The organism is Roseibacillus ishigakijimensis (assembly GCF_016595415.1).
In the GTDB taxonomy this organism is placed as follows: Bacteria; Verrucomicrobiota; Verrucomicrobiia; order Verrucomicrobiales; family Akkermansiaceae; genus Roseibacillus; species Roseibacillus ishigakijimensis.
Genome location: NZ_JAENIO010000001.1, coordinates 55,411 through 113,081 on the forward strand (window position 1 = coordinate 55,411; position 57,671 = coordinate 113,081).

Annotated in this window: 32 protein-coding genes (1 of these 32 running past the window's edge); 21 read left to right on the forward strand and 11 right to left on the reverse strand. The window is 58.8% G+C overall.

Annotated features, from left to right (window positions below; all coding sequences use genetic code 11):
* Together JIN78_RS00280 and JIN78_RS00285 are read right to left on the reverse strand one after the other, a co-directional pair.
* On the reverse strand, positions 1-609 hold the 5' portion of the coding sequence (locus JIN78_RS00280) for a hypothetical protein (RefSeq protein ID WP_200389915.1). The gene continues 357 nt to the left of window position 1, outside the view; only the first 609 of its 966 coding nucleotides appear in the window; the start codon lies at positions 607-609; its stop codon lies beyond the left edge, outside the window.
* Positions 610-3,219, reverse strand: a complete 2,610-nt coding sequence (locus JIN78_RS00285; protein WP_200389916.1) for a hypothetical protein — start codon at positions 3,217-3,219, stop codon at positions 610-612.
* Positions 3,220-3,388: 169 nt separating this feature from the next.
* On the opposite strand from JIN78_RS00285, the gene JIN78_RS00290 reads away from it, so the two are divergent.
* The gene (locus JIN78_RS00290) at positions 3,389-3,655 is read left to right on the forward strand and encodes a helix-turn-helix domain-containing protein (RefSeq protein WP_200389917.1); all 267 of its coding nucleotides are present in this window, start codon (positions 3,389-3,391) and stop codon (positions 3,653-3,655) included.
* On the opposite strand, the gene JIN78_RS00295 is transcribed toward JIN78_RS00290, so the two are convergent.
* A complete protein-coding gene (locus JIN78_RS00295) occupies positions 3,652-9,537 on the reverse strand; it encodes an alpha-2-macroglobulin family protein (RefSeq protein ID WP_200389918.1) in 5,886 nt (1,961 codons plus the stop codon). The genes JIN78_RS00290 and JIN78_RS00295 overlap by 4 nt on opposite strands.
* A gap of 211 nt (positions 9,538-9,748) precedes the next feature.
* Between JIN78_RS00295 and JIN78_RS00300 the strand changes: the two genes are divergently transcribed.
* From JIN78_RS00300 to JIN78_RS00315, 4 genes are all read left to right on the forward strand, one after another.
* Positions 9,749-10,120, forward strand: coding sequence for a hypothetical protein (locus JIN78_RS00300; protein WP_200389919.1), 372 nt, complete (start codon positions 9,749-9,751; stop codon positions 10,118-10,120).
* A gap of 267 nt (positions 10,121-10,387) precedes the next feature.
* Entirely contained in the window at positions 10,388-12,898 is a 2,511-nt protein-coding gene (mutS, locus tag JIN78_RS00305; RefSeq protein WP_234037684.1) for a DNA mismatch repair protein MutS, read from the forward strand.
* A 245-nt stretch (positions 12,899-13,143) separates the two neighbouring features.
* Positions 13,144-14,232 carry a LysM peptidoglycan-binding domain-containing protein gene (locus tag JIN78_RS00310; protein WP_200389920.1) on the forward strand — a complete coding sequence of 363 codons (1,089 nt, stop codon included), beginning with the start codon at positions 13,144-13,146 and terminating at the stop codon, positions 14,230-14,232.
* A 56-nt stretch (positions 14,233-14,288) separates the two neighbouring features.
* Positions 14,289-15,017, forward strand: a complete 729-nt coding sequence (locus JIN78_RS00315) for a PEP-CTERM sorting domain-containing protein (protein ID WP_200389921.1) — start codon at positions 14,289-14,291, stop codon at positions 15,015-15,017.
* A 34-nt stretch (positions 15,018-15,051) separates the two neighbouring features.
* On the opposite strand, the gene JIN78_RS00320 is transcribed toward JIN78_RS00315, so the two are convergent.
* Positions 15,052-16,293: a BaiN/RdsA family NAD(P)/FAD-dependent oxidoreductase gene (locus JIN78_RS00320; RefSeq protein ID WP_234037685.1), complete on the reverse strand. Its 1,242-nt coding sequence runs from the start codon at positions 16,291-16,293 to the stop codon at positions 15,052-15,054.
* A gap of 145 nt (positions 16,294-16,438) precedes the next feature.
* Here JIN78_RS00320 and JIN78_RS00325 point away from each other — a divergent pair, with 145 nt between their 5' ends.
* The 3 genes from JIN78_RS00325 (at position 16,439) to argB (ending at position 21,315) form a co-directional block, all read left to right on the forward strand.
* Positions 16,439-18,658, forward strand: a complete 2,220-nt coding sequence (locus JIN78_RS00325) for a DUF6250 domain-containing protein (RefSeq protein WP_200389922.1) — start codon at positions 16,439-16,441, stop codon at positions 18,656-18,658.
* Between the two features lie 99 nt (positions 18,659-18,757).
* Positions 18,758-20,344 (forward strand): alkaline phosphatase D family protein, encoded by a 1,587-nt coding sequence (locus JIN78_RS00330; protein ID WP_200389923.1) that lies wholly within the window; start codon positions 18,758-18,760, stop codon positions 20,342-20,344.
* Positions 20,345-20,457: 113 nt separating this feature from the next.
* Entirely contained in the window at positions 20,458-21,315 is an 858-nt protein-coding gene (gene argB, locus JIN78_RS00335; protein ID WP_200389924.1) for an acetylglutamate kinase, read from the forward strand.
* 11 nt (positions 21,316-21,326) lie between these two features.
* On the opposite strand, the gene JIN78_RS00340 is transcribed toward argB, so the two are convergent.
* The 4 genes from JIN78_RS00340 to JIN78_RS00355 all read right to left on the reverse strand — a co-directional run bounded on the left by JIN78_RS00340 (position 21,327) and on the right by JIN78_RS00355 (position 29,005).
* Positions 21,327-22,394, reverse strand: coding sequence for a transposase (locus JIN78_RS00340; RefSeq protein WP_307832963.1), 1,068 nt, complete (start codon positions 22,392-22,394; stop codon positions 21,327-21,329).
* Positions 22,395-22,659: 265 nt separating this feature from the next.
* Entirely contained in the window at positions 22,660-23,646 is a 987-nt protein-coding gene (locus JIN78_RS00345; protein ID WP_200389926.1) for a hypothetical protein, read from the reverse strand.
* A gap of 11 nt (positions 23,647-23,657) precedes the next feature.
* Positions 23,658-27,035 (reverse strand): hypothetical protein, encoded by a 3,378-nt coding sequence (locus JIN78_RS00350; protein WP_200389927.1) that lies wholly within the window; start codon positions 27,033-27,035, stop codon positions 23,658-23,660.
* A gap of 476 nt (positions 27,036-27,511) precedes the next feature.
* Positions 27,512-29,005: a malate:quinone oxidoreductase gene (locus JIN78_RS00355; protein ID WP_200389928.1), complete on the reverse strand. Its 1,494-nt coding sequence runs from the start codon at positions 29,003-29,005 to the stop codon at positions 27,512-27,514.
* Between the two features lie 200 nt (positions 29,006-29,205).
* On the opposite strand from JIN78_RS00355, the gene JIN78_RS00360 reads away from it, so the two are divergent.
* From JIN78_RS00360 to JIN78_RS00385, 6 genes are all read left to right on the forward strand, one after another.
* The gene (locus JIN78_RS00360) at positions 29,206-30,465 is read left to right on the forward strand and encodes a MotA/TolQ/ExbB proton channel family protein (protein WP_200389929.1); all 1,260 of its coding nucleotides are present in this window, start codon (positions 29,206-29,208) and stop codon (positions 30,463-30,465) included.
* Positions 30,466-30,482: 17 nt separating this feature from the next.
* Positions 30,483-31,298, forward strand: a complete 816-nt coding sequence (locus JIN78_RS00365) for a hypothetical protein (protein ID WP_200389930.1) — start codon at positions 30,483-30,485, stop codon at positions 31,296-31,298.
* Positions 31,299-31,301: 3 nt separating this feature from the next.
* On the forward strand, positions 31,302-32,405 hold the full coding sequence (locus JIN78_RS00370) for a hypothetical protein (RefSeq protein ID WP_200389931.1): 1,104 nt from the start codon (positions 31,302-31,304) through the stop codon (positions 32,403-32,405).
* A gap of 126 nt (positions 32,406-32,531) precedes the next feature.
* Positions 32,532-33,323, forward strand: a complete 792-nt coding sequence (locus tag JIN78_RS00375) for a 3-keto-disaccharide hydrolase (RefSeq protein ID WP_200389932.1) — start codon at positions 32,532-32,534, stop codon at positions 33,321-33,323.
* Positions 33,324-33,390: 67 nt separating this feature from the next.
* A complete protein-coding gene (locus tag JIN78_RS00380; protein WP_200389933.1) occupies positions 33,391-33,774 on the forward strand; it encodes a hypothetical protein in 384 nt (127 codons plus the stop codon).
* Between the two features lie 22 nt (positions 33,775-33,796).
* Positions 33,797-34,576 (forward strand): alpha/beta fold hydrolase, encoded by a 780-nt coding sequence (locus JIN78_RS00385; protein ID WP_200389934.1) that lies wholly within the window; start codon positions 33,797-33,799, stop codon positions 34,574-34,576.
* A gap of 20 nt (positions 34,577-34,596) precedes the next feature.
* Here JIN78_RS00385 and JIN78_RS00390 read toward each other — a convergent pair whose 3' ends face one another.
* Entirely contained in the window at positions 34,597-35,121 is a 525-nt protein-coding gene (locus tag JIN78_RS00390) for a sigma-70 family RNA polymerase sigma factor (RefSeq protein ID WP_200389935.1), read from the reverse strand.
* Between the two features lie 151 nt (positions 35,122-35,272).
* Here JIN78_RS00390 and JIN78_RS00395 point away from each other — a divergent pair, with 151 nt between their 5' ends.
* Entirely contained in the window at positions 35,273-36,214 is a 942-nt protein-coding gene (locus tag JIN78_RS00395; RefSeq protein WP_200389936.1) for an autotransporter outer membrane beta-barrel domain-containing protein, read from the forward strand.
* A gap of 99 nt (positions 36,215-36,313) precedes the next feature.
* On the opposite strand, the gene JIN78_RS00400 is transcribed toward JIN78_RS00395, so the two are convergent.
* Together JIN78_RS00400 and JIN78_RS00405 are read right to left on the reverse strand one after the other, a co-directional pair.
* Entirely contained in the window at positions 36,314-37,753 is a 1,440-nt protein-coding gene (locus JIN78_RS00400; protein WP_200389937.1) for a Gfo/Idh/MocA family protein, read from the reverse strand.
* A gap of 146 nt (positions 37,754-37,899) precedes the next feature.
* A complete protein-coding gene (locus JIN78_RS00405; RefSeq protein WP_200389938.1) occupies positions 37,900-43,227 on the reverse strand; it encodes a C25 family cysteine peptidase in 5,328 nt (1,775 codons plus the stop codon).
* 183 nt (positions 43,228-43,410) lie between these two features.
* Between JIN78_RS00405 and JIN78_RS00410 the strand changes: the two genes are divergently transcribed.
* The 6 genes from JIN78_RS00410 to JIN78_RS00435 all read left to right on the forward strand — a co-directional run bounded on the left by JIN78_RS00410 (position 43,411) and on the right by JIN78_RS00435 (position 57,601).
* Positions 43,411-43,818, forward strand: a complete 408-nt coding sequence (locus tag JIN78_RS00410) for a hypothetical protein (RefSeq protein ID WP_200389939.1) — start codon at positions 43,411-43,413, stop codon at positions 43,816-43,818.
* A 200-nt stretch (positions 43,819-44,018) separates the two neighbouring features.
* The gene (locus JIN78_RS00415) at positions 44,019-48,020 is read left to right on the forward strand and encodes a galactose-binding domain-containing protein (RefSeq protein ID WP_200389940.1); all 4,002 of its coding nucleotides are present in this window, start codon (positions 44,019-44,021) and stop codon (positions 48,018-48,020) included.
* Between the two features lie 265 nt (positions 48,021-48,285).
* A complete protein-coding gene (locus JIN78_RS00420) occupies positions 48,286-51,324 on the forward strand; it encodes a discoidin domain-containing protein (RefSeq protein WP_200389941.1) in 3,039 nt (1,012 codons plus the stop codon).
* A 148-nt stretch (positions 51,325-51,472) separates the two neighbouring features.
* Positions 51,473-55,123, forward strand: a complete 3,651-nt coding sequence (locus JIN78_RS00425; protein WP_200389942.1) for a glycoside hydrolase family 2 TIM barrel-domain containing protein — start codon at positions 51,473-51,475, stop codon at positions 55,121-55,123.
* Positions 55,120-56,295, forward strand: coding sequence for a galactokinase (gene galK, locus JIN78_RS00430; RefSeq protein ID WP_200389943.1), 1,176 nt, complete (start codon positions 55,120-55,122; stop codon positions 56,293-56,295). Before JIN78_RS00425 ends, galK begins: the two co-directional genes overlap by 4 nt.
* Before the next feature lie 340 nt (positions 56,296-56,635).
* The gene (locus JIN78_RS00435) at positions 56,636-57,601 is read left to right on the forward strand and encodes a 6-phosphofructokinase (protein ID WP_200389944.1); all 966 of its coding nucleotides are present in this window, start codon (positions 56,636-56,638) and stop codon (positions 57,599-57,601) included.
* The last annotated feature ends 70 nt before the right edge of the window (positions 57,602-57,671 follow it).

Below are 57,671 nucleotides of genomic sequence, written 5' to 3' on the forward strand. Positions count from 1 at the left end.
TCCGTCCGCAATCCCCAGCTCATAAAGCGCGGACGCCGCCATCCCGGCTATCGAAGGAAAGCGGTCATTGGGAGCCTGACCGTTATAAACAATCTGCTTTCGCCCAAGATATCTATTTCCAAACCAGTTTTTTTGCATACCCAAGAGAGAAGTTAACCCCACCACACATTCATGAGAAGGCATGACCTGAAGAGCATTAATGTCCCACCGAATGTCGCCTTTTACTACCGACCAGCTGGCTTCACCTCTCTCTAGAGCCTCATAGTGTTCAACAATTTTGTTCACAAAATGACTCGCATGCCCTTCATGATTCAGCAGCACTTCACGAGATTTCCAATAAAGTTCGTGAATTTCGTCAGCTCTAGCTCTGTCTGCAGAAAAGACATCAGGATTTCGATATTGAAGAGTCACCGATAAGCTTTTTAAATCAGAATCACTTATACTTCCATTAGCTGATATCCTCTCGAGAATCCCACTCATATTATCAATCGATTCAGCAGAATCATCAATTTCTTTTTGGCTAAATTGTTTAAATTCGGTATGATTTTGAGCAATAAGAAAGGGCATCAAAATAACAATCAACACATTAGCGGCTGTAGAATCTTTCATTTATTTCGGAACTAGTTTCTCTCCAACAATATCTTGTATCCTACTGTCGAACTTATCCCATTCAGCCTTTACAAGCTGAGTTCCAGTAGGGTTTCTACGCAACGGGCTTGCTCCATTCAACATCAAGCGATGACTTAAATCAGACCCTTGAAGGGGAGCAACCCCCCGTCCCTCATCAGGGTGATCGTCTCCCACAAGGTGATGCCCGATTTCGTGAGCCAAGGTCGAAAGCACATCATCTAGACTGGCCTCAGTTTTCTTTTCTCGCTCAGCATCAACCCAACAAATCGCAGGGATATTGCCGAAATCCGCAAATCCCGCCAGTGGTTTTTCTGCGATCAAAACCATCTCACCCGACGGCTGCTCTGGTGGAAACTCAATTCTTCTCATCTCAGAGCTGTCCCCCATCAGGTAAACGTGAATATGCGCAATCTGCTCATTGGTTGCGGCAATGACAACAGCCTGCTCGGGACTACGGCTTCCACTACGTAGATCGAATTTTCCATCTTCTGGAATCGAGATTGTTACGGGTGCAGGGAGACTTGAATTCGGGTTTGGTGGGTCAGCTTCAACCATTCGCTGGGGATAATGAGGCGCGAATAGCGGAGACTCTCCCGCGGCCCTCCCATCCGCGATGTCCCAGTTCACCACTTTCGTGGGCTGGAGGGTGACATGGCATTTCAGATTGAGCTGTTCCTCAAAAACTTGGTCGAGATAGTCCTGAATCTCTTTCTCGCTCGGCAGGATATCCGGGCCGGGCTGGCTGCCCCGGGTCACTTGCCCCTGGATGGGATGGACCATCACCTCGATTTCCCGGCGGGGCATCACCTTGATGCCGACGGGCAGCGCTATGGCCTCACTACCCGCGAACTTGAAGGACAAGGTGCGCTCGCTCTCCTCGCTGCCGGTGGCGGTCCACTTCACAGTCTGGATCGCTTGGGTCAGGGTGGCGGGAGTGACCTGGTCCCCAGCCCCCGCGACCAGCTCCAGAGGATACTGCGCACTGGCTCCGGTGCTCAGGCGAAGGGTGTTTTCCGCCCCGGCTGGGGCCATGATCCAGAGCTTGTCCTGATAGCCGCCGGCGGTGGGGTCGGCCAACCAAGAGGTGGCATCGACCCCGCTGGCGACATCCTCCCCTTGGCCGCTCTTTTCATCCAGGCCCTCAGCTCGCAGGAGAGAAAAGCTCAGCCAACTGGTGCTGGTGGCCGTTTGTGCGGGAAGCGGATAGACCGTGGTGGTGACAAGCTCGCCGAGGGAGTTGCGCTTGCCGGCCGCGATCTCGAAGTCAAGCATCCGGTGCTGGCCCTCCCCCTGGGGATAAAGGGCCTCCGCCCCGGTCTCCAGCGAGCCGTCCCCCAGCTGAGTCTCGTAGTGACGGATGCCCACCAGGGGAAGACGCAGCCGCCGCACCCTTTCCGCCGGGTCTTCCAGACTGGCCACAACCTGAAACTGGCTCTCCCGCTCCCGCCGCTGAAAGGGATAATTCTGCAGGCCTTCGGCCATCTTCAGCAAAGGCATGGTGCCCCGGTGACCCCACCACCACTGGTCCTCCAGAGAAGCGTCTGGATCCGGTTCATCCCAAGAAAAATCAGCCACCATCTCTGCAAACGAACGCGAAGCGCTGTTTGATTCAGAAATTTTCTCCTGATAGCTCGCGGACGGGAAGTGAGAATTTTGCACCTCCCCGGTCAAGGTCCAGAACTCCCCATCCGGCACGGCGGCAGCACCCATCGTGACCAAGCGGCTGGAAGTCTCCACGTAGCCCTCAAGCCGGAAACCCCGGGCAAAAAATTGAACCTCCGGCTGCAAGCCCGGCAAGACCTCCTCGGCCGCAGCCACCTCCCCACCGGCCGGAGTATCGGCATCCGCGCCATCAGGAATGCCATCGCCATCGGAATCTTCATCAAAGGGATCAAGAGCCCCCTCATGCGCATACTCGAAGGCATCGTTCAGGCCATCGCCATCGGAGTCCGGAAAATACTGCGCCAAGCGATAAAACCTCTTGGCCTGCGGGCTCGGCGGCGGCGGCACGGGACTATTTTCCCACGCGGCATGATTAGCCACCACCGTCTGCTGCACCTCCCAAAAGTCATTCTGCAACTGCAGGAAAGCAGCCCGATCAGCAGCGGAGAGTTCCTGATCACTGGTGGGCAAAAAGCTCCCCGCCGCCACCGGATTGCTCGTCAGGGCGAAGAGAAAAAAGTGAAAATCGCCATGTTGATGGAAATAAAACGGGACCTCGCTCCACTCCGGCACCAAGGCCATCGGCAAAATGCGCCGGACATGGCCCGAGAAGGAATCGTCCAACGACGGCCAGGTGACCGCAATATTCCAGTCATCAATTGCTTGCAACTGGAAGGACACACTCACAAACGGTTCTGGAGGAAGGGCAGGCGCTCCCCCTCCCGGCGGGCTTGAGGGCGCGGCCTCTCTCTCGAAAAGAGCGAGCTCGAGACGCTGCCCCATGGCATAGAAAGACTGCAAAGGAGACCAATCCCGCAAATCCCCACTGGCCTGCAAAGTATAACTCGCCCCTCTCACTGTATCGAAGGCAGCCGTGGTCCAGACGGATCCATCCGCCTGCCCCTCCTCCGCCAACTCCCAATGCAAGGTCTGGCAGGAGCAGCAGAAGGCCCTTGCCCGGCGAGGGAGAGACAAGAAGCGAACAACACAGACAGGGGGGATTTCACGAGACTCATAACATGCTTAAATTGAGGACAGGAAAGAGTCTCAAATTCGACACTCTCTGTCAAAAGAGAATTCGTTCTCATACTGGCGGATGGCCAATCCCAGCCCGTCAGAAACCCTCCTCACGGAACTGGCCCTCGTCTTGCGGCAAACACGAGAAGAGGCCGGGTTGTCCAAGCGAGAACTGGCGCAACGAGCGGGCTGCATCACCACCACCATCACCCGCCTGGAGAGCGGCGTGCAGAATCCCGGCCTAGAACTCCTCACCCGCATCTCCTTCGCCCTCCACACCCAGCCCTCCCACTTGCTGGCAAGGGCTGAGAGCCGGGTGAACCTGAAAAGCGAGGAGGTGACTTAGCGCACCTCCACCGCCACGCTGGCGCTGTGGGCCGCGAACTCGGGGGCATACATGCAGCGAATCTCGGCCAGACCGGTTTGATAGACCCCGCGATGCTGCACCCGCACGCTGGTCTCGAAGACATGGGTGCCCGCAGGCAAGTGGTCGATGAAGAAGTGGCTCGCGGTGTCCCGGGTCATCTCGTAGTAACCGAATCCGTCCTGCCAGCGGTAGCCGCTCAGGACATTGACCGGCTCGGTGCCGCTGCCGCGCTGATCCTTGAGGTGGACGAACTCCATGGCGCGGTCGTTGCGAAGAATGAGACGGGTGACGAGCTCATCGCCCACGGCCACCGGACCGGTCACCGGCTCCAGCACCTCGCCTTGGTCGGTGTGGCGTTTCACAAAGAGCCTTTTCTCCAGCTGGAGTTCCTCGCCCGCCTCGGAGGTGACCTTCCCCAAGTCCTCCAGATACTGCCAATGCAAGCTGGCCCAGGCCACGCCCTTGTCCTTTTTGTGCAAAGTGATCTGCCCCAGCGCAGGCTTCACCTCCGCACCCATGAGACGCTCCTCATACATCCCGGTGCCGGGCTCGACCTGCTCCGGGACCACCTTCTCCCCCCCGAGCGTGACCTCTAGCAATTCCTTGGAAGAAAGAAGGTTTCTCCCACCCATGAGCAGAGCGTAGACGGCATCGGCGGTAGCCTTGGTGGTCTCCCAGTCGCCCACTTGCTTCTGCTTGATGAGCCAGACCTGGCAATCCTCCACCGCTTGCTCGTCCTGATCGACTTCGGCAAAGGCCTCGATCATGAGAGCCTGACTCTCGATGGGAGCCTGCCACCACCACCAGCCGCGCTCGTCATTCCAGCGCATGCCCTGCTCCTCGTCGACGAGGGCATGCTCCTTCAACGAACGAGTGATGAGCTGGGCCGTTTCGGTCTCGCCGAGGCGGTGCAAAGCCAGCGCGGTGTGGGCGCGCGACATCCGATCGCTCAGAGAGGTCCAATGCTCCTTGGCCTGCGCAACAAAGTAGTCGAAGGCGACCTGATCGCGGGCGGTGAGCTTCTTGTCCCGCAGGAAAAAGCTCCGCATGTAAAGGTGATGCGCCACCCCCTGGCTAAGATTGTTCTCGTCGAGATCGCCATTCCTACGGATTCTCTCGTAACTCTCACTCAAATCCGCATCGAGAGCGGCCAGCGCCTGCAAGGCCGGGCTGAGGTCGCTCTCCACCCCAAGGTGGCGAAGACGCGCAAAACCGGTGACGAGATAGCGGGAGATGTAGGCATTGCCCCGGCCACCCGGAAACCACGGCCAGAGCCCGTCCTCGCCCTGCATCTCGCTCACTTTCTGCAGCGCCTGTTCCAACTCGAAAGTGAGCTTGTTTTCTTCAAAGAGCAGCCCCACCCGGCGGCGGGCTTCCGACTCGTTCTTCGCCTCCGCCAGCCAGGGTGTTTCCTCAAGGAGCAAGCCCTTGAGGTCCTCGTTTTTCAGCAAAGGACTGTCGAGAGCCTCTGTGTTTTTCCACAGGTCAAAGATACGGCGAATCTTCGCATCGGAGTTCGCGATGTGAGCGGCCAGCGCGTTGGCGTAGTAGCGATTGAAGGTCTGCTCGGCGCATTCGTGGGGAAATTCCATCAGATAGGGCAGCGCCATGACCGCATACCAGGCCGGTTGCGAGACCACCTGCAAATGCACGAACTGATTCTGCAAAGTCTCCGAGTCCCCGCTCGCGAGCAGTTTGTCGAAAGCGAACTCCTTCTCCCCGGCATCGCGAATGGGCAGCGCCATCGACTCGGTGACGAGCACGCGGCGCGGCAGCACAGGCAACCAGCCCTCCTCGCCATCGGTCAGGCTCCCAGTCGTGGCTGTGGCTCGATAACGCAGGAAGCCCGCTCCATCGGGCACGGACAATCGCCAGCTCACCGTGCGGCTTTCTTTGGCCGGAATCTCAAAGGACTTTTCCAGCTCCTCCACCCCCAGCGCGGCGTTCCGGCTCTCGTCCGTGGCCGCGTCTGCGAGGTCCAACTTCGCCACCCCGCTCTGGGTTTCTTCGCTCTGATTAGTGACCTTAACGGTGAACTCCAGCTCATCGCCCTCCCGCAGGAAACGCGGCGGATTGGGCTGCACCATCAGATCCTTGGCGGTGACCACTTCGCTTTCCAGCAAGCCACTCCGCAACCTGTCGTCATGAGCGAGAGCGAGAAATCGCCAAGTGGTCAAAGCCTCCGGGATGGTGAAACTGATGCGCACCCGCCCCTCCTCATCGCTGACAAGGTCGGGAAAGAAAAAGGCCGTTTCGTTCAGATTGGTGCGCACGGACACCGGAGCTCCCGCCTCGCCATCCTCACCACTCCCATCTGCATCAGAACGAACAGCCACCGACTTCATTATCCCTTCCTCAGCAACAGGTTCCGCCGCAAACGAATCCACCTCGGCCTCTGCCACCCTTCCCCCAAGCATCATGGGTGCGGAAGGCATAGCCATAGCCCTGGATCGCCGGACTGGCAATCCAGGGTCCGAGCCGAATCCCGTTTCTCCAAAGAAAAACCCACGGTAAATGTCCCCCAGGGAATGCCACCGCCCGCTTGCGAAATGACTCTGGGCCTCAAAGTACTCGAAATCCGAGCTGAAATCCGGACTCAGCCAAACTCCGCTTTCCCGGCGATAAAAAGAGGCCAAGTCCCGGAAGCGATGACTTGCAAAGGCATCCAGCGAAGCATCATACATCGTGGCCACCATCTCCGCCACCGCTGCCTCTCCGCCAGCCCCTTCCACCACCGCCGTCCAGCTCTCCTTCGCGCCGGGTTCCAGCTTGTTGACCATATGCTCCCAACGCACGGTGAGCTCTTGATTGGTCCACGGCACGGAGACCTGGCGGGTGGCCTGATGGAAGCGATTCTGGCTCACCTGAAAAATCGTCACCGTGAAGCCACCGCGCTGCTTCTCTGTAACCGGAAAGCGAATCATCTCCTGCGTGCGCCCGCCCTGGGTCCAGGTGCGCTGGAGAAGCTGCTGATCCTGATAAATCTCAACCACCGCCCGCGCTTCTTCATGACCACTGCCCCAGAGCAAGGAGAACTCTTCTCCCGGCTCGACCATATGCTCCGGTGCAACGGTGTAGAACGGCACCATGGTCGGAAAGTCCTCCCCCGCCGGGTCGAGCACTTGAATCATGCGGAAGGCCTTCACTTCGCGCCCGTTGGCATCCTTGCTCGTGAGAACGAGCCGATAAGCGCCCGCGTCCAAAGTCGCCGCCAGCTCCGCCAGTCCCGCTTCCTCACCTTCTGCGGAGGTGGAAAAAGCGAACTCCCGAACCATTTCTCCCAGTTCCCAATCCTCTGGTCTCTCAATATCGCGGGCTCCATAGACACCCTCCCCAATACCAGCAAAAGGATCAATATTGCTTCCTGATTGAGCACGCGGGCAAGTTTCCGGCTCTTGCAGGCGATGGATTTTCACCACCCCCTCAGCCGCGCGCGGCTCCCCATCGTGGGAAAGCGTGCGCACCCTCACCGCGACCGGCTCTTCCGTCGTCAGCCACGCATCCGTCTCCAGCGAAGCCTGCAGGGTGGTGTAAGCGACCGAAATCGTGCGGCTGGCACTGCGGGTCTCACCCGCTCCATCCGTGATGTCCACTGTGACGAGGTAATCGAAAACCGGCTCCTGCTCGACGGGAACCTCCGCATCCGGCTTGGCGGTGAAACTCAGCTCGAACTGCCCCTGCGCGTCGGTCTCCCCCTCACCTTGGGCAATTTCCTCCGCGCTGGAATGCGGCAGGTCCGAGCGCCACCAGCCGATCCAGTCCGGCCAACGGGTTTGCCGGGTGACTCGCCAGGCCACCTTGGCCCCATCGACCGCTGCCCCGGTGTAAGCCTCCGCGCGGGCCGTCACCTTCACCTCTTCCCCCAGCGCCGCTTCATTGCTAGCGGCCTCAATTTCCGAGAAAAACTTGGGCCGCTTGTATTCCTCCACGCGAACAGAGGTGCTGCCGGAGATCTCTTCACAGACAATTTGATAGCGGCCCAAAGCCCGACCCTGCGGCGCGGGGAAGGCTCCCGCCACCGAACCCCGCGCATTGGAAGTCAACGACAACTGCGCCACTTCCTCCCGGTTCACATCGAGCAAACGCACCGTCACCGCTCGATCCGGAAGGGTCGCGTAATCTCCCTCAGCCTGATTCCCCTGCGCCAGAATGGCCTTGAAATGAATGGTCTGGCCCGGTCGATAAATGGCCCGGTCGGTGAAGAAGACGCTCCGCTGAAAACCCTCCTTCTCCGGCCGCGAACCCTGATTGGCCCACGAACGCGCCACCGCCCGATCCTGCTCGCGCTGCGCAATCACCACATAGCGACGCTCCATTTTCGGAAAAGCGAAGTATCCGGATTCATCCGTATGTTTCTTAGAATTTGCGAACACCTCGCCATGAACCGGCTGCCACCAAGCCTTCACCTCCACCCCTGACTGCGGGGCGCCGGTGACCGCATCGACCACGAAACCATCCACCCCACCCTGCGGCGCTCGACGAGTCACCAGCGCCAAGCGCGTGACGTGAATCCCCTGACTCGCCACGACATTGTCCTCGATCGAAAAATCCTCTTTTGCACTCGCAACCAAGAAATAGTAGCCGGGATCCACATCTTGCGGGGCGGTCACCTGGCTCGTGCGCCGCGCATAGTCGCCCTCATCGGGAAGCTCCTCGACCCAGCTCCGAGCCGGTTCTTTTTGCAAAAGTCGGCGCAACTCCTCCTCATCAAGCGTCGCCTCGGACGCCAAAGCCTCCTCTCCTTCCCCAAAGGTCATGGCATAGAGACGAAACCACACGCGACCCACATTCTTGTGCGTGACCTGAATCGCTTCCCCAGCCGGAGTCCACTGCGTCTCCGTCGCGAGCTGCAATTCTCTCTCCTCCAGCTCCTTGACGACATTCCCACAAAGAAGACCGTAGGGGTGCTCGGGAAAGGCCGCCCGCCCGGCCGTCGCCATCTCATGCGCAGCCACCAGCTCCCCCTCCTCCTTCAGCTCTTCCGCGAGCAGATAGCGCGCGCGGGCACTGGCAAAGTGATCCTCATTCTCGGCGATGAATTTCCGCAAGGCCGCCCTAAAGCGCTCCCCGCTCTCGCCCGCAATCGCTTCCTCAGCCCAGAGCAAACGCTCCAATTGCCCATGCAGAAAAGCAGTTGGATCCTCGTCGTTCTCATGAAAGCGCAGCAAATTCTGATAGATCACAAGGGCCCGGCCTTGCGGCGAACCATCCGTCTCCGGCTGCCAGGCGAGAAAATCCTCCACCTCGCCCAAGGCCGGGGAATCGGGCACCATTTCCCACAGGTCACCCGGCTTGGCGGCCGCCGTTTCCTCCAGGGCATAGAATCCCGCCGCCTCGTGGGCGATGAAGTCGTAGAGAGTCGGCCGCAATTGCTCGCCGAGAGCACTTTTCTTCTCCAGCAAGCCATCGAGAGCCGAGGCCGAAAGGGTCTGCAGCAACTCCGACGCGTCCAACGCCGCCTGCAAGCGCTCGTCGATCTCGTCCAACATACGCGGCAGGCTCCACTCCGCGATGTCCTCGCCCTCGTCCACCCCCGCCCGGGTGCGCTGCGCATATCGCCAACGATTCTGCTGATAATGACGATGCAGCAAAGAGGCCGAGAGCAACTCGAGCACCGGCTCCAGCTCGGCGGGAGCCTCCGCGATTTCGTCTTCCAAGGCGACCAGAAGCTGCGGCAATTCGCGATGAACTTCCCCCTCGGCCATCAGCCGCATGACCAGCGCCTTGCCCGCCTCACCCCAAGCCTGCTCGGCACGAGCCGCCTCCTCAAGAGGCTTGAGCAGCGCGACCACGGTCTGGGGCTGGTCCTTTTCCTGCGCTTCCGCAACCGCCTTCCATTGGGCATCCCGATTCGCACTCATCAGATTCAAAACACTCAGACAGTATAGGATTAGACACAAAAACGATTTCATGGGGAGACAATTTTTCACGACTCGCACCTTGCACGAGCGGCAATGACTTGGACACGAGAAAGACAGTTTTATTGGGATTTTTTTTGAGATAAGCGGCCGTTACATTCACCTCGAAAGATTCTCATTGAGCGGAAGGCGACGGCCTGAAAGGTTCTGATCGATGAAACTCACTTTGGTTCTCGCTGCCCTCTTCCTCATTCCCGTCGCCTTGATCAGCTCTTCCGAACCGGGAGGAATCGACGGCTGGGCTATTTTTGGAGCCTGCCTTTTTGGGTCCGCCGCTCTCATCGCCGCCGCCATCTGGCGTGATTCTAACGATCCCACCCAGCGAGCAATTTTAGTCAATCAACACTACATCATCCGAGCCTTATCCGGCAAGGAACTCACCGCAGAGGATCTCTATCACCAATCAATGGAGAAACTAGGTGAACGTGAGCCCGTGAGTTCATTCCAAAGAGCCCTGTTGCAACTCATCGACCAAGGATTGGTCAAGATGGAGAACGGCAAGTTTGCGCTCAAAGACCGGGTCTGAGCATCCCCCCACCGCGATGGTCCCCGGTAGGGATGCCTCCGGTAGGGATGCCTCGCCGAGGCATCCGCCGAATCCACCCTGGCCCCATCTCACCGCCCCACACCCACTCTCCCAACAACCGCCTTCCCCCTTCTCCACACCTTCCCCATCCTCGCGGCGGTCTCGGCGAGACCGCCCTACCGGAGACCTCCCTACCGCCATCTTCGCACCTTTTCAGAATCCGCCTTTGCTTCGGGCGCCGGGTTCTGTGCAAACTCGGGTCGCGCGATGTCGACCACCAAGAAGCTCACTCCCATGATGGCCCAGTATCAGGCCATTCGCCGTTCCCTGCCGGAGGACATTCTGCTGCTCTACCGCCTGGGGGACTTCTACGAAATGTTCTTCGAGGATGCCAAAATCGCCGCGCCCATCCTGAATGTGGCCCTGACCAAACGCCACGACGTCCCCATGGCCGGGGTGCCCCACCACGCCGCCACCGCCTACATCGCCAAGCTGGTCAAGGCGGGCAAACGCGTCGCTCTCGCCGAACAAACCTCCGAGCCCAAACCCGGGCAACTGGTCGAGCGCGAGATCTCGCAAATCATCTCCGCCTCTACCATCGACGACCTCACCGTGGTCGACGACACCCGCCACAATTATCTCGCCGCCGCTTGCCAACTGGGCTCCGGAAAAAAGCTCCGCTACGGCCTCGCCTGTGCCGACCACTCCACAGGCGAATTCGCCCTCGCGGAGTTCTCCGACCTCGACCTCCTGCGCGACGAAATCCACCGCCTCGCACCCTCCGAGCTGCTCATTCCCGATGACCAGCTCCAGCAGCTGGGCCGTCTCCCCGGGGCCTTTCCCTACGATGCCTACGCCTTTCTCGCCGAAACCGCCGAGCACACTCTCAAGGATCACTTCAAGGTGCAATCCCTCCGCGGATTCGGCTGCGCGGAGATGACCCCCGCGATTTGTGCGGGGGGAGCCACCCTCCACTACCTCGCCCATCAATTGCGGCGCAACTGCGATCACCTCGCCACCCTCACCGTGCGCGACCACGCCGCCCACGTCCTCATCGACACCGCTTCCCAGCTCAATCTCGACCTCGTGCAATCGCGCTCCGGCACCCAGCACACTCTGCTGGCCACCCTCGACCGCACCGCCACCCCCATGGGGGCGCGCAAGCTGCGTGACTGGGTTCTCCATCCCCTGCGCGACCGGGAGGCCCTCGATGCCCGCCTCGACACCGTAGAGCAACTCCTCGCCGAGCCCTATCTGCTCTCCAAACTGCGCGAAACCCTCAAGGACGTGCGCGACATCGAGCGCACCACGGGCCGCCTTTCGCAAGGCAGTGGCAATCCACGCGACCTCAAGACACTGCAGAATTCCCTCGAACGCATCCCGGTCCTGCGCGAAGATTTGGCCTCTTTGCCCAAAAAAGGCGCTCTTTCCGCCGGATTACTGGAGGAAATCCGCGAGTTTCCCGAGCTGACCTCTCTTTTTAGCGAAGCCCTCCACGACGAACCCCCGGCTTCGCCCAAAGACGGCAATCTCATCCGCGACGGCTATTCTCCCGAGCTGGACGAACTGCGCGCGGCCTCCCGGGAGGGAAAGAACTGGCTGGCGGAATTGCAGGAAAGCGAGCGCAAACGCACCGGCATCGAGACCCTCAAGGTGAAGTTCAACAACGTCTTCGGCTACTTTCTGGAAGTCTCCAAGGCCAAGGTCTCTCTGGTCCCCGACGACTACCAACGCAAGCAGACGATGGCCAATGCCGAGCGCTACATCACGCCTGCCCTCAAGGAGATGGAGCAAAAAATCCTCGGCTCCGACGAGCGCGCCAAGGCGCTGGAATACGACCTCTTCGTCCATCTCCGCCAGCAAGTGTGCGAGCACCTCGCCCCCCTGCAAGCGACCGCCGAAGCCCTCGCCACCCTTGATGTGCTGCTTTCCTTTGCCGAAACCGCGCAGCTCTATCAGCACACCCGCCCGCAGCTCACCAGCGATCGCACCTTGCACCTGAGCAATGCCCGCCATCCCGTGCTGGAGCAAACTCTGGTGGAAGAAAAATTCGTCCCCAACGACACCTCGCTCGATCCCGAAAGCGGTCGCCTGCACATCCTGACCGGACCCAATATGGCGGGGAAATCAACCTACATTCGCCAAGTGGCCCTGATCACTCTGATGGCGCAAATCGGAGCCTACGTGCCGGCCGAAAAGGCCACCATCGGACTGGTGGACAAGATTTTTTGCCGCGTCGGAGCCTCCGATGATCTCGCTCAAGGCCAGTCCACCTTCATGGTCGAGATGAACGAGACCGCTCTCATCGTCAACAATGCCACCGCCGATTCCCTGGTCATTTTGGACGAAATCGGTCGCGGCACCGCTACCTTCGACGGCCTCTCCATCGCCTGGGCAGTGGCCGAGCATCTCCACGATTTGACGCAATCGCGCACCCTCTTCGCCACCCACTACCACGAACTCTGCGACCTCGCCAGCACCCGCGAGTCGGTGGAAAATTATAACGTGGCGGTGCGGGAATGGAACGAAGACATCATCTTTCTCCGCAAAATCCAGCCCGGTCCCGCCGACAAAAGCTACGGAATCCAGGTCGCGCGGTTGGCAGGCTTGCCCCCGGCCATCATCAAGCGGGCCACCGAAATTCTCAGCCATCTGGAGATGAGCGCGCAGCGACCCGACTCTGCGAAAAAATCGCCCAATCCCAAGGCCAAGAGCACCCGTGAGACCCTCCCCCAAGCGAACAGCCCCCAACTCGATCTCTTTGCCTTGGAAGAGTAAAAGGCTAGGGAAGCCAACCGGCACCAAAGGGAGCCAAAGGGGCCCAAACATAACAGCCCCTAGTGAAAACCATGGGTTCAGGGGGCCCCTCCCAATCGCTCTTTCCCTTTCAAAAGGTTAAAATTTTATCGCAAAAACCCAACCCGCAAGCTTGCCGGGGCCTATTTTAAAAGAAAAAAGGGAAAACAGACTCGACATTTCTTAAGTTTTCTAAAATATTTAATCCGTCTCATTTTCTCATCCCCATGCGTCCGCTTCCCCTGACTTTGGCTCTCCCGGTTCTTCTCGTCTCCTGCATTCCCAAGGAGCACGAGACGCGCACACGGGAGAATCAGCCAGTCCCGGCACGCGAACCGCAGGCCGCACCCGCTCCGGTGGCGAGCGATCCGTCCCGGGACTTTTTGATGGAGCGGCTGCGGGCACAGGACGAGCGGGTGAGCCGCTTGGAGACGGAATTGCATGAGATGCGATTGCTCTTCACCAGCCAGCTGAAGCGCATTGAAGAGGTCGCCAACCGTCCTCTGCCCAGTCCGCAGCAACAAGCCTACCCGGGCCAGCAGCCCCAGCAGCAGGTCTTCATCATGCCCTCAAATGCTCACGGCCCCGCAGAGCCATGGACTGCGGGGGGCGCCTTGGGCCTGCCCCAGCCGCCTCGCCAAGCAAGCCGCCACCAGGTGCGCAGCGGAGACACTCTTTCCGAAATCGCGGAAGCCCACGGCATTCCCCTCTCCGCGCTCATGGCCGTTAATCCCGGAATCGATCCCAAGCGCTTGCAAATTGGCAAAACCCTGCAAATTCCCAGCAGCGAGCAGGCGGAGCGCTATGCCATCATTCGCGCCTCCCGTTCGCGCAACTATGCGGTGCGGCCCGGGGACACTCTTTCCGAGATTGCCGAGCGCCACGGCATCGGGCTCAGCGTGCTCATGGCCAGCAATCCCGGCCTGGATCCCAAACGCTTGCGGGTCGGGACGGAGCTCTCCATTCCCCCAGCGCAAGCTCTGGGGGAAGCGCGCGTGGCCTCTCCCTCCCCGAGCTGGCAGAACTCGCCAGCCCCCCGCCAGCCCGCGTCGGTGAGACAAAGCAATCCCCCTGCGAATCCCGCCCCCTCTCAGCCCGAGCCTGCCCTCCTTCCCCAGCCCGTCGAAAAAGAGAGCTCTCTTCCGAAAAGGAAAATTCTCATCCGCATTCCCAGCAACACCTCTTACGGAGAAGTCGCGACCAAGGTGGGCACGGACGTCGACACCCTCAACAAGCTCAACCACTGTGCCTTGTCCGCCTCCTCACGCATCCCGGCCAACGGCACTCTCTACGTCCCGGCACCAGAGAATCAGTAAAATTTATAAATAAGGATTGCTTTTTTATTTTAATACTCCGAAGACACGGGGTGTCTATGAAAAACATGACTGCCCCCATCATTATGGCTTGCCTGTGCGGATTGTCCCCACTTTCCGCACAATTCTCGACCGCAACCTATTCGGACTCCTATGACTCGCGAGGAATCAACCGCTCCGGTCAATTTCAAGTTCCCGGCTTCGACCCCTCACTCGGGGTTTTGCAAAACGTTGGCATTTCTTATGTCGCAACGACTGGTTACGAACTCACCTTTATCTGGCGAACAGCTGATTACAACGGCACCGACAGTGTTGCCACCTCTGACGTGAGTCTCCGCCAAGGTCTGGTTACCCCTGGCCTGAACCCCGCAGACTTTGGCGGGAACGGAGTCAATTCCACTACCACCTATGATAGCGATTTTTGGACCAACGACAATTTCGTCGAATTCCAAAGCGGAAACCTCATCAGCGACATTTTAGGCCCCATTGACGAAAACGAAACCCGGGTCACTCCTCGCACGGTTCTCGTCTCGGTTGACGAAGATTATAGTTTCAGTGATCCGGAGACTCTCGACTTTTTCACCCAAAGTGGAGACCTCACTCTCTACGACCACTCCAGTGGTTTCTTCGGGATCAGTATCCAACAAGGAAACGCTGCGACAGGATGGGTCCTCGATAGTCTGGGTTCTCTTTCCGTCACTTATAATTACCTCGCCGTGCCCGAACCTTCCTCTCTCCTGCTCACTGGATTGGGACTGGCCGGCCTGTTTTTCCGTCGACGGAATTGATATTGATGGTCCCTCTAGGCCTCCCATTTTGTTGTCACGAATTGGGAGGCGATTCGCTACCCTCACAATACGCAGCAGCGGCCAGGCCCGCGAGGGTCCCCGAGGCGAAGCATCCCTGCATGAGATAGCCGCCGGTGGGCGCCTCCCAATCAATCATCTCGCCGGCCACAAAGAGCCCGGGCAATTTTTTCACCATCAAATCTTCGTCCAGCTCCGACCAGCGAAGGCCGCCAGCGGAAGAAATGGCCTCGGCAACCGGTCGCGGCGCTCGCAAGGGCAAAGAAAAGGCCTTGGTGGCTTTGGCGAGACTCGGGGCGGACTCGAAGGGCCCCTGAAAGGCTTGCAGAAGGTCGCAAACCGCTTCCGGCAACTTCCAACGGACCTGTGCCTCCGCGCAAAAGTTCCGCCGCGCCGACTCCATCTTGGCGACGAGCTTTTCCTCGCTGAAGGGGGGCTTGAAGTCGATGGTGAGCACGGGCTCGGCCATGGCCTTGAGAGCGGGACCCAGTTTATAAATGGGGCCCCCTTCCAAGCCATAGCGCGTCATCACCAATTCGCCACGCGCTTCTTCCTCCCCAGCCCGCAGGACGAGGTTTTTCAGCGCGACGCCTTCATGGCGGGCCAGCACTTCGCGAGGCCAATCCACCTCCCAGCCACAATTGGCCGCAGTCAAGGGAGTGAGCTCCAGCCCACGACTTTGCAAAATCCCGGTCCACGACCCATCGGAGCCCGTGCGCGGCCAGGAGGCTCCCCCCAAGGCCAGAATGACAGCCCGCGCCCGCACCTCGAACCGCTCTCCGGCTTGCTCAAAGGTGAGCAAAAATCCCTCCCCCTCGCTCTGCAAATCAACCAACCGGTGATTGACCACAATCTCCACTCCCTGCTCCCGAAGCCGCTGGAGCCAAGCGCGGAGAAGCGGAGCTGCTTTCAAGGCCTTGGGGTAGACCCGTCCGCTGGAGGCCACGAAGGTGCCCACCCCCAGGCGAGCGGCCCACCCCCGGATGGCCTGATTGTCGAAATTCGCCAAAGCCCGGGGCCAGAACTCCTCCGGCTGGCCGGGCCCCCGGTAGCGGGTCTGGAATTTTTCCAAGGGCTCGGCATGAGTCATATTGAATCCGCCCTTGCCCGCGATGAGAAACTTGCGCCCTACGGAACGCATTCCTTCGTAGAGAGTCACCCGGACACCCGCCGCGGAAGCCACCTCCGCCGCCCGCAAGCCGGCCGGTCCCCCGCCTACGATGACGATACCTTCTTTCTCCTTGTCCCGCGCGCTCAAGCCAGCAGACTAGAAAGAATCTCCCCCCATGTCGATGGCTGCTTGGGTGCGCTGGGGAGGAGCGAAATATTTCCACCCCCACGCCGGTCAACTTGTCAACCCAAAGGCCACGAAAAGGAAAAAGAGAACGATCGTAAGAGGCCCAATGAAATTTCCCTCCATCTGCCGCCTCGCCATTGCGGTGCTTGTTTTCCAAGCTTCTTCCAGCCACGCGGCTGAGCCGCAGGTCCTGGGAAAGGCCCTCCATCGCTTCGAAATTGGCTCCCTCATTGCGCAAGACAACTTTGCCAATCTGGATCAATGGATGGTGCAGGTCGAGGACAAGGCCAGCGAACCGCAGCCCCGCGTCGAAGCCCGCGACGGCTGGCTGGACTGCTACTTGCCCTCCCGGGGAGCGACCATTTGGTTCAAGGAAAAGCTGCCCACCCGCACCACCATCAGCTACGAGGTCGTTTGCCCCGAGGGGGACCGGGCGGTGAAGGGGCTCAGCGCACGAGACATCAACAACTTCTGGTTGGCGAACGATCCGGCGGGAGGCAGTCTCTTCGACTCAGCAGCCTATACCGGAAAGTTTGCCAGCTACGACAAGATAACGGGCTACTACGCGAGCACGGGAGGAGGGCGCGCGGGGGATGCCAACCGCACCATCCGCCTGCGGCGCTACCCGCGGGAGATCGAAGGACAGCGCACGAACCATCTCTTCCTCAACAACCGGGACGAGGACCGCGCCCACCTCATCCGGCCCAATGAGGTGATGACGGTGCAGTTGGTCGCCTATGACGACCTGCTGCAATACATCGTGGATGGAAAGGTGGTCTACGAACTGGAGTATGGGGACCAGGGACAAATCGAAAGCCCCTCCGCTGGCGAAGAAGCCCGCGTCCTCCCAGCGATCTACAGCGAGGACCGCTTTCCTTTCTACCGCGAGGGCTACTTTGGTTTCCGCATGGTTGGCACCCATCATCGCTACCGGAACTTCCGCGTCCACGAGCTGACCCCGGCCTCATCCGGCACCCTCACCGTGCAGTCGGTGGAGGAGCTGCGCCAGGCAGTCAAGCAGAGCCATCGCCACATTCGCATGGCGCCCGGCACCCACGTCATCACCGAGCTGGAAAACGGCACCAATGCCATCCACTTCACGGGTTCCCACAATGAAATCGACCTCACCGGGGTCAAGTTCGAGGTCCCCGTGAGCACCCTGCGCAAAATGGAAAAACAGCGCAGAAGCGACCAAGCGGTCTTTCAGCTCGACGGAGACCACCTCACCTTGCTCGGCCTGGAGATCGAAAATACCTATCCCAGCGGCAAGAGCGAGATCACGGACTTCGGGAGCTACAACCAGCATCCCGAACTCCACCCCAACCGCCAAATCGTCACTCTCCGGGCCAATGGCGACGACACCACCCTGCGAGGGTTGCGCCTGACGGTGCGCGGCTCCAGCCCCTACGGCTATGGCAACATGTATGGCATCGGCGGCGGGGCCGTGGTCCGGCTCAAGAAGCACAGCGGCATCCTGGCCAAGGGCGACCGCGCCGTGATCGACGATTGCCGGGTCAAAATGGAGGCTTTTGGCCACGCCATCTTCTTCCAGGGAGGCGACGACATCCTGGTGCAAAATTGCCACGTGGAGGGCGAGCTGCGCCCGAGCAATGACCTCTATGAGGAAAAAGGGGAAGGCGATTTCGCACGCCACTTCAACTACCAACTGCAATGGCCCAAGGAGGTGCGCGGAGTACCCATTCCCCGCGACCACATGATCAACCTCTCCGAAGACGGCATCCGCGCCTACCCCGGCACCAAGCACGTCACGGTCAAGAATTGCCGGGTCGACAAAATGCGCGCCGGCGTGAAGCTCTACCTCGCCCGCAGTGCCGAAGTCACCGACTGTGTGGTCACCGACTGTGTGGTGCAGGGCTATTCCCTCCCAAGCCGGGGAAAAATGGTGCGTTGCGCAGGCAATGCCGCCTACGGCCCCCTCCTCTACATCCACTCCGATTTCCACAACAACCAGCACATCGACCTCACCGTGCTGCCAGCGACAAAATCCCTCGGCGATCACCCCTTGGTCGCCCTGAAGGGCTCCAAGAACCACATCCATCTGCACGCCGGTCAAGGCCTCTCCGCCACTCCCCCCCGCCCCATTATTCTTGGCTACAAGATGCGCTTTGACTTCCTCTCCACCGACTACCCGGCTGCACCCCGTGACTTTGCGGACCATTTTGCCAAATACGCCCCCGATCACTACCGGGCCGAGGGCAACACCCTCATCAATGACACCCCCTTCCCCGTCATTCTCGGCGAGCAGGCGCGCAAAAACACCGTCAAAAGCCGCGGTCCCGTCACCAACCTCGCCAAGAACCCCTAGCAGCAAGCCTCCTCCACCCGCCCCTTTCAGAAAACTTCGCGACAGTTTTGTCACCTTTCCCCCGTAGCTAGCAATTCCGTTAATTGCTCTGCTACTCCAATGACCGACTTCGCAACCCTGGATAAACTCATGCGACAAGATGGAGCGATCTCGCGCCGTCTCCTTCTCTCCTACGGCGCTTCACTCGCCGCCATTCCACTCTTGGGCCAACGGGCCTGGGGCCAAACTGAAAAGCCGGGCGGAGACACCCCCTTCACCCTAGGGGTCACCTCCGGCGACCCCGATCACCGCGGCGTGGTGCTCTGGACCCGCCTCGCTCCCAAGCCCCTCGAACCCGGCGCGGGCATGCCCAACCGCCCCGTAGAGGTCCGCTACGAGGTCGCTGAGGACGAGAACTTCCGCTCCCTCGTCACCTCCGGCACCACCCTGGCCACTCCCCAGCTCGGCCACTCCGTCCATGTGGAGCTGGAAAACCTGAAGCCCGATCGCTGGTATTTCTACCGCTTCCACACTGGCCAAGCCACCAGCCCGGTGGGGCGCACCCGCACCCTGCCCCGACCCAACGACACCCCCGACAAACTCCGCTTCGCCTTCGCCTCCTGCCAAAACTGGGAGCAAGGCTACTTCAGCGCCTACGAGGACATGGCCGAGCAAGAGGTCGACCTCGTTTTCCACCTCGGCGATTACATTTACGAATACGAAGCCGGCCGCAATGGCAAGGTGCGCACCCACCTGGGCAAAGAAATCGAGAGCCTCGATGACTACCGCATCCGCTACGCCCAATACAAAAGCGACCCCTCCTTGCAGAAGATGCACGCCCGCTGCCCCTGGTTCGTTACTTGGGACGACCACGAGTTCGACAACAACTACGCCACCCTCATCTCCGAAGAAAAAGGCATCCCCGCCGCCCACTTCCTCGCCCGCCGCGCCAATGCCTACCAGGCCTATTACGAAAACATGCCTTTGCGGAAGCGCTCCCTCCCCAAGGGCGCGCACCTCCAACTCTTCCGCAAAACCAGCTTCGGCCGCCTCGCCCAATTCAACGTCCTCGACACCCGCCAATACCGGAGCGATCAACCCAACAACGACCGCCAATCCCCCCTCAACGCGGAAGCCTTTGGCCCCCGCAATACCCTGCTGGGCAAACGACAATTCGACTGGCTGACCCACTCCCTGAACCAATCCACCGCCACTTGGAACGTCCTCGCCCAACAAGTCATGATGGGCCTGGTCAACCGCAACAGCAAAGGCGGCGAAGGCTACTCCATGGACCAGTGGCCAGGCTATCTCGCCGAGCGCGAGCGCCTGCTGCGCTTCCTCGCCGAGCGCCGCGTGCCCAATGCCGTGGTCCTCACCGGCGATATTCACTCCAACTGGGCCAACGAATTGCGCTTCGACGACCGCAAAGCCGAACAACCCGTAGTCGCCAGCGAGTTCGTCTGCACCTCCATCTCCAGCGGCGGCAATGGCAACGAGGTCCCCGGCGACTCGGAGGCCATGTTCCGCCAGAATCCCTGCCTCAAATTCTACAACCGCGAGCGCGGATACACTCTCTGCACCCTCACCCCCGAGCGTTGGATCAGCGACTACCGGGTGGTCAGCGACGTCCTCCAGCCCGGAGGGAAAACCACCTCGCGAGCCCGCTTCGCCCTCGAAGCCGGTTCCCCCCTCATTCAACGCGTTTGAGCGCGCCCGCTTCTTCCCCAGCGAAGCGCTTTTCCCCCATTCTGCGGGGAGAAGCGCTTCTTTTTTCTGGCAAAAGCTGGACTCGCCCGCCCGCTTTGCTTTCCTCAGCAACCGTGACCGACGCCCAAGCCAAAGCCGCCACCCTCATCGAAGCCCTGCCCTACCTCCAGCACTTCCGCGGAGAGACCTTTCTCATCAAGATCGGAGGCTCCGTGATGGAAGACCCGCAGCTGGTCTCCGACTTCATGCGCGACATCCTTTTCCTCGAAGCCGTCGGCATCAACCCCGTCCTCGTGCACGGCGGTGGCAAGGCCATCTCCGCCGCCATGGCCGAATCCGGACTCGAGCCCACCTGGGTCAACGGCTTCCGCGTCACTTGCGAGAAATCCATCGAACTGGTGGAAAAAACCCTCACCCACACTCTCAGTCCGCACCTCGTTGGTTTGCTGAACAAACACGAAGGCCGTGGCATCGCCATCCCCGGCACGGAGGTTTTTCAAGCCACCCGCATGACCCCAGGCGGACAAGACATCGGCTTTGTCGGCGAAGTGGCCAGCTGTCTCATCGAGCAAGTGGAAGCGGCCACCGCCAGAAGCGTGGTGCCCGTCATCTCTCCCCTCGGGCGCGAGCTCGACACCGGCCAGGCCCTCAATATCAATGCCGATCTCGCCGCCGCGGCCTTGGCCAAAGCGCTCAAGCCCGCCAAGCTCATCTACCTTTCCGACGTGCCGGGGCTGCTGCGCGATCCCAAGGACGCCAGCACCCTCATCCCCTCCCTCAATCCCACCGAAGCGGACGGCTACATCGCCGACGGCACCATCGCCGGCGGCATGATTCCCAAGGTCACCAGCGCCCTCGACGCCCTGCAGGCCGGCACCCGCAAAGTTCACTTCATCGACGGCCGCCTGCCCCACGTTCTTTTGCTGGAAATCTTCACCAGCCAAGGCATCGGCACCGAGATCGTGCTCTAGGCACCCCCACCTCAGCCGAGAGCATCTTTTCCCAGTTGGCGGAAGTTGTAGAGGCGTTGGGGCTTGGGGACGGTGGCGAGACCTTTGAGCGAGCGCGGACCCGTCTGGCGGGAGGGAGCGAAATGCTCGTCCCGAGTGGCCTCGAAGAGCTCGGCGAGGAAGGATTTGCTACCGAGAGCGACCCCATCGAGGAAGTAGCGCACCCGGCAGCGCAGGTAGTCGGCGGCTTCCAGCCGAACTCCGCTAGCGAGGACTTCGAGGGCTTTTTCCCGCGAAATGCGGTCGCGGAAGATCTGCGCGCGTCCGCCACCCTCTTCGTGCGCGAGCTCCTCTTCTTGGCGGATCTCACTTTCGGGAACGCCGAAGAGATAGCAGCGATAACGGCGGAGGGATTCCCTGATGCTGGGGGATTTTTCCGAGTCTCGCCGGGGGCGGGGCTCGCCAGTGGAGCCGACCACCCAGCTGTCGAGCCAGGCCAGCGCGCGGCGGGCAATTCGGCTGCCGCCGACGGCCTCGCCATAGGAACACCAGCGGTATTCGGCCGGGTCCTGGCAAATGCCGGCCCGCACGGGGTTGAGGTCGATATAGGCCGCCATGGCCTTGAGTGCGGGGCCTTTCCCTTCCACGAGCACGGACTTGAAGCGGTCTTCCCAGAGGGTGCCCCTGCGCTGATGGACGCGGTTGAACCATTGCGTGAAGCGTTGTTTGAGAATTTTCATGTAGGCGGAGAGGTTCCACATGCGTGAGAACCATTTTTCGCGCAACTCCTCGGCGGCCTGGTCATTGCCTTGGCTGCGATAGTGCTCCAGCTCCCAGCGAAGATTGGCCGCAGGACCCTCACCGAGGCAGTTGAAAACGTGCGAGATGAGCCCCGCATCGTCGGGAAGATCCTCCTCGGCCGGCCGTTGAGGCACCTCCACGAGCACATGGAAGTGATTGGACATGATGCAGTAGGAGACCACGCGGAGGTGGTAAAGTTTTTCGTAGAGTCGCATCAGGCGATAGAACTGGGCCTTCTCATCCTCGCCGAGGACAAAGTCACGGTTCACGACCCGGGAAACACAGTGGTAATAAGCCACCGGATGAGATTTGGGGGCAAGAAAACGACGCCGACGCATGTTTAGGAGACTACCCAATCACCCTCCCTCGGTCAATTTCTTTCAAATAGGGACAGGCACTTTTTTCTGGCGTTTTCAAATAGGGACAGGCACTTTTTTCTGGCGTTTTTCTGGCGAAATAGGGACAGGCACTTTTTTTCGGCACAAAGGCGAGGGCGAGCTCGGCAGTGGTGGCAGATCGAGCGGCGATGACGTCGCGGGGACGGGCGAGGAGGTCGCGCCAGCGCTATGAGGCCCGGCCACGCATGAACGCACGGACCGCTATGACTACGACACCCAAAGCAACAAAGACACTGAGCACAAATAGCCAGATAGGGTTATCGCTTTCGTCGTTCCGCAAGGCCGTCTCGGATTGAGAGGTTTCGTCTTCATTCGCCAAGCCGTTGTTGCGGGAAGCTTCGGTCTCAACTTTGGGACTCGATGGCTCATCTACCACTCCGCGCTGCCCGAGGCGCGACCGGAGTTCATCTTCCGCCTCATTCCGAGTCAACGTTTCGATTTCTTCAATGCGCTCGATTTCCTCGGGGCGTTTGTGCTGGTTCCGCAAGTTAAACGACGATGTAACTTCGACACTTCGCCAAGAAGGATCATCCTCCCGAAGATACTCCGCCAGAGAGACCAGTTCCAATGCTGGTTCGCCATCCCTCGAATACTGATTCTCGGCGTCTTGGATTTTTGCTTCCAAGTCAGGGTCGGACAGTCCGAAGCATCGTTCTTCCTTCACTGCTCCGTTCCCATCAAACAACACTAGGCGAGGCGGAACGCCTGACAAGATCGTCGCATACGCGAAGTCAGCGCCTCCACTTCCGGCCCAGACCTTGAGAGGATCAATTTCGAGTTCTTTGCCGAGATTCGGGCTAAACCATGCCTTGCCGTCCCAATCCCCACCAGATAACGCATAAAGCGCTGTTCCGTTTCCAAATGCAATTCGATAAAGGTAGCCCCCTGCAAGCAACGAAGCGTCTTGCCGATTGAAGAACTGCGTCATTGATCTGCCGTCGTAATTTTGTGGTTCGGAACCAAAATCGGGGGACTCGACAAAGAACGGAACGTAAGTTGTCGAGTTCTCTAGCAGTCGGATGTCCCGACCATTTTCCCTCAATACAGCCGATCGCAGTAGCGCTTCGTCTGCTTCGGTCTTTTCTAACAGCCATTTGTCCAATGGCTCTGCTAGTACGCTTTCACCCAGGGCACACGCAAGAACGAGAGACACAAACATTCGGATCATTCCTCTTCCTCCTCTACCTCTACCTGCTCGCATACCCTTTCGACATAATTGTTCTGACCGTCGTTCCATTGCCACTCGTGAACATCAGGCCCTCGCCATGAACACCAGTGAGCGCTGGCTCCGTTATACGCTTTGACTGCGACCGCGTCTTCTGGCCTCCTTTCCCCCTGGTTGTCACCAAAGGTTACCTTGGCTTGATCCCGCGAAGGAACCGGGACATTCTGCCCCGTATGGAAAGTGGTTTGTGGTCGCTGGCCATTCGGCATCGAACCGGGTCCACTACGCGGGGTTTGATCGTTCATGAATGTCTCAGCGATTTGGATTTTGTCCTCTAAGATCGCCAAAAACGCATCAACGTTTCGTTGCCAATTCCAAAAAATCTCGCGCGCTGCAGGATTGTTCTTGTTTCCACCCGCTCCGGTTACCTGCGCCAGACCGGTTCCGCCTACTCCAGTTTCTCCGGGGGACAGAACCTTAAGCGGATCACCCAAAGTAAACTCATAGTTAATGCCGCCATTGATCGGACTACTGTTGCCAGATCGCTCCCAAAATTGGTTGTAGAACCCCGGGTTGTAGGCCTGGCTTTCGTGTTTCTCAATTGCGTAAGCATACCACGGCGCACCGGGTCGCGACTGAGTGTATTGCTTGCACCTGTCGTCCGCCGGATTCTCCCCACCAATCACGAAGTGAATCTCTTCGGGGCCAACGACTATGTTCGCGCCCTGTTTGATCTGATAGGTCAGCTTCGCATCGCCGCCGAAGAAGCCCCGCTCGGTCAATTCGGTTTGCCAGTCCGCCTCGTTGTAGATTTCCCAAGTGTCGCCGTTGACCTGGATGAAGTTTCTATTGGAAGGAATTCTCACCCTGTCCTCGCCTTGCTTCCCGGCATATGGACGCTCGTATTCGACAAACAGCTTCGCCTCGATGGTTAGCCCATCAGGAAGCCCCGGCACCCTGAACTTGAGCTGGGGCATTCTTGGCGAGGCATCCTGATCGGACGTGTGGGCGTCGATCCATGCGATGTTCTCATTCGCGATGTCCTCCGAGGTATCCCATGGCACGACAGCCACGTCATCGCTGTCGTCGGCGTGATCATTGATGTCGTCAAACTCCACGGGGAGGAGAAACTTCACCGTGTTCGAATTCTGTTCAGCTCGCAACTCAATGACATTGGATTCCAACGCCCCTGCCGGAATGACGAATTCGGTGACCACAGCGGATACGACCACTTCCCCATCTGCAGCGGTGCGAGTCACGAGCAGCAACGGCACTTTGTAGTCGTACTCTAATGACCAAAAGAGTCTAATTTTCACATCTCTCTTAGGATAAGCATCGATTTCATACTCTTCGGACTCTTCTTCTTCGCTTATGAGATCGAGGCTGTCGACTTCTGACCACAATCTTAGAGCGGATGCAAAATTTCCTCCAAAATTGAAGGAGGGGAAGAACGTGTACGTCACAGCGACAAACTCATCTGAGTAGTCCGGATCGGCAACCCAAATTTGTAGATGCGGAAAATCAGGGGCGTCGCTGGCGTCGTTGGGATTCCCGCCGTTTTCAGCGATGTCCAGTGCATCGGGCGCTCCATCTCCATCGGTGTCTTTGTCGGTAGGATTCGAGCCGTAGAGCAACAACTCTTGCAAATCATTCAGACCATCGTCATCGCTATCCAGCAGTGTAGGGTCGAGCCCGAATAGCCATTCCTCGTAAAGAGTTGTCTGATAAAGAAACTGCTCGACACCATTCTCATAAAGATAGCTGTAGGATTGCCCGGGAGAATTGGGCGAAACCGAACTCAAAGACTGGCCGGGGAAGTAATAGCGCTCCCAAGCGTCGGGCAGGCCGTCTCCATCGGTATCAAGGGCCTCGCGAATCGGGCTTCCGGTTCCCCCACCATATTCGATCAATCCCAAGTCGTAGAGCTGGTTGATGTCGCGCGCTGGCTCCAGAGGGTCGCTGGGAGGAGTGCCATTCATGCGCTCCCAATCATCGGAAAGACCGTCTCCATCTTGATCCTGATCGAGACGCAGAAGGTAAAGAGTGGCGCCATAATCCGTCCACCCCACAATCGTTGACTGATTATTGATGGCAACTGGAAGATTATTTTCAAAATCGCCTCTCACCCTTACCGGAGCAAAGGCCGAGAAAGGGACATTGAGGCTGCGGTGACGAAGGAAGACACGAAAACCAAATTCCCAGTCACCATCTTCCTCCCCGGTCATCACCAAATGAGGCCAGTTATTCAGAGCGATACTGGTTTGGTTTTCATAGTTCAAGGGCAGCGGATTATGAAAGGGGGAATCATAATATCCGTGGCTCCACTGAACATCGGCGATGCCATCAAAAAACCAAGTGCCATCAAGGCTGACATTATTCGGAGATTGCGAGCCGGCGTATTGATAAAGAGAATAGTTCCCTGCGAACTCTCCCCAATCATTCAGAAGAGCGGGTCGATACCAGGCCTCGAAGTGGCTCGGGTTCTGTCCATCGGGCTCAGGGTCGAATGTTTCGTCCCGCATGGCAGGGAAATCTGTGAGCCAATGCCAAGTTGGGGTCAGCAAGAATTGCCGGGGGGCCTCAAATCCGGATTGGGCAGTGTGACGCACCTCGTTGCCGACCACTTCGCTCCAGTTATTCAAGGCATTGAACTGGGGATCATACCAAGTGGAAGGAGCCCGGTGAATGGTGTAACCACCGGAAGCGTTCGCATCGGGAAGAACCAGAAAGGGTTCCCCATTGGCATCTTCGCCAATCATTTCGCCCCAATCATTGATGCCATTGAGAAAGCGAACCTTCGAGGCGGCGTGAGCCATTGAAGACCCGCCTATCCCAGAGGGGACAGGCCAATGATAGACGGAACTTCCCTGCTGAGGCCCACCGAAATCCACGACAAAACCGAAACGTTCTCCGTTTTTGATGCTGCTGGTGGCGGCTTCTCCCACCACTACTCCGTGATTATTCAAGTCCCGGGCGACGAGGTAGGTGGGAGTCTCGTTCCTAACCTGGGTGCGACCCTGCCAAGTGCCGCTCATAGAATCATAGAGCCAAATCTGATAGGTGGAGGACTTACGGACATTGATCAAAACCTGCCCGAGATCATTGATCGCGACAATGTCCTTGCGGGTGTAGCCGTTGCCGGGAAGGTCGAGAACGGAAAGATCGATGTAGTCCACCGCCCAGTTGCCCAAAGGACCATCGCTGGCAACACCGGTCAATTGGGAGAGGTCATATTCCTCCTTGGCGTTGAGACCATCACGATCAAAGTCTAGAAAGCGATCCGAATCGTCATCAGGGTCCATATAGTGTTGTGTTTCCCAGTTATCGGGAATGCCATCATGATCGGAATCCGTTTGAGCGGAGAGGGAAGCGATCATTGTGCCAGCAGCAAAAAGCCAAGCAGCCAACCATGGAGATAAGGAAAAAGATGGGCGAATTCATATTCGAGACGGACCTTTGCTGAGGTTCGCCCTGATACAAGCTCGGCAAGGGGGCTTCGTCGACTGTCCGCAGGTGACGGTTTTGTCAATAAGGTGAGCAGGCGGAATGCGGAGTCTGGGAGCGAATCGGTCCGACTGTTCAAGCGAGCGAGGAGGGTCACCCTCTGACTCCCCGTCCTGCGATGAAGAGCCCGAGGGCGATCTGGGGCGGCATGACGATGGGGAAGCCGGACTTGGTCTCGGGTTCTGCGACGGCAGTTTTTCGATCGCGACGCGAGTGGGGTGTGCCGGAAAGCCATCATCCGCTTGCAGCTTCGTCTCCGCGCTATTTTTGAACCCCGGACCTTATCCGGGGCTCCCTTTTGCTTGCCGCTCCGGAGCAAATTCGAGGGTGGGCGATCTTGATCGGCCTGTCAGAGAGGGAGGCCGAGGGCGGCATCCGCCTGGCTACGCACCTCGCGGTAGCGCTCGGGGTCGTCCTTGAGGGACGCGCCGTAGCTGGGCACCATCTCCTGCAACCTGGGGGTCCACTCCTCCATGCGGTCGGGATAGATTTTACCCAAGAGCTCGAGCATGATATTGACGGCCGTGGAAGCTCCGGGTGAGGCTCCGAGGAGGGCAGCCAGGGAGCCGTCCCGGGCTACGATGGTCTCGGTGCCGAATTGCAGCACCCCGCCGGTGTAGTCGTCGGACTTGATGACTTGCACGCGCTGCCCAGCCGTCACGAGGCGCCAATTCTCGAGCTCGGCATCGGGGAAGAATTCCTTGAGCGCGGCGATTCGGTCCTCGGGCTTTTGAAGGCATTGCTCGATGAGGTAGCGGGTGAGATCGAAGTTCTGCGCCCCCACCGCGAGCATGGGGGTGAGGTTGGAGAGCTTGACCGAACTCGGCAGGTCCATCAGGGAGCCACTTTTGAGAAATTTGGGGGAAAAGCCGGCAAAGGGGCCGAAGAGCAGAGAGCACTTGCCGTCGATGACGCGGGTGTCGAGGTGAGGGACAGACATGGGGGGGGCTCCCACAGCAGCCTTGCCGTAGACTTTGGCCTGGTGTTTTTCCACGATTTCAGGCTTGTCGCAGACGAGGAACTGGCCGCTCACGGGGAAGCCACCGAAGCCCTTGCCCTCGGGAATGCGCGATTTTTGCAAGAGGGGCAGGGAGGCGCCCCCGGCACCTACAAAGACGAAGGGAGTGACGATGATGCGGTCGATATCCTTGTCCAGATTCCGCACCTTCAATCGCCAGCGACCATCGCCACGACGGGTGAAGTCCTTCACGAGGTGGTGGGTGGCGAGGCGAATGCCGTCCTGGGCATCGAGATATTCGACGAGGGTCTCCGTCAGGGAGCCAAAGTTGACATCGGTGCCGGACTTCACGCGGGTGGCGGCCACGGGCTCGTCTGAAGAGCGGCCGGCCATCAGAAGGGGGGCCCATTCCGCGATCACGGCCGGGTCCTCACTGTATTCCATTTCGGCAAAAAAGTGATGATCCTTCATGCGCTCATAGCGGGCACGGAGGTAGCGCTGGTTCTCCTCTCCCCACACGAAGCTCATGTGGGGGACGGGCTGGATAAAGTTCTCCGGCTGGGGCAGGATGCCCCGGGTGACGAGGTAGGCCCAAAACTGCTTGGACTGCTCGAAGGCTTCGTTGATTTTGAGCGCCTTGCTGATATCCACGCTGCCATCCTCCTGCTGGCTGGTGTAGTTGAGCTCACAGAGGGCGGCGTGGCCGGTGCCGGCGTTGTTCCAGGGATTGGAGCTCTCCTTGGCCACCTCGGCGAGGGCTTCCACGATTTGGATTTTCAGGGTGGGGTCCAGCTGATGGAGCAGCACCCCCAGGGTGGCACTCATCACTCCCCCGCCAATCAAGACCACATCGGCCTCCGCCATTGTCGCGACACGCTCATCCATGCCCGCCTGTCCTCTAACAAGTCGAAACTGTCAATAACGGGTCACGACGAAATGAAGCGAATGGCAAATGAAGGGAGTCTTTTTTTTGCACAAATGCTGTCCAAGAGGGCATACACCCTCACCGCATTGTTCTTTCAGAAGAGCAGCGAAGATCTTGATTCTCTGCTCTTCTGCCAGCTGCCAACCCCGAAAAAAAGTCCATGTTAGTCACCTGTCCCTCCTGCGAAGCCAGTCTCGATGTTGCTCCCGAGCACTACGGCCACACTGTGCAATGCCCCGCTTGCTCGGAGAAGCTCGCCATCGAAGCCCCCCAACAAGACAAGCAGACCACCAAGTCGGGCAAGCCGGAGCGCCTGGGCTGGGCGGAGAAGGACCATGCCAATGCCGACTTCCTGAAAAGTCTCGGCATCGGGGCGGTGGCGACGGTGCTTTTTCTGGCCCTCATGTTTCCCTTCCTCGGCACCCGCCTGGGCGATATTTTCCTGGATCGCGGCTGGGTGAACTATGCGGAGACCTTTCTCTTCTTCTGGGGCTTGGCGATGCTCCTCCTCAAGGTGCGCAAGAACCGTCGCCAGGAGCGGGCAGCCATCCTGAGCCTCTTTCCCGCACATCTCGGCAAGGAGATCCACTCGGGCAATGTGGGGGCCTTCATCGATAATATTTACAAGATTCCACTCACCCTGCGCGACAGCATCATCGTCAACCGTATTCGCAAGGCTCTGGAACTCTTTGAAATCCGCAATGACAATGCCGAGGTGGCGGCTTTTTTGGAAACGCAGTCCCACCTCGATGCCAACCGCTCCACCGGGTCCTACTCCCTGCTGAGGGTCTTTCTCTGGGCCATCCCCATCCTCGGTTTCATCGGCACCGTGATGGGCCTTTCCACGGCGGTGGGCGCGCTCGACATGGGCGATGCCAGCGGAGATCCGGAGGCGCTGAAGAATGCCATCAACAACCTCACCGGAGGTCTGGGCACGGCCTTCGACACCACTTTGCTGGGTCTCATCCTTTCCCTCCTGCTCAACTTCCCCCTCGCGGCAGTGATGAAGAAGGAGGACGAAACCCTCACCATCATTGACGCCGTCTGCACCGAGAAGCTCCTGCCCAAGCTCAACGACAGCAAGGCCTCCAGCAACGAGGAGATCCTCCAGCAGGCCGACAGCCTGCCCGAGCTGGTGGGCTCCCTGGCGCGGGCCCACGAGACCTTTCTGGAGAATCTCAATGAATCCACCCGACAGATGCGCCAGACCTCCGAAGTGCTAGAGGGCAACCTGGTGCAAGCCTCCGACAAGCTCACCCAGACGAGCAGCGAACTCTTCCTGCGATCGCATACCGAGCTGGACCAGACCTTCAAGCGCATCGCCACCGGCATTGACCACATCAATCAGGCCCTGCGCGAGCTTGGCAAAGACGGCCTCCCCGGTGAAGCCAAGAAGAAGAAAGGCCTCTTCAGCAAATAAATCCCCCCTCCCCCGCCATGCCCCGCCGCCGCCAGAGTGATGAAGGAGGAGTCTCCCTCTTTCCCTTCATGAGCATCCTCGCCTGTCTCATCGGGGTGCTCACCCTCCTGATCAGTGTCAACATGATCATCAAGGAGAACGAGCGCGACAACATCACGCAGGAGGAGCTCGACCGGGCCAAGGAGAATCTGAAGCTCAAGAAGCAGGCCGAGGCCGTCAAAAAGGAGCTGGCCAAGCTGGAGGAGAGACTGCAAAAGGAGAAAGCGGCCACCATCGAGCTGGAAAAACTGAAGGAACGAAGCATCGTCCTGCAGGAGCGAATCGAGGAGCTGGCCAAGGCGGAGAACCCGGAGGAAAGCGATGCCGCGCTGCAGAAAATCCTCGAGAATCTCCGCCAGGAAATCCGCGCGCTGGAGCGGGAGCAACCGACCCTGGAGAAGCGCAAGAAAGAGCTCTTGGCCGAGATCGAAAAACGCAAGATCCCGCCCAAGCCGAACGAAAAGGTGATCATCCGGCCCGGCGGAGTGGGCTCGCGCACCGCCCGCCATGTTTTCTTCGTGGAATGCAACTCCACCGGCATCGTGCTGCGGCGCGAGGACCAACCTGAGATCACGGTCTCCACGGCGGCCATCCCCAACAATGACCAATACGGAGACTTTTTGGAGGAAGTGAAGCGGACGCGCGACTCCATGGTTCTCTTTCTCGTGCGCAAGGCTGGCAACGAGGCCTACCTCTGGGCTGCGGGTCATGCCGAGCAACAATTCGAAGTCCGCACCGGCAAACTCCCCGTGCCGAAAGACGGGGAGATCGATCTCTCCCTATTCGAGCAATAAGTCATGGCCCGTCGCAGCAAATCCAACGAAGAGGGAGTGAACCTCGACTCCCTGATGGACGCCCTCACCAATGTGGTGGCGGTGCTCATTCTCGTCCTCATCCTCGTCCAGACCGAGGTCACCAACAAGGTGCAGGAATTCTTCGACAACCTGCAACCGGCCACTCCCGAAGAGGTGCAGGCCTCCCGCGAGGAATTGGCGAAATTGCAGGAAGAGAAGAAGACGCGGGAGGAAAAACTGGAGGAAGAAGCGCCCAGCCCAGAACAACTCGAAGAAGAGAAGCGCAAACTGGCCCTGTTGGAAAAGGATGCCCAGCTTGATGAAAGTCTCTTGGCCAAACTCGACGAGCTCAAAAAACTCGAGGAAGCGGCGCGCGCCAAACGCGATGCCGAGCAGGCAGAGACCTCCACCCTGCAGGAAGACATTGCCCGCCTGGAGGCCCAGCTGGACGAAACGCCCGTGCTGGCGGCGGAACCGCCCACCGAGGTCACCATCCCCGACAGCCGCGAGATCCCCAACAACGCCAAGGTGTATTATGCGCTGGTCATGAAGGAGCGGGTCCACTTCATCGACCCCTTCACCCCGATGGAAACATTCTACGAAGTGGTCGAGGAGAACCGCAAGGACTGGATCCGCGAGCGCGTGCGGCAACGGGGGGCCGACCGCTACATCTACGACCACGAGAAGGTGCGCGAGGCCTTCCAAGGCTTCGACTTCCCCAACGGACGCAACCAGACGGTGGAAATCGCGCACACCCCCACCCAAACGCGGCTCTTCCTCGACATCATTCCCGATGCGGAGGAGGGAGGCACCCCCCAGGAGCTCCTCAGCCAGCCCAACAATCCCTTTGCCAACATTCTCAAGATTCTCGCCCGCGACAAAGACAACGTCCTCCTTTTCCGCGTCAACCCCGACAGCTTCAACACTTACCTGCTCGCCCGCAAGCTGGCCGATGCCGCCGACGTGCCCGCCGGTTGGGAGATCCACACCTGGGATCGCTACCGCCAGCGCCTCGACGAAATCGAAGTCAATCGCCTCGAAGAGCCCCCTCCCCGCAAACCGGACAACAAGCCCAAACCACCCCGAATTGGTCCCAAACTGGACTGAGACAAGGCCGGGCAAACCAGCCGATACCGCCCCCTCCCGCGCGCCCGGAAAGATTCACGCTGCGAAACATGCGCTCGCCCTGTTGACTGCTGAAAGAAGCCCGCCGAGGCCAAGGTAGGGCGTGTGATGAAAAATTCCTTTTCCTCCCTATTGGCCGTCGCTTTTTTCTCGTCGCTCTCCCTCTCTGCTGAAGAGGGCTTCACCCCTCTCTTCGATGGCAAGAGCTTGCAAGGCTGGACCAGCGCCCACAGCACCGGCGATGGGGACTGGGGTCCCTTCTCCGTCAATGAAGAGGAGAAGGCCATCCACGTCTATGCCGACGCGGCAGCCAACTCCGAGCAGCGCAGCGATTGCCTGAATACCAATACCGAATTCAGCCACTTCATCCTGAAGCTGGAATACAAGTGGCTGGAGGATCGCTTCGCCCCCCGCACGGATTGGGACCGCGATGCCGGCCTACTCTTCCATGTCCATGGCGACCTCACCCAAGTCTGGCCCTTGTGCCTGGAGATGCAGATTGGCGAATCCCCTGGCGACAAGCCCAATGCCCGGGGCTCGGCGGGCCGCTTCCACACCGGCGACCTCTTCGTCTTGGGCAAAGACTTGCGCACCGACACCCCCGTGAAAGACGGGGCCTATGATCCCGAGGCCGAAAAGAAAACCGGCAAACACGTCCTCACCCGCCTGGGCAAGGAAAAGCCCAAAGGCGAATGGAACGAGATGGAAATCCACGTCCATGGCAGCGAGAAGGCCACCTTCATCCTAAACGGCGAGGTCGTTCTGGAGACCTTCAACTTTACCCAAAAGAATGAAGCCGGAGAGCGCGTCCCCTTGGAAAAAGGCCGCATCGGTCTGCAAGCGGAGTGGGCCGAGCTTCTCTATCGCAATATCCGCATCAAGGAATTGCAGCCCGAGTAACCCCCCCTGTCAGGCAAACGTGCTGGACTTCCCTGCGCGGATTATCCCCACTCATCGCCAGGCTGCCATGTTTGACCTCTTCGAATTCTATATCCCCTATTTCAACTACCTCAGCCCGCTCGTTTATCTCTTTCTGAACGGGCTGGGGTTTTACGGGGGCTGGCTGCTCAAAGGACGCACCCGCAGCCCTGGCCCCCTCTTTGTCCTCTGGGGCAGCATTTTCAACAGCCTCCTCCTACTCCTCCTTCCCACCTACTCGCTCCTGAACGATCGCCTAACGCAAGGGGTCATCATCGGACCCAATTTCGAAACGCTCTTCTGGCTGGTCCTCGATTTCGGCCAAATTCTTTCCACTGCTGCCCTCCTCTTCGGCCTGGTGCTCATTGCACAGGATTTTCGCGCCCATCTCGAGGAGAGCGAGCGGGAAAAATCCCTTTCCGAAAGGGAGTGAGACCGTTATTTCCTGACTCATCATGCCACTCGCCTACGCCACCGTCGGTTCCCCCGATCAAACGCCCCTCATCTTTCTGCACGGTCTGGGTGCCTCCAGCCGCCAGACCACATCCGCCCTCACCGGGCTGCCCGACCATTTCGTCATTGCTCCCGATTTGCCCGGTCATGGCGATTCGCTGGACTACGATCCAGCGCAGTTCGGCTTCGACTACTTTGCCGATCAAGTCATCGCCCTGATGGACGCCCTGGACTTGGCCAGTGTCGATCTGGGGGGATTGTCCATGGGCTCGGGGATCACTCTCAACCTCGCCCTCCGCTACCCCGAGCGAGTCAAAAAGCTCATTCTCCTCCGCCCCTCCTGGCTCGACCAGCTGGAGCCTGCCCACCTCTCACTCGTTGCTCGCGTCGGCCAATGGCTGCATGAGCAGGGAGAGGAAAAGGCGACCGCCCAACTGGCCTTTCATCCCGACTACCAAGAGCTCGTCGAGAAGAACATGCCCGTGGCAGAGTCCCTCACCGCGCTCCTCGACCGGCCGAAGGATGCCGCCAGCACGCAAGTCCTCTTCAAGATGTGGCAGAGCCGCCCCTTCGCCGACTTGGCAGAGCTGTCCCGGCTGACCCAGCCCGCATTGGTGCTGGATACCACCCGGGACGAACTCCACCCGCAAGAAGTCTCCCGCGCCATCGCCGGGGCCCTGCCCAACAGCCGTCTGGAGACCCTGCCGCCCCGCTATCACGACGGTCCCGCCTATCAGCAGGCTCTCAATGAGCAATTGCGCAAGTTTCTGCCGGCGAGCTGAGCCTGCAGCTTCTCCTCCTTTCATTCCTCTTGCCCAGCGCCCAGCTTGCCATTCACACAATTGCGGAGGGAGGCCCGGACGCGGGAAAGGGCCACATGGACGGATGGCGGATTCCACCCCAGCTCCCGGGCGCTTTCGGCAGGTTTCAGGCCTTGTCCATAGGTGAGCTCCACCAGGCGCTTCATCGTCGCCGGAAGCTTCTCGATACAGCTTTCCAAGAGCTGCACGCGGCCGTCGCCCACACCCTCAAAGTGATCCACGATACATTGCTCGACGGCCTCGTCGGTGTAGAGCAAGGGCAACCGGGCCTCTCGCCTTCGCAGCTCAAGCCACTTGTAGCGCGCAATGGCACACGCCCATTTGGGAAAACTACTGCCGGGGCGAAAATCCAGAGCTTTGCGCGAAACGGTTAAGTACGTTTCCTGCAGGAGGTCTTCCACAAAATGGGAGTCGCGCTCAAGCGAAGAGAGAAAGCCCTTCAGCACATCCTGATGGCAGACAAATTGGGCCTGGACGTATCGTTCTGCTTCTTTTTGCCGACTCACAAGGCCAGTGAAGCAAATCGAAGGGCCTTTGACGAAAAAAGTTCGTTTTTTTTGCTAAGGTTCTGCCGAAAATCGTCATCCCTCCTTTGAAGGGTTCTCTCTTTTGGGAAAATTCTTTCGCGAACAACCAATAAAAATCCAACTTCATTTCATGAAATCCAAAACACTCCTTCTCTGGACCACCGCCTGCGCTTGCCCGCTGGCGGTGCAAGCCGTAGACGTCACCCTGACTGCTAGCGATGCGCTTACCGATCCAGAACCTTATTCCTTTGGTGGAGCCGGCAATTGGGATAACGCGGCAGCTCCTTCGGCTGGCAATGACTACTTCACGGGCGGCTTTCTCCTGCGCACGCCCACTTCCGGGACCTTTGCCGGAGACTCCCTGACCGTGACCGGAGCGGGCACATTCACTGGCGCGAACAATGAGGCGATCATGTGGAAAGGCTCCGGAACCGGGGGCGTCATTACCATCGACAACCTGACCGTTGATGGCGGCCAGCTGCGACACGGTCAAGGTGATACCGATAGCTTCACCTACAGCGGCAATAGTTTGACGGTGGGAGCCAACGGCATGGGTTTGGCCACTCAGGGAGGAATGACCATTGCCTCACCCATCAATGGAGACTCGCAAATCGTGATTATTGACAGTGGCAGTGCAGGAGCCTCCCGGATCATCACCTTTTCAAGCGATGCCAGCACCTACAATGGCAACATCGTTCTCAATGGAAGCGACAATGGCCGCGCTCGGCTCACCTTCGCCGACGATGCCGTTTTCAATTTTCTCATCGGCAGCGCGGGCACAAACAATGCCATCTCGGGAGTTGGCACCGTGAACTTCAATGGCGACTTTGCCCTCGACCTCAGTGGTGCTAGCTCAACCCCGGGCGACACTTGGAATCTGGTCACGGCGGGAAGCGCGACCTACGGCAGCACCTTCACCGTTGCCGGGTTCACCGACAATGGTGACGACACCTGGACTTCCGGGGATTATGTCTTTGACGAGAGCACGGGTAGCCTCACCGTGATTCCTGAGCCCTCCACTGCTCTGCTAGGCGGCTTGAGCCTACTGGCCCTCTTGCGTCGTCGTCGCTAAGGCCCGGCCTTCACTCATTCACCCAAGCCGCCTTCTCCCGGAGAGAAGGTGGCTTTTTTGTGAATTTTCTCCCCAGCTCTCTTCCTCAAGGGGGGCCAGTTAGGAAACCTTCGGCAAAGCGAACTCCTCCCGATAGCTCTCCTGGTCGAGCTCCTTGGCTTGAGCAGCGAAGTCTCCCAAGAAATTCTCGTCCGCATCCACTCCGAGAGGGACGCCCCGACCGAGAGAGGCTTCTCCCAAACCGTTGGCGAGGAGATGCTCACGCATCCGTTGAAAGGATTCCTGCACAAGGGGGCTGTCCAAGCTTGCGGCAATTTTCTCCGCAGACTGCTGCTTGCCCAAGGCCAGAGAGTGATTGCCCAAATGGGCCATTGCGGAACTGAGATGGCCAGACTCGGCATTCTGCATGGAAAGCTGTTTCTTCCGACCCACGGCGGCTTCGATGAACTCACCAAAGGCATCGCCCCGCTGCTGGAAGCGCTTCAACTCCTTGCCATCCCGGTCGTAAGCCACACAGGTGGGATGATGATCCCCGGTGACATATCCGCCTTCATACTCCAGCACATTGCCAATGCTCAGGCCGCGATACCGGTCCATGCCCGCTTCGTAATCGAGCCCTTTCTGCGGGAGGCCACGCACCTCGAAGAGAATGGGGGCGGGCTCAGTATCGTAATAAACGATCTGGGTATTGGGCACGTCGCCATCATCGGTATGGGCCAAACGCCCGCCGATGGAAAAGAGCTGGCGGGGCAAGGCCGCCGGATCTCCGATGGCCCAGCGGCAAATATCGAGCTGGTGCGGTCCCTGATTGCCCAGGTCGCCATTTCCGTAAGGGCTTTGCCAATGCCAGTCATAGTGAAACTGCTGCCGCCGCACCGGCTCTTCCGCACGGGGCCCCAACCAAAGGCTATAGTCCAGACCCTGGGGCGGAGTCTGGGGCTGACTGACCTTCCCAATCGATTTGCGGGGCTTGTAGCAAAAACCGCGGGCGAGGGTGAGGGTGCCGAGAGCCTTCTCCTCCCGGAGCCAAGCAAACATCTCACCCCAGGCGGAATTGCTGCGGTGTTGAAAGCCATGGGCAATGAGGACGCCGAATTTCTTTTGGGCGGCCGCCAGAATGCGCCCTTCGTGCACGTTGTGGGAGACCGGTTTCTCAACGTAGACATGTTTGCCTTGGGCGGCAGCCGTGATGGCGATGAGGGCATGGGTGTGATTGGGCGTGGCGATCATGACCGCATCGATCTCTTTGTCCTCGCAGACCTTGCGGTAGTCGCTGAAAGTGCGCAGCTGGGGCAAGGAGTGGTCCTTTTTCAAGGCCGCCACTTCCTTGGCCAAAACGGCCGGATCGACATCACAGACCGCAACCAGGCGGGCGTGAGGACTCTTCAAGACCGCTTGCAGATGGCTGCGGCCGCGCGAGCGAATGCCGATCACCGCGACGCGGAGTTGATCGTTGGCCCCCACCGCTTGGGCGAAGGGAGCAAGGGCGGCACCCGTTCCCAGAAAGGCACCTCTTTTGAGTAACTGACGACGATTCATCTCTACAAGCGACGCAGCGGGCGGAGGGAATGTTTCAGGAGAATCCCACTCAATCGGGTAACCCGGTTCAACAAGCCAAAAAAAATCCCCGTCCGGCGGTCCAGACGGGGATTTGGGAGAAAAAAGCAGGAGGGGCGGGATTGTGGTTAGTCCTCAGCCGCTTCCTTGGGCACCACGCGCAGGAGAGCCTTGTTCTCCTCCGCCGGTGGAGTGTAGGTCCACTCCACCTCGGTGCCCGCCTTGTCCCATTGCAAGAGCAACTCATTCCAGCGCTCCATCTGCAGACCCATGGCAAAGCCGCTGCCAGATTTCTCAATAACGAGTTGCCCCGGAGTGACCGTTTCGAGATCACCTTTGGTGAAGAAACCACTCTCCCTCAGAAGCGCGATACGGCTGGAGTCGTCGACCATCGGGTCGAGCCCCAGGGCCAGAAGCCCGACCTCGGTGCCATCATCGAGGGAGTCACCATCGCTATCCGGGTCGTTATCGCTGGTGCCATAGGTTTCCTCTTCCTGCAATTCGGTCAAGCCATCGCCATCGGCGTCTTCCGAACGGTCATCAAGAACGGAAATGACCGCCACTTTTTCGATGGGAGACTCGCCAGGGAAGGTCACCCGGTAGCGGATCGAGTATTCGCTCCGAATCTCATGATCCGCCAGGCCATTGAAGACCAGGTCACCCGCGACAATCCCGAACTGGTTATTGTCTTCGGAGCCGGTTCCTCCTGCCAGCACAATGGATTCCACAGGTCCGACTCCCTCCCAATGGGCGGTGAAGGTGCCGACGACGGTGCCATTCCCGGGCCCTTCGGGCACGGTCTGATTGCTCAGGTAGATGAGGGGCGACGGCGTCACCACAGTCTCGATATTCTGAGGAAGATCTTCCCCATCAAGCACGACCATTTGCGCCACCTGCAGGACCGGATCCGTCTCCAGCATCAGCTTGCCCTCATCATCGGTGAGGCCGCTGAAGCTGCTGCCGTCCTCGAAGACGAGATTGACGCGCAGACCTTTGGCTGCATTTTCAAGGGTATCCCGCACCACCAACTCGCGACCTCCTCCAACATTGAACAAGTCGCCATTGTAGACGAAGCGGGGATTGAGCCCCACCGCAGCCTTGCGGATGGTGAGCTCGGGATCACCCAGCAAGAGATAGCAGAAGGTGTTGTTGTCCCAGCAACCATCGATGCCGTAGTTCAGCGAAGAGAGGCGCTCGGCTTCCGCCAAGGCAGGCCCGAGGCGGTTGAAACCATTCTCGAAGATGGCCCGGAAAACACCCTTGGCCCGCTCGTGGTTCTCGGAAGTGTATGAATTGACACTCGCACTCCAGAAGGCCACCGCGCCGGCGTCTTCCAGGCTCATGAACTCTTCCCCGAGACAATCTGACTGACCGATGCGGTTGTTTTGGCAGGCAATGCTGTAGCAAATGGGGAAGGCCCCATTGGTCAGGGAGGCCAGCTCACTCGCTTCAAAGGAATTGCCCCAGGAACTGGTGCCATCCCAGCCCGCGATCATCTCGCTGGTATTGCCATGGCCGCGGTAAAGGACATGACCGGTGCCGGAGTTGATGGCATTGATCAAATCCTGATTGGTCGCCCTCGGGTCACTCGCACTGGAGGCCCCGGCATGGAGGAGGTTGAAGGTCGGCTGCAGATCGTAGTCGGGATAGTCCACAATCTGGTTGGCCGCCCGGGCATACTTCGAGGGGAAGGCGGCACTCACTCCCCGGGTGCCGTTGTCATTCTCGCTATTGGCCGCAATGGTCGCCCGCAGAGGCCAGGCCCCGAAAGCCGGATTGCGCTCGTAAGCGAGGATTTTGCCCAACTGGTTTTCCAAATCCGCCGCATCATCGTAGTCCACTGAGAGACGGCCCACGTAGAGAGAAGCGAACTTGTTGTCCCCGATGACTTCGTAAACATGGTCAGAAGCACCATTGGCAGCGAAGTCAGGACCGGCATCGATGTAGTCGGAACGACCTGATGGAATGACCTCGGTATCGCCGACTAGCAGGACATAGACCCCGTGGCAGTAGTTACGGTGGTAGTAGTTCTCGATGTATTCGTCCACTTCCTCCCAATCCTTGCCGATCGGATCGAGCGGACTCGTGCCGACCGTCGCAACGTCCACGGTGAGCCCCTTCTGCCGCTTCCAGGCAATGAAGTCCGCCAAGTCATCCACATACTCGCGGGGAGTGAGGATGAGGTAGCGGGCACTGCGGATGCTCACCACCGGGATGCGCAAGCGGTTGGCCTTGGCCAAGAGGGAGGCGCCGTTCAAGAATGCCGGCTTATTGACCCAGACATCATAGGGGATGCAATCGCGGGCTTTGCCGAGATTGATGGGATGCACGATGCGGAAGCGAGCGCGCTCCACCACCCGGAAGCCGGGCTGGCCGCCGACTTCGCAGAGCGGGATTTGGAACTCACATCCCTCGAAGCCGCCCATGCGCTCGGGCTGGGTCAGGCCCACGAAGTCCCCTCGATAGGGCTCCTTCAAATTGGCGAGGAAGGCCTCGTCCACCAGCTCCGGGGCCCGGTAGCCGGTATGGGCCTCTTGGTCCGAGCCCTGGAAGCCCCCGGGGACCAGGATCGGTTCCTCGGGGAAATCGCGCAGGGATTCCTCGATGGTCTCCAGGCGCAGTTCTTGTCCGACCTTGGCTCCCACCGCCGCCGCGATGAGACCGCGCACATGCGGGATGCCCGGGCGCGCTCCCCGGGGATCAATCCCGAGCTTGAGCATCTCCTCACCATTCCGGGGCATCTGCCCCACCGCCTGCTCCGGAAAGACCGGACGCGGCGCTCCCGTGCGCAGATTGAGCATATACTTCGTTTTAGACAGCTCGGCAGCCGGATCTTCGACCGGGAAGTTGAACCAACCGCGTTGATTCTTGGGCAGGAGTTGCTCCCGATCAGCCAACAATCCCTTCTCACCCAATAAGCCCCGCAATCCAATGAGATTGGTGGCGGCATCAAGGTCTTCCAACTCCGGCAAGCCCTCGCCCAAGGTGACCACCTCCGGCAATTCGATGCGGGTGAATTCCCGGTCGCCATAGGTCACTTTGATTTTCCAAAAGCCCGCCACGCGCAGCTCGATTTCCGTCTCGTTCTCCGAGCAGGAGCAGATCTCCACGGTGATGGGCGTGCCTTCCGGGCTCTCCGCCACCAGCGGGCACCACTCGCGGGTCGGAGCCGGCAGCTCAGGCTGGAATTCCTTGCTCCCGTCAGGCCCGGTGATGCTGTAGTTCAGAATCAGCGCAGGATCCGCCACTTTGAAGGGGACCTCCCCATTGCCATCGGTCACCCCGGTCAAGGTATCGCCATTTTTCAATTTGAGAGAGACGAGATAACCGCTCAATGAGCCTCCCGAAGCGCTCACTTGAACCCGCGGTTGGTAGGGGTTCTCGAACACCAGCGTCCCCTGCCAGCTTGGGATGGAGACACGGCGCTTGCGAATGGTAAGCTCCGGGTCACCGAGCAAGTTGTAACAGAAAGTGTTACTCTTCCAGGAAGAGCCCCCCCCAGTCGAATTGTAGGACAGCAATTCCGCCTGCGCGAGGGCCGGCCCGAGACGGGTGAAGCCGCTCTCATAAATCGCCCGGAAAATGCCCTTGGCCCGCTCATGGTTCTCACTGGTGTAGGAGTTTGCTGCCGCCCCAAAGTGGGCCACCGCTCCCGTGTCCGCGAGGTTCATCCAATCTTCCGCAATGGAATCATTGGCCCGCAGGAGACCATTTTGGCAGGAAATGGAGTAAACGATCGGGAAAGCGTTGTTATCCAACGCCGGCAAATCATTGAAGCGATCAAAGGAATTACCGTAGCTACTCGACCCATCCCAGCCCGCGACCCAGCTGCTCTGGCCACCATGACCGCGGTAGAGCACATGGCCCACCCCTTCGTCGATGGAATCAATGACATCCTGATTGACCGCTCGATAGGTGCTACTATTCGCCGCCCCGGCGTGCAGAACCTCGAAAGCGGGAGGATTGCTGTAAGAGCCATAGCCCGCGATCTCATTGACCGCCGCCGCATACTTCGAGGGATGGGTCGGATCGACTCCGTAATTGCCATTGCTATTCTGGCTATTGGCGGCCAGCAAGGCCCGGGTGGGCCAGTCCCCACTCACCGGATTGCGTTCGTAAGAGAGGATTTTGGCCAGTTGCACCAGCAGCTCCTCTTCATTGTCCACGGACAAGCGCCCGACATAGAGACTGGGAAAAACGTCGTTGCCGAGGACTTCATACACGTGGTCGGAGTCCGTGCTCGCGAAGTCGGGTCCCGCCGTCACATGGCTGGATCGCCCGCTGGGAATGGTATCCACATCTCCCACTAGGAGGACATAAACCCCGTGGCAGTAGTGCTTTTTGAAGTATTCTTCCAGATAGGCATCGATGCTGCCGCGATTGGCGGCCACATCATCCCCTACCCCGGAGCCGACGTAAGCAAAGTCCACCGACAGGCCCTTGCTATTCTTCCACCGGGCAAATTCATCCAACTCGTCGCGATAGCCACGGGGAGTCAGGATGAGATAACGGGCGGAGCGGGAGGACTCGATCTTGATCCCCTTGGCCGTCATGGCTTCGCGGATCGCCTCGCCGTTGATGAAGGGCAGCTTGAAGAGCCAGTGGTCCCAGCCGTAGGGGCATTCATACTGAATGGGGCCCGCTAGATGCTTGAGGTAGATGCGACCTCGCCAAACCACTTCGATTTCGCCAGGATTGAGATACTCCACCAGGGGCCAGCTGAGCTGGGCCGCTGCGAACTGACCCGCATTCCCCAGCAGTTCGATCTGAGGTTGGGGCGAGTCGCTTGGTTTCTCGTAGTAAGCCCGGTCAATGAACTGGGGCGCGAGAAAGCCAAAGGGCCCCTTGTCCTCTTGATCGAGGCCAGAATATCCGGCCGGCGCGAGAGGAGCGGACAACTTCACCCGCCGTCCCTCCAGAGGCTCACCATTGAGCTCGAGGTGTTTGGCCGCTGAGCCGGGATGAACGGAGGCCAGACCCTGCAAACGCGGAATGCCCGGACGAGCGCCAGCGGGCGAGACCCCGGCCTTGAGTAAACTGGCCAGATCCTGAATGCCCTCCCGACCGATTTTTTCCGGAATTCCCTCCTGGGGCATGGCAATTTGAAAAGCCTTGCGAAAGCGCTCTCCTACCGAGGCCTCCTCCTTGCTCTCCTCGGCAAAGGACCACCACCCGGGGCCACCGGGCTCACGAGGAAAACCCAGCCCCCCCAACTCCGGCTCCACAAAACGAATGGAGGTGAACTCCTCCTCCCCAAAATTCACCGTAGTCTGATAGAAGCCGGGAATCTGATACTCAAATACCGTCTCCCCTTCCGAGGCTTCGACTACTTCAATACGGAGAGGACTCCCCTCCGGGCTTTTGCCATCCAATGAGACCCAGGTCTCTTTTTCCTGCGCAAAAGAAATGCTCGCCACGACTATCCCCATGGCTAGGATTCCAAGCGTTCTTTTCATTTTTTCTAGATTTAATTTACATAGGCAATCATAATAATAGACATGGAATCCTCTAACAAAAAAGCTAGAAATGAAATTCCCGAAACGGTTGCCCATTTCTCAAACCGCAGGGCCGGAGGATTATTTTTTCTCCTCTGCGCTTTTTTCTGTGGAGGACATTTTCTCTTTTCTTGCGAACCAGCCATGACACTCCCCGACCACGATGTCGCCTTTGCCGCCGTCTTCAATCTCGCCGAGGGGGAATCCGCACCTCTCGTAGACGACGGCATCCGCCTGGCCCCAGTCGACCCTCGCCACCGCCGCAAAGTCTCCGCCGATCAGCTCGCGGCCCTCGTGCCCGCTCTCACCGGCTCCCATCCCCCCACCCGGGCCATCGACTACTTCCGCCCCACCGCCGGGATTTGGCTGGAGAAAGAGGGCAAGGTCGTCGGCTTTCTCGAATTCTCGTTGGAAAGCGCCAGCTACCGGAGCGACTGGACCGGGATCGCCCCCGCACTGGATTGGCCCGCCGTGGTCAAGTGGCTGAAACAACTCGGACTCAATCCCCAATGGGATGAGAAAGCCTACAAAAAATTACTACAATCAAACTAGGAAAGAAATACCATGTAACCTATTTTGAATTATTATATGAAAATTCCTTTGACACCGCCGTCTGATTCAAATCAGATGCTAGTTGCAAATCTTGCGGCGTTTTTTCTTTTCCGACAGAGATTCTCCTGACCCGGCTTGGGTCCGCGAATGTCCAGAGAGGAGGAGCATTCGCCCTTGGTTTGCGTAAACCACGTAAAACCATGAAAAAAAACCACCTCTTGAAGTCGTGGCTGGCCGTCTTGGCCGCCATCGGCCTGTCTGAAGCACAGGCCGTCCTGCTTGAGGTGCCAGTCCCTCTCTCGGGCGGCACCGCGGGCCAAAGCACCAACTACAACGGCACCTTCGTGGCGAGTCTCGCCCTCGATGGCAACACCGGCAACTTCACCCACACGGCGGTCGCCGATACCGCCCCCAAGTGGTGGGTCGACTTTCCCGCAGGGGAAGAAATCTCTCTCAATCTGCTGCGCATCCACAACCGCGACAGCTGCTGTCAAGGCCGCCTCTCCGACATCACCGTCGACCTCCTTGATGCCGACATGAACGTGATCGAGACCGTGGGTCCCCTGAACGTGGCCAATGCCGAGGGTGGTCCCGCTTTCCTCGAAATCACCTTTGAGGACGTGGTCTCTGGAGTGGCCTCCATTGAAATCAGCCGCATCGATAGCACGGCAGACACCCCCGGGGTCCTCTCCCTCGGCGAGGTGCAAGCCTTTCTCGTGCAAGAAGAATACGTGCCACCCGGGACCAATTTGACGAATGCGGGCATCGTCTCTCTCAGCGCGACCCAGTCCACCACCCTCGGCAACTACCATGGTGGTCTGGCGCTTGATGGTAACTTGGGCAATTACACCCACACCGTAGCGACAGACGAGGACCCCACCTGGACCGCCGATTTGGGAGCGGAGTTTCTCCTGCAACACCTCACCATCCACAATCGGGATGATTGCTGCCAAGACCGCTTGCAAGACATCTCAGTACGCATCTTGGACGGCTCTGACAGCGAAGTCTTTGCCACAACGGGCCTTCTGAATCCCGGCAACGCTCTGGAAAACCCGGAAGCCCTCACTCTCGATCTCATGGCTCTCAATGGAGGCAGCCCGATCATCGGGCAAAAGATCGAAATCAAACGCACCCCCTACGACACTACCAGCGAAACCAATCCCGATGGCATTCCCGATGACAACAGCGCGGTTCTTTCTCTCGGTGAAGTCGTCATCATCGGTGGCGAAGTGGGAACGGATAGCGACAGTGACGGCATCGCGGATGAGTACGAGCAGCGCTATGGCCTCACTATCGGCAGCAATGACAGTGCGACCGATCTGGATTCTGATGGGCTCAGCAATCTGGAGGAATACCAAGGTCTCGGAAATGCCAGCTTCTTGGGCGGCACCGATCCCACCGAAGCAGATAGCGACAGTGACGGGCTCACCGATGGAGCCGAGGTCAACACCCATCATACCAGTCCCTTCCTCGTCGATACCGACGGCGACAGTCTGAGCGATGGCGATGAAATCAACCTCCACTCGTCCTCACCCCTCCTGGTCGATACCGATGCGGATGGCTTCCCCGATGACGTCGAGGTCGCGGAGGGCTCTTTACCCAATGACAGCAATTCCCTGCCGGTATTGACCCTAGTCACGGCCATTGATGGTCTGCTAACAGGCGACATCACTGATCCGGAGGACGATGGCCTGGAAACGCCCGCGGATTTTGGCGAGGGCTTCAACTGGGCCTACCTCACCTCCTCATCAGAAGCGACCTTCGACAATGGTCAGGGCGCCTTCAACATCCTCGACAACCAAGTCGGCAATGGAGAGGAAAAATGGTGCTGCGACGCCCCACCCCAAAGCCTGACGGTGAGACTCCTGGAGGGCTACTCGCTCACCCACTTCACCCTGACCTCCTCCGGCGACAGCCCCCAGCGCGACCCTCGCAACTGGTTCATTGAGGGCTCGGTGGATGGCAATACCTGGGTCCAGATCTATCCCGTCGTGGGCTCCAACGACGACCCCAGCGGAGGCGGGGCAGGTCTTTGGACCGCCCGCAACCAAACGCTACGTTTCGACCTCCCTGCAGCAGTACCTAACGCCACCTTCAACTGGTATCGCTACCGGGTCGAAGCAACCAACTCCACCCAACACGCCTTGGGAGAACTTGAGCTCTTCGGGACCCTCGATGATACCGATAGTGACTCCGACGGTCTTCCCGATTGGTTTGAAAACAACTACCCCTTTCTCGACCCCAACAGCGCCGCAGACGCGAGCCAAGACGGGGATTCCGACGGGCTCACCAACCTGGAAGAATACGCAGGTATCGCTGGCAGCGATTTCCTCGGAGGGACCGACCCCGGCAATGCCGACACTGATGGCGATGGCGCCAATGACGCCACGGAAGTGAAAACCGTCCTCTCCAACCCCTTCGACCCCGATACCGATGGTGATGGTCTCACGGATGGTGAAGAACTCAACACCTACTCCACCTCGCCTCTGCTGGCCGATACCGATGAGGATGGCTTCAGCGATTCCTTCGAGATCGACTTCGGCACCAGCCCCACTGATGGCAGCGATGTCCCTCTGCACACCGCCATCTCCATCCTGGATGGACTGCTCGGAGGGGACTTCACCGACCCCAATGACAACGGAACGGAAATCCCGGCGGAAACAGGCTCCTACTTCGACTGGAACACCATTTCTTCCAGTTCCGAATCATTCTTCAATGGCGCGGAAGGTGCCTTCAACGTCTTTGACAATCAGGTCGGTGGCGGTGGCGCCAAATGGTGCTGCGACGCTGCGCCGCAATGGATTGCGATGGAGATGTATGGTTCCTACTCCCTGACCCACTTCACGGTCACTTCCTCCAACGACAGTCCCCAGCGGGATCCTCGTGATTGGTTCATCGAAGGGTCCACCGATGGCGTCACCTGGGAGGTCATCTATCCGGTGGCCAACTCGGCCGATGACCCTAGCGGAGGCGGGGCCGGGCTTTGGAACGCGCGCAACCAAACCCTGCGCTTCGATCTCCCCAGCCCCTCCCCATTCTACCAGCACTTCCGCTACCGGGTGGAAGCCACCAACTCCACCCAGCATGCCTTGGGAGAGATCGAGCTCTTTGGAACAGTGGACAATACAGACACCGACAACGACGGCCTGCCCGATTGGTATGAAAACAAATACGCGGGACTGGATGCCAACAACAACGCCGATGCCGCAGCCGATGGAGACGGGGATGGTCTCAGCAATCTCGCGGAATACGGCTATGGCTCCGAGCCCGAAGTGGCGGACTTTGACAACGACGGTCTCAATGACCTCGGAGAACAAACAGCAGGCACCAGCCCATTCGTCGCCGACTCTGACGACGATGGCTTCAGTGATGGTCTCGAAGTGGCCCGGGGATCGAGCCCCCTCGATTTCAATGAAGTGCCGACCCTGGACCCCATCCTCTTTGGCGACTACCAGAGCATCACCGGGACCGAGGCGGACTTCGACACGCGGGGGCAGCTGATTCACGCCTGGAACGGCGGAGCAGCCCCGGTAACCGTTTTTGGCATCCCCTTCACTCCCACCAATCTTCTGGGAGCAACGGCTACCGGCCTCGACCCCTGGGATCAGCGTCCCGGCAGCGATGCCAACTACGAGACCCTCATCGATAGTGGCAGCTATGGGGGCGGCACCAACCGCATCGTCCTCGAGATTCCCAACCTGGCGGTGGGAGAGGAACACCTCATCCAAATTTGGGCCGTGGACTCGCGGGCCAACTTTGCGGGCCGGACCTACACCTTCGAGACCGATATTGACAACTATGTCGTCCTCGAGGGGGGCAATCCAACCGCCGATCCCCCCCGGGCCGGCGAATATGCGGTAGGGACCTTCACCCCGACTGACAGCAGTGTCTACCTCATCACCTACGGGTCTTCCACCGCGCAATACAACGCCATCATGGTGCGGCAGCTCACCGGTGTCGTCTACGATCCCGAGATCACTGGCATCGCCCACGATGGCAATGAGGTGACCATCTCGGCGACTGGACTGGATGCGGCCGTCACCTATGAACTGCGTAGCAGCCCCGACCTGGCCACGCCCTTCGCCCCGCTCACCCCAGCCGTGGAGGTGACGGGCCAAGCGGCAGCCGATTTCGTGGACCCCTCCCCTGCCGCCGACCGCCGGTTCTACCAAATTTGGCAGGTCCCTGCGCAAGGGAACTAACAAGGATGGGCTCTCAAAGGACAAGAAAAGAACAATAGAAAATTCAAGTCACATCCCTCGTCGTTCCAGCGACGAGGGATTTTTTTAACTAAAAATTGAGAAGAAATATTATTTTTGTTGACAGGAAATAGGGTTTTTTATCAAGTGATATTTCTCAAATAGGGATGATTTTTTTCATTTTTGATTTTAACGGCAGGCAATCTGCCATGAAGGTTGAAAATCCGAAGAATTCACCATCCTCAATTTGCCAATCAAACCCCATATCATGAAAAAACATCAACTCTTGAAACCCTGGCTAGCGGCCCTAGGGCTCTTCTTCGGCTTGAGCCAAGCTCAAGCAACAATGGTGAGGCTCGCAGTCGATTTATCGGCTGGGACAGCTGGCCAGAGCACCACCCACTCCGCCCAGTTCGCAGCTGATCGAGCAATCGATGGCATTCTGACCAATGTCACTAATACGCTAACATCTGACCCCTCTCCACGTTGGTGGGTTGATTTTCCAGTGGGCGATGAAATTGCCGTTCAGGTGCTTCGCATCCACAACCGGGATAACTGTTGTCAGGCCCGGCTCTCGGATATTACCATCACTCTTCTTAACAGCAGCGACAATGTCATTGAGACGGTGGGCCCTCTCAATGTCGCCAACGTCGATGGAGGGCCGGAATTCCTGGAAGTCGAGTTCCCATCGCCAATAAGCGACGTCGCCACGATAGAAATCAGCAGGATCAATAGTACCGCCGAGCAACCCGGCGTCTTGGCCATTGCCGAAGTGCAGGCGTTTGTTTTTGAGGAACAAAAAATTCCTCTTGCCACCAATATCGGACGAGTGGAAACAGTCAACCGAATTGTCAGCCAAAGTTCCTCAAATGCCTCGGCGGCGAACGGAGTCGACGGCAATTACGGAAACTTCACCCACACCCTCCCCAGTGACGAAAATCCTGCTTGGACCATCGACTTTGGCGAAGACATGGTCTTTCAGGCAACCACCATTTTCAACCGCGTCGATTGTTGCCCGGGACGCTTTCGGGACCTCTTTGTTGAAGTCCTCGCTTCAGACGATAGTGTTCTGTTTAAGAGCGATATCCTAAACCCTGGCAACGAATTGAATAGTCCCTCTTCTCTCTCGGTGGATTTGATGACCCTCAACGACGGTGCGCCCTTCGTCGGTCAAAAATTACGCATTAGCCGCGTCCCGCTGAATGAGGATCCGCAGACCGCAGATGGAGCTGTTCTCTCAATGAGTGAAGTGGAAATCTACGGAGGGAGCCCTTTCCCTGATACCGACAACGATGGTATGGACGATGACTATGAGACCCAATACGGACTGAACATAGGGACCGACGACAGTGGTGAAGATGCGGATGGTGATGGCTTGACCAACATTCAGGAATTCAACGGCACCGGAGTTGCCAATTACTTGGGAGGAACTGATCCGACGAATGCAGATGTTGATGAAGATGGTCTCAATGACTTTCAGGAAGTGTCCACCCACCAAACTGATCCCTTTGTAGCCGATACCGACGAGGATGGCTTGCTGGATGGAGAAGAGGTCAACACGACCAACACAGATCCCCACCAATTTGACAGCGATGGGGACACCTATAGCGACGGAATGGAAGTCTCGCAGGGCTCGAACCCCAATGACCCCAACAGTGTGCCCATTCACACAATGATTACCACCGTCTCTGGGCTCTTGGGAGGCGACATCACCAATCCCTACAACCATGGGGTGGAAACTCCTGCCGAAACTGGAACCTTCTTCAACTGGAAGACCATCACCGCGACTTCCCAAGCCTACTTTAACGCGCCCGAAGGAGCCTTCAACATCTTTGACAACAGGATCGGAGGAGCTAACGACAAATGGTGCTGTGAAAGCCCTCCCCAAGCGGTGACCCTGGAGATGCACGGAAGCTACTCCCTCACCCACTTCACAGTGACCTCTTCCAATGACAGTCCGGAACGCGACCCGCGGGAATGGGCTATCCAAGGTTCCAATGATGGGGTGACTTGGGAGAACATCTATCCCGTCCCAGGCTCGGCCGACGATCCCAGTGGCGGAGGCAATGGTCTCTGGACGGGACGCAACCAAACTCGCCGCTTCGACCTGCCGGACCCAAGTGCTTCTTACCGCTATTTCCGCTATCAAGTCGAGACGACCGGTTCCAACCTCCACGCCTTGGGTGAGATCGAGTTCTTCGGCACTGTCGATGAGACCGATAGCGATAATGACGGCCTGCCGGATTGGTATGAGAGCAAATACGCTTTCCTCAACCCGAATGACCCCAGCGATGCTTCTCTTGATGAGGATGGGGATCTTCTGAGCAATCTCGAAGAATATCAATTCACCTCCGAACCGGGAGTGGCTGATACCGAAGGCGATGGCGTTGATGACAAAACTGAGAAAGATAATGGGGCCAATCCCTATTCCTCCGATAGCGATGTTGATGGTTTCACCGATTTGGTAGAAGTGGCCCGGGGATCGGACCCTGCGGATGCCGGGTCGCTGCCTCCTCTCGATCCGATCAACTTCGTGATTGTAGACGACGAGGCCTACCAACCGATCACGGGCACGGCAGCCGACTTCGACACCCGTGGGCAATTGGTTTATGCTTGGAATGGTGGTGCCATCGACGTCACCGTTTTCGGGATTCCTTTCCAAGCCAGCAACTTGCTCGGCTCGACGGCAAGCGGATTGGACCCATGGAACCAGCGTCCCGACTCTGATCCCAACTACGAGACTCTTCTCGACACAATTAGCTGGAGCAGCGCAAGGCCGCGCATCCTTGAGATTCCTAATCTTGTGATCGGGGAAGAGTATCTCATTCAGTTTTGGGTAGCTGATACAAGAAGTGGCACATCTGATCGCACCTACTTCTTCGAAACAAATAACATGAATTCGGTAGGTCTTCTGGCAGGAAACACCTCCAACAACCCCCCGGATGTTGGGGAATTTGCGGTCGCCACCTTCACCCCAACGATGAGCGATACGATGTATGTTTTTGCCGACGGCACGGCAGCTGCACAATACAACGCCATCATGGTGCGGCAGCTCACCGGTGTCGTCTACGATCCCGAGATCACCGGCATCGTCCACGATGGCAACGAGGTGACCATCTCGGCGACTGGACTGGATGCGGCCGTCACCTATGAACTGCGTAGTAGTCCCGACCTGGCCACGCCCTTCGCCCCGCTCACCCCAGCCGTGGAGGTGACAGGCCAAGCGACAGCCGACTTCGTGGACCCCTCCCCTGCCGCCGACCGCCGGTTCTACCAAGTCTGGCAGGTTGTCCCGGCCACCGAATAGCGGCGCGAACGAGCACCTCCCCCTCTCTCCCCCGTCGGCTTTGCCCGGCGGGGGATTTTTTTTGCAATCCCGCCTCAGTCGTTGACTTGGAAACGTCTCTCCTTGCCCCGAAAGAAAGATGCCTCTAGCCTGTGGCCACAAACTCATGATGAAACTCCTGCCCTCCGCAGTGGTGGCCGCGGTCTGCTCCACCCTTTATGCTGACACCGCTCCCGATTGGGAGAACGAAGCGGTCTTCCGCATCAACAAGGAAGAGCCCCATGCCACCAAGATGCCTTTCCCGGCTGGAGAAGTGAACGAGCAGCGCCTCCAGTCGCCCTACGCACAGGTACTCAATGGCACTTGGAAGTTCCACCATGTGGGCCACCCCGACCAACGGCCCAAGGATTTTTACAAGGTCGATTTCGATGTTTCGGGCTGGGACGAGATCAAGGTGCCTTCCAACTGGCAGATCGAAGGCTATGGCACGCTCATTTACTCGAATGCCACCTATCCCTTTGCCAAAAATCCTCCCCTGGTCATGGACACCCCTCCCGGCAACTTCCTGACCTACCCGGAAGACAACCGCAACCAAGTGGGCTCCTACCGCCGCACCTTCACCATTCCAAAGGACTGGCAGGACCGGCAGACCTTCATCGCCTTCGAGGGGGTCGATTCCGCCTTCTATCTCTGGGTCAACGGAGAAAAGGTCGGCTACTCTCAGGACTCCCGCACCACGGCAGAATTCCGCATCACCGACTTCCTGAAAGAAGGCGAGAACACCCTGGCAGTGGAAGTTTATCAGTATAGCGACGGCTCCTATCTCGAAGATCAGGACATGTGGCGCCTCTCCGGCATCTTCCGCGACGTCTATCTCTGGTCGGCCGGACAAGCCGATATCGCTGATTTTGAAACGGGAGCCACCGTAGCTGAGGATGACACAACCGCCATTCTCAAGCCCACTCTCACCTTCCGCAACTTCGCGGACCAGGAGCAGAAAGCCAGCTATCAAATTTCCTTGGGTGAAGAGACCTACTTTGAAGGCGAAGTCGCCCTCCCCGCTGGGGAACGCACGGTGGTGGAGCATCAGGAAGTGCGCCTGGGAGAGCTCCCCCTCTGGACCGCCGAAACCCCCAATCTCCACGATTTCCGTCTGACCGTGCAGGTCGAGGGCCAAGAGCCGGTGGTTTACGCTCACAAAACCGGCTTCAAGCGCCAGGAAATCAAGAATGGTCAGTTTCTCATCAATGGCAGGCCGGTTTTGTTCAAAGGCATCAACCGACACGATCACGATCCAGAGACGGGTCACTACGTGAGCGAGGAATCCATGCGCCGCGACATCCTCGTCATGAAATCTTTGAACATGAATGCGGTGCGCTGTTCCCACTACCCCAATGATCCCCGCTTCCTCGAACTCTGCGACGAGCTGGGCCTCTACGTCATCGACGAGGCTAATCTGGAGGCCCACGGGACCGGTTGGGGCCACTGGGCCCAGGAATCGTTGGCCAAGAATCCGTCTTGGAAAGAAGCCCACCTTGATCGGGTGCGCAACATGCTGGAGCGCGACAAGAACCACCCTTCCATCGTGATGTGGTCCATCGGCAACGAGTCCGGCGACGGTGTCAATACCATCGCCGCGTCCGACTATCTCCGCGAGCGCGACCCTTCCCGACCCGTTCACTACGAACAGGCTGCCGAGTTTGATCACGTCGATTTGATCACCCCCATGTATCAGCCCATCCATGGCACCAGAGAATGGGTCAAGCGGGAAGAAGAGAAGCCTCTCGCCGAACAACGCCCCAACATTCAGTGCGAATATTCCCACGCCATGGGCAATTCCTCCGGCAATCTGGCCGACTACTGGGACCTCTGGCGCAGCGAGCGACTCTTGCAAGGAGGCTTCATCTGGGACCTCATTGACCAGGGCCTCAGCGCCAAGAAGCATCCCGCCGACATCTGCGGACCCGATACCCACCTGATGGGAGTGCTCACCGAACGGGATGGTTTGCCCGCCGGGGGAGTCCTGGTGGCCAACAAAGACACCCTGACCCCCAAGAAATCATTGAGAATCGTAGCCCGCGCCCGCGGCAACAAAGCCCCCCAAGTAGGCAGCGAGAACAACAATCGCAACGAGTCCGATGGCTACCCCATTGTCACCAAGGGAGACACCTCCTACTCCCTGAAAGTGGACGCCTCGAACCAGAACCTCGAGTTCTTCGTCTACACCGACACCTGGCACGCCGTCACCGCTCCCCTGCCCCAGGATTGGCAGAGTAAGTTCCATGACATTGTGGGTGAATACGATGGCGAGAAGCTGACCCTCTCCATTGGCGGAAAGCAAGTGGCCCAACGGGCGCTCAAAGGCAGCCCCCACCAGAATGAATTCGACCTCGCTATTGGCCTGAACACCGAGAAGCCCTCCCGGCGCTTCGATGGCTCCATCGCCCGCGTGCGCGTCGATCTGGACGGGGAAAAAGTCGTCGACTGCAACTTCCAGGAACTGGCCAAACAGCCCCGCACCCGGGACTTCCAGGCCTACGGTGGTGACTTCGGCGACCAACCCAATGACCGCAGCTTCTGCCTCAATGGCGTGGTCCGGCCCGACCGGAGCTGGAGCCCGCAGGCCCACGAGGTCCACAAGGTGCACGAGCCCGTCCACCTCTTCCGCACCGGTCTGGCAGAAGGCAATGGCCCACTGCGCTTCCGCCTCTATAATGAATACGACTTCATCGACCTCAGTCACTTGAAGGGACGCTACGAAGTGCGCGAAGACGGCCGGGTGATTCATCAGGCGGACTTTGAGATTCCCGCCTGTGCCGCAGGCGAAACCGTTGACCTGATCCTCGCGCGCCCGGAAGTCGAGATGCGCTCGGACCGGGAATATCACCTCCGTTTCCTCTTCAATGAAAAGGCTGGCGACAAACGCCAGGTAGCCTTCTCCGAGTTTCTCCTGCAGGCAGCCCGCTCCGCCGATCGTCCCGAAGCAGCGGAAGTCACTTGGCAAGAGAATGATAAGACCGTAACGGCAAAAACCACCACAGTCACGGCGGTCTTTCAAAAAGACACGGGCTCGCTCTTGTCCTATCAGGTGGACGGCGAGGAGCAACTGGCCGCCCCGCTCGGCCTCGACTTTTGGCGCGTCCCCATCAACAACGACGAGGGGGCCCGACTGCCCTTCCGCCTCAATCCCTGGTATGACGTCAGCAAGAGCTCGCGCTCCAAAAAAGTGGAACTCGACGGCAACCATGCCCACTTCGACATCAGCCTCGGAGTTGGCAACAGCGACGCCGTCCTGAACTACTTTTTCCAAGAAGACGGTCAGCTGGAAGTAGAGGTCAAACTCTGGCCCCGGGAAGCCCCCATGATGCCCCGCTTTGGCATGAGCACCCAGCTGAAGGCCACGGACTGGAAGTGGTTCGGACTTGGCCCGCATGAGAACTACATTGACCGCAAGCGTTCCGCTTGGACCGGAGTCCATGGAGGGAAAGTGAACGAACTCTTTGACTACTACTTGGATCCACAAGAGTCAAGCAACCGCACAGAGGTCCGCTGGACCCGTTTTGGCGAACTCACCTTCCAAGCGGTGGGTGATCGCCGGCTGGAAGTAGCGGCCTACCCCCACGACCCTTTGGATATCGAGCTAGCCCGCCATCCCATCGACCTCCGGCCGAGTGAAACGACCTTCGTCCATCTCGATTTCGGCCAATTGGGCCTGGGGGGCACGAATTCGTGGGGCGAGCTTCCGCTGGAAAAATATCGCCTTCCCGCTCACGGTCAGTATCAATACTCCTTCCGAATCATTCCCGCGAAAACCCGATGACCCTGCAACCCAACGACAACCTTGCCGACCTTGCCTCCGACGCCAAGTCCCAGCTGAAATACTTCTTCGACAGCGACGCCACTTTCGTGGCGGCTGCCCCCGGCCGGGTCAACTTGATCGGGGAACACATTGATTACTGCGACGGCTTTGTCCTGCCACTGGCCATCGAGCGTTACATCGTCATCGCCGCAGCTCCCAATGGCAAAAACGAGATTCACCTGCGCTCGGTGGGCCAACCGGAGGCGGTCATCCCGCTGGATGGCGAAATCACCCTCGGCGAACCCAAGTGGAGCAACTATGTGCGTGGAGTCGTGGCTGGCTTCCGCGCCCGGGGGCACGAGATTCCCGGCTTCGATGCCTGCTTTGTCTCCAGCGTGCCGACCGGGGGAGGGCTCTCTTCCTCGGCGGCTCTGGAATGCGCAGTCGCCACTCTCTTGGAAGGATTCCTCGACACCACATTGGACACCAAGGAAAAGGCTCTCCTAGCCCAGAAGGCCGAACACGAATTCGCAGGCGTGCCCTGCGGCATCATGGACCAGTTTGCCTCCGCCTTTGGCCAAAAGGATCAACTCGTGCTCATCGACTGTCAGAGCGAGGAGCCCGAGCTGGTGCCCTTCACCAATGCAGAATTAGAGATCCTCGTGGCCAATACCAAGGTCTCCCACGACCTCTCCGATGGGGGCTATGCAGCCCGCCGCAAGGATACCGAGGACGGTCTTGCTGCCGTTGGTAAAAGCAGTTGGCGCGACGTCACTCGGGATGAAGTGGAGGCCGCCAAGGACGCCATGGGTGACCGTGTGTTCCGCCGCTCACGCCACGTCGTCAGCGAAATCGAGCGCACCATCCAGGCCGCACAGTGCTTTAAAAGTAACGACTACGGAGATATTGGTCGCCTCATGAAGGCTTCCCACGAATCCCTCCGCGACGACTTCGAGGTCTCCTGCCGCGAACTCGACCTCATGGTAGAAATCGCGGAAAGCATCGGGCAGGGTGGGGGAGTACTGGGCTGCCGAATGACCGGGGGCGGCTTTGGCGGCTCGACCGTCACCCTCTGTCACCGCGAACAAGCCCGCGAAATCGCCACCGCGATGCACGAGCACTACCTCGCGGAAACCAAGATCGCGCCCGAAATCTTCGCCACCCGTCCCGCCCAAGGCGCTCATCTTTTGTAGCTTGAGTCCTTTTCGACCAGTGAGAGAGACCTCCTGCGGGTCTCTCTCGCCCCCGAATCTTCTCTTGAAAACAACCTGAATACCAGTAGCGTAGAGAAATGAAGGGGGAAGAGGATCTTTCCGAACAAGTGGCCCGCTTAGCGACGCGCAGCGTAATGATCGCCCGAGTTTGCATCTTTTTGCTCGCCCTAATTCTCCATTTCCAATTGGTCATGGGTTGATTACTGGCCTTCATCTTTCTCGGGCTTCTCGGCGCATGTGCCAAAATCTCCTAGGCCGAGGACGAGAAGTTTTTGAGGTCAAGCTTGCACGTGGTTCGTAGGCTGCTACCAAGTGCGCCATGAGCGAACGGGTGGCCATCATGACCTCGGGCGGTGATTCAGCTGGAATGAATCCCGCAATCAAATGCGCAACAGATTACGCACGTGCCCACGGCATGGAGCCCTACCTCGTCTATGACGGCTTGCGCGGGCTGATCGATGACAAGATCAAAAAGGCGGAAGCCGAAGATGTCTCGGGGATCCTCCACCGCGGCGGCACCATTCTGCGCTCCTCCCGCTCCAAGCGCTTCTTCGATTACAAGATGCGCGAGGTTGCCTACAACAACCTGAAGGAAAAGGGCATCGGCAAAATGGTGGTCATCGGGGGTGATGGCTCTTTCAACGCTCTCCACCAGTTCCACAGCGATTTCGACATTCCCTTTGCCGGCATCCCCGCCACCATCGACAACGACATCCCGGGCACGGACTACTGCCTCGGCGTCGATACCGCTCTCAACGTCATTCTCAATTCCATCGACTCCATTCGCGACACCGCCACCTCGTTTTCGCGTGCCTTCGTCATCGAGGTGATGGGCCGCCACTGTGGCTATTTGGCCATGGTGAGCGCGCTGGCTTGTGGCGCCGAGATTTGTCTCGTGCCCGAGATTGAATACGACCTCGACTGCATCCACGAGCGCCTGCGGATGGAGAAAGAAGGAGGACGAACCTACCTGATCGCAATCGTCGCCGAAGGCGTCAAGATGGGGGATTATCTGACCCGCTGGATCAACGATTCTTTGAAAATGGACACCCGGCTCACCGTTCTGGGCCACACCCAACGCGGCGGCTCGCCAACTGTGCGCGACCGGGTCATGGCCTACCAATTCGCCACCGGAGCCATCGATTCCCTGCAACGGGGCGAGACCAGCCGCATCATGACCTATCAGGACGGAGTCTACAGCACCACCAGCGTGCAGGAAGTCACCGAAGGCAAATCCATCATCAGTGATAAAATCCTGAACCTCTGCAAACCTCTTTGCAGTTAATCCCCACACCAGGTGCCCGCCAAGCAAACAGAGCGGTCTTCTCTGTGCAAAAATAGCACGGCCCGAAGAG

Bases quoted from the DNA above. Each gene is read 5' to 3' on its own strand.
- JIN78_RS00370 (WP_200389931.1), top strand. From the start codon at position 31,302: ATGGCCCGTCGCAGCAAATCCAACGAAGAGGGAGTGAACCTCGACTCC.
- JIN78_RS00380 (WP_200389933.1), top strand. From the start codon at position 33,391: ATGTTTGACCTCTTCGAATTCTATATCCCCTATTTCAACTACCTCAGC.
- JIN78_RS00350 (WP_200389927.1), bottom strand. From the start codon at position 27,035: ATGATCGCTTCCCTCTCCGCTCAAACGGATTCCGATCATGATGGCATT.
- JIN78_RS00325 (WP_200389922.1), top strand. From the start codon at position 16,439: ATGAAATTTCCCTCCATCTGCCGCCTCGCCATTGCGGTGCTTGTTTTC.
- JIN78_RS00360 (WP_200389929.1), top strand. From the start codon at position 29,206: ATGTTAGTCACCTGTCCCTCCTGCGAAGCCAGTCTCGATGTTGCTCCC.
- JIN78_RS00435 (WP_200389944.1), top strand. From the start codon at position 56,636: ATGAGCGAACGGGTGGCCATCATGACCTCGGGCGGTGATTCAGCTGGA.
- JIN78_RS00420 (WP_200389941.1), top strand. From the start codon at position 48,286: ATGAAAAAACATCAACTCTTGAAACCCTGGCTAGCGGCCCTAGGGCTC.
- galK (WP_200389943.1), top strand. From the start codon at position 55,120: ATGACCCTGCAACCCAACGACAACCTTGCCGACCTTGCCTCCGACGCC.
- JIN78_RS00395 (WP_200389936.1), top strand. From the start codon at position 35,273: ATGAAATCCAAAACACTCCTTCTCTGGACCACCGCCTGCGCTTGCCCG.
- JIN78_RS00410 (WP_200389939.1), top strand. From the start codon at position 43,411: ATGACACTCCCCGACCACGATGTCGCCTTTGCCGCCGTCTTCAATCTC.
- JIN78_RS00295 (WP_200389918.1), bottom strand. From the start codon at position 9,537: ATGAGTGCGAATCGGGATGCCCAATGGAAGGCGGTTGCGGAAGCGCAG.
- JIN78_RS00425 (WP_200389942.1), top strand. From the start codon at position 51,473: ATGAAACTCCTGCCCTCCGCAGTGGTGGCCGCGGTCTGCTCCACCCTT.
- JIN78_RS00415 (WP_200389940.1), top strand. From the start codon at position 44,019: ATGAAAAAAAACCACCTCTTGAAGTCGTGGCTGGCCGTCTTGGCCGCC.
- JIN78_RS00375 (WP_200389932.1), top strand. From the start codon at position 32,532: ATGAAAAATTCCTTTTCCTCCCTATTGGCCGTCGCTTTTTTCTCGTCG.
- JIN78_RS00330 (WP_200389923.1), top strand. From the start codon at position 18,758: ATGACCGACTTCGCAACCCTGGATAAACTCATGCGACAAGATGGAGCG.
- JIN78_RS00310 (WP_200389920.1), top strand. From the start codon at position 13,144: ATGCGTCCGCTTCCCCTGACTTTGGCTCTCCCGGTTCTTCTCGTCTCC.
- JIN78_RS00355 (WP_200389928.1), bottom strand. From the start codon at position 29,005: ATGGATGAGCGTGTCGCGACAATGGCGGAGGCCGATGTGGTCTTGATT.
- mutS (WP_234037684.1), top strand. From the start codon at position 10,388: ATGTCGACCACCAAGAAGCTCACTCCCATGATGGCCCAGTATCAGGCC.
- JIN78_RS00385 (WP_200389934.1), top strand. From the start codon at position 33,797: ATGCCACTCGCCTACGCCACCGTCGGTTCCCCCGATCAAACGCCCCTC.
- JIN78_RS00290 (WP_200389917.1), top strand. From the start codon at position 3,389: ATGGCCAATCCCAGCCCGTCAGAAACCCTCCTCACGGAACTGGCCCTC.
- JIN78_RS00315 (WP_200389921.1), top strand. From the start codon at position 14,289: ATGAAAAACATGACTGCCCCCATCATTATGGCTTGCCTGTGCGGATTG.
- JIN78_RS00400 (WP_200389937.1), bottom strand. From the start codon at position 37,753: ATGAATCGTCGTCAGTTACTCAAAAGAGGTGCCTTTCTGGGAACGGGT.
- JIN78_RS00405 (WP_200389938.1), bottom strand. From the start codon at position 43,227: ATGAAAAGAACGCTTGGAATCCTAGCCATGGGGATAGTCGTGGCGAGC.
- JIN78_RS00365 (WP_200389930.1), top strand. From the start codon at position 30,483: ATGCCCCGCCGCCGCCAGAGTGATGAAGGAGGAGTCTCCCTCTTTCCC.
- JIN78_RS00300 (WP_200389919.1), top strand. From the start codon at position 9,749: ATGAAACTCACTTTGGTTCTCGCTGCCCTCTTCCTCATTCCCGTCGCC.